Annotated in this window: 72 protein-coding genes and 1 tRNA gene (2 of these 73 running past the window's edge); 23 read left to right on the forward strand and 50 right to left on the reverse strand. The window is 59.8% G+C overall.

Annotated features, from left to right (window positions below):
• On the forward strand, positions 1–137 hold the final stretch of the coding sequence (locus PAQ31011_RS03785) for an AzlD domain-containing protein (RefSeq protein ID WP_046292276.1). It extends 187 nt beyond the left edge of the window; the window shows 137 of its 324 coding nt (coding positions 188–324); its start codon lies off the left edge, out of view; the stop codon is at positions 135–137.
• A gap of 81 nt (positions 138–218) precedes the next feature.
• On the opposite strand, the gene gshA is transcribed toward PAQ31011_RS03785, so the two are convergent.
• Positions 219–1,889, reverse strand: coding sequence for a glutamate--cysteine ligase (gene gshA, locus PAQ31011_RS03790; protein WP_281349964.1), 1,671 nt, complete (start codon positions 1,887–1,889; stop codon positions 219–221).
• Positions 1,890–2,231: 342 nt separating this feature from the next.
• Between gshA and PAQ31011_RS03795 the strand changes: the two genes are divergently transcribed.
• A complete protein-coding gene (locus PAQ31011_RS03795) occupies positions 2,232–3,005 on the forward strand; it encodes a sulfite exporter TauE/SafE family protein (protein ID WP_150574525.1) in 774 nt (257 codons plus the stop codon).
• 23 nt (positions 3,006–3,028) lie between these two features.
• On the opposite strand, the gene PAQ31011_RS03800 is transcribed toward PAQ31011_RS03795, so the two are convergent.
• On the reverse strand, positions 3,029–4,717 hold the full coding sequence (locus PAQ31011_RS03800) for an AMP-binding protein (protein WP_150574526.1): 1,689 nt from the start codon (positions 4,715–4,717) through the stop codon (positions 3,029–3,031).
• A 300-nt stretch (positions 4,718–5,017) separates the two neighbouring features.
• On the opposite strand from PAQ31011_RS03800, the gene PAQ31011_RS03805 reads away from it, so the two are divergent.
• A tRNA-Pro gene (locus tag PAQ31011_RS03805) sits at positions 5,018–5,094 on the forward strand.
• Between the two features lie 114 nt (positions 5,095–5,208).
• Here the strand turns inward: PAQ31011_RS03805 and PAQ31011_RS03810 are convergent.
• From PAQ31011_RS03810 to PAQ31011_RS03820, 3 genes are all read right to left on the reverse strand, one after another.
• Positions 5,209–5,622, reverse strand: a complete 414-nt coding sequence (locus tag PAQ31011_RS03810) for a hypothetical protein (protein WP_150574527.1) — start codon at positions 5,620–5,622, stop codon at positions 5,209–5,211.
• Between the two features lie 180 nt (positions 5,623–5,802).
• Positions 5,803–6,084, reverse strand: a complete 282-nt coding sequence (locus PAQ31011_RS03815; protein ID WP_150574528.1) for a hypothetical protein — start codon at positions 6,082–6,084, stop codon at positions 5,803–5,805.
• Between the two features lies 1 nt (position 6,085).
• The gene (locus tag PAQ31011_RS03820; protein WP_150574529.1) at positions 6,086–6,571 is read right to left on the reverse strand and encodes a hypothetical protein; all 486 of its coding nucleotides are present in this window, start codon (positions 6,569–6,571) and stop codon (positions 6,086–6,088) included.
• Between the two features lie 274 nt (positions 6,572–6,845).
• Here PAQ31011_RS03820 and PAQ31011_RS03825 point away from each other — a divergent pair, with 274 nt between their 5' ends.
• A complete protein-coding gene (locus tag PAQ31011_RS03825; RefSeq protein WP_150574530.1) occupies positions 6,846–7,070 on the forward strand; it encodes a hypothetical protein in 225 nt (74 codons plus the stop codon).
• A 14-nt stretch (positions 7,071–7,084) separates the two neighbouring features.
• Here PAQ31011_RS03825 and PAQ31011_RS03830 read toward each other — a convergent pair whose 3' ends face one another.
• From PAQ31011_RS03830 to PAQ31011_RS03955, 26 genes are all read right to left on the reverse strand, one after another.
• Positions 7,085–7,591, reverse strand: coding sequence for a DUF2514 family protein (locus PAQ31011_RS03830; protein WP_150574531.1), 507 nt, complete (start codon positions 7,589–7,591; stop codon positions 7,085–7,087).
• The gene (locus PAQ31011_RS03835) at positions 7,588–8,064 is read right to left on the reverse strand and encodes a glycoside hydrolase family 24 protein (RefSeq protein WP_150574532.1); all 477 of its coding nucleotides are present in this window, start codon (positions 8,062–8,064) and stop codon (positions 7,588–7,590) included. Before PAQ31011_RS03835 ends, PAQ31011_RS03830 begins: the two co-directional genes overlap by 4 nt.
• A complete protein-coding gene (locus tag PAQ31011_RS03840; protein ID WP_246179324.1) occupies positions 8,057–8,332 on the reverse strand; it encodes a holin in 276 nt (91 codons plus the stop codon). The genes PAQ31011_RS03835 and PAQ31011_RS03840 overlap by 8 nt, the downstream gene beginning before the upstream one ends.
• Positions 8,329–8,670 carry a holin gene (locus PAQ31011_RS03845; RefSeq protein WP_150574533.1) on the reverse strand — a complete coding sequence of 114 codons (342 nt, stop codon included), beginning with the start codon at positions 8,668–8,670 and terminating at the stop codon, positions 8,329–8,331. Before PAQ31011_RS03845 ends, PAQ31011_RS03840 begins: the two co-directional genes overlap by 4 nt.
• A gap of 68 nt (positions 8,671–8,738) precedes the next feature.
• Positions 8,739–9,482, reverse strand: coding sequence for a hypothetical protein (locus PAQ31011_RS03850; protein ID WP_150574534.1), 744 nt, complete (start codon positions 9,480–9,482; stop codon positions 8,739–8,741).
• A gap of 14 nt (positions 9,483–9,496) precedes the next feature.
• A complete protein-coding gene (locus PAQ31011_RS03855) occupies positions 9,497–9,799 on the reverse strand; it encodes a cyclin family protein (RefSeq protein WP_150574535.1) in 303 nt (100 codons plus the stop codon).
• Positions 9,799–12,960: a TipJ family phage tail tip protein gene (locus tag PAQ31011_RS03860; protein ID WP_150574536.1), complete on the reverse strand. Its 3,162-nt coding sequence runs from the start codon at positions 12,958–12,960 to the stop codon at positions 9,799–9,801. The genes PAQ31011_RS03855 and PAQ31011_RS03860 overlap by 1 nt, the downstream gene beginning before the upstream one ends.
• A 67-nt stretch (positions 12,961–13,027) precedes the next feature.
• Positions 13,028–13,627 carry a tail assembly protein gene (locus PAQ31011_RS03865; RefSeq protein WP_150574537.1) on the reverse strand — a complete coding sequence of 200 codons (600 nt, stop codon included), beginning with the start codon at positions 13,625–13,627 and terminating at the stop codon, positions 13,028–13,030.
• Positions 13,628–14,100: 473 nt separating this feature from the next.
• Positions 14,101–14,814, reverse strand: a complete 714-nt coding sequence (locus PAQ31011_RS03870; RefSeq protein ID WP_150574538.1) for a C40 family peptidase — start codon at positions 14,812–14,814, stop codon at positions 14,101–14,103.
• Entirely contained in the window at positions 14,814–15,518 is a 705-nt protein-coding gene (locus tag PAQ31011_RS03875) for a phage minor tail protein L (protein WP_150574539.1), read from the reverse strand. Before PAQ31011_RS03875 ends, PAQ31011_RS03870 begins: the two co-directional genes overlap by 1 nt.
• A gap of 190 nt (positions 15,519–15,708) precedes the next feature.
• A complete protein-coding gene (locus tag PAQ31011_RS03880; protein ID WP_150574540.1) occupies positions 15,709–16,737 on the reverse strand; it encodes a hypothetical protein in 1,029 nt (342 codons plus the stop codon).
• Positions 16,738–17,073, reverse strand: a complete 336-nt coding sequence (locus tag PAQ31011_RS03885; RefSeq protein ID WP_150574541.1) for a phage tail protein — start codon at positions 17,071–17,073, stop codon at positions 16,738–16,740.
• Positions 17,070–19,949 (reverse strand): phage tail length tape measure family protein, encoded by a 2,880-nt coding sequence (locus PAQ31011_RS03890; RefSeq protein WP_150574542.1) that lies wholly within the window; start codon positions 19,947–19,949, stop codon positions 17,070–17,072. The genes PAQ31011_RS03885 and PAQ31011_RS03890 overlap by 4 nt, the downstream gene beginning before the upstream one ends.
• Positions 19,950–19,985: 36 nt before the next feature.
• Positions 19,986–20,291: a phage tail assembly protein T gene (locus PAQ31011_RS03895; RefSeq protein WP_150574543.1), complete on the reverse strand. Its 306-nt coding sequence runs from the start codon at positions 20,289–20,291 to the stop codon at positions 19,986–19,988.
• Positions 20,288–20,686: a hypothetical protein gene (locus PAQ31011_RS03900; RefSeq protein WP_150574544.1), complete on the reverse strand. Its 399-nt coding sequence runs from the start codon at positions 20,684–20,686 to the stop codon at positions 20,288–20,290. Before PAQ31011_RS03900 ends, PAQ31011_RS03895 begins: the two co-directional genes overlap by 4 nt.
• Entirely contained in the window at positions 20,683–21,105 is a 423-nt protein-coding gene (locus tag PAQ31011_RS03905; RefSeq protein WP_150574545.1) for a phage tail tube protein, read from the reverse strand. Before PAQ31011_RS03905 ends, PAQ31011_RS03900 begins: the two co-directional genes overlap by 4 nt.
• A gap of 18 nt (positions 21,106–21,123) precedes the next feature.
• Complete coding sequence (locus tag PAQ31011_RS03910; protein WP_150574546.1) at positions 21,124–21,471, reverse strand: DUF3168 domain-containing protein; 348 nt, start codon at positions 21,469–21,471, stop codon at positions 21,124–21,126.
• Positions 21,468–21,968, reverse strand: a complete 501-nt coding sequence (locus PAQ31011_RS03915; protein WP_150574547.1) for an HK97-gp10 family putative phage morphogenesis protein — start codon at positions 21,966–21,968, stop codon at positions 21,468–21,470. The genes PAQ31011_RS03910 and PAQ31011_RS03915 overlap by 4 nt, the downstream gene beginning before the upstream one ends.
• Positions 21,958–22,317: a phage head closure protein gene (locus tag PAQ31011_RS03920; protein ID WP_150574548.1), complete on the reverse strand. Its 360-nt coding sequence runs from the start codon at positions 22,315–22,317 to the stop codon at positions 21,958–21,960. The genes PAQ31011_RS03915 and PAQ31011_RS03920 overlap by 11 nt, the downstream gene beginning before the upstream one ends.
• A complete protein-coding gene (locus tag PAQ31011_RS03925; RefSeq protein WP_150574549.1) occupies positions 22,317–22,658 on the reverse strand; it encodes a head-tail connector protein in 342 nt (113 codons plus the stop codon). Before PAQ31011_RS03925 ends, PAQ31011_RS03920 begins: the two co-directional genes overlap by 1 nt.
• A gap of 3 nt (positions 22,659–22,661) precedes the next feature.
• On the reverse strand, positions 22,662–22,919 hold the full coding sequence (locus tag PAQ31011_RS03930) for a HeH/LEM domain-containing protein (protein WP_150574550.1): 258 nt from the start codon (positions 22,917–22,919) through the stop codon (positions 22,662–22,664).
• Positions 22,920–22,985: 66 nt separating this feature from the next.
• Positions 22,986–24,263 (reverse strand): phage major capsid protein, encoded by a 1,278-nt coding sequence (locus PAQ31011_RS03935; RefSeq protein ID WP_150574551.1) that lies wholly within the window; start codon positions 24,261–24,263, stop codon positions 22,986–22,988.
• A 2-nt stretch (positions 24,264–24,265) separates the two neighbouring features.
• A complete protein-coding gene (locus PAQ31011_RS03940) occupies positions 24,266–25,105 on the reverse strand; it encodes a head maturation protease, ClpP-related (protein ID WP_150574552.1) in 840 nt (279 codons plus the stop codon).
• On the reverse strand, positions 25,083–26,393 hold the full coding sequence (locus PAQ31011_RS03945) for a phage portal protein (RefSeq protein ID WP_150574553.1): 1,311 nt from the start codon (positions 26,391–26,393) through the stop codon (positions 25,083–25,085). Before PAQ31011_RS03945 ends, PAQ31011_RS03940 begins: the two co-directional genes overlap by 23 nt.
• Positions 26,394–26,400: 7 nt before the next feature.
• A complete protein-coding gene (locus PAQ31011_RS03950) occupies positions 26,401–28,116 on the reverse strand; it encodes a terminase large subunit (RefSeq protein ID WP_150574554.1) in 1,716 nt (571 codons plus the stop codon).
• A 2-nt stretch (positions 28,117–28,118) separates the two neighbouring features.
• On the reverse strand, positions 28,119–28,631 hold the full coding sequence (locus PAQ31011_RS03955; protein ID WP_150574555.1) for a terminase small subunit: 513 nt from the start codon (positions 28,629–28,631) through the stop codon (positions 28,119–28,121).
• Between the two features lie 60 nt (positions 28,632–28,691).
• Between PAQ31011_RS03955 and PAQ31011_RS26295 the strand changes: the two genes are divergently transcribed.
• Both PAQ31011_RS26295 and PAQ31011_RS03965 read left to right on the forward strand, forming a co-directional pair.
• Positions 28,692–29,084: a hypothetical protein gene (locus PAQ31011_RS26295; protein ID WP_174989923.1), complete on the forward strand. Its 393-nt coding sequence runs from the start codon at positions 28,692–28,694 to the stop codon at positions 29,082–29,084.
• A 294-nt stretch (positions 29,085–29,378) separates the two neighbouring features.
• Positions 29,379–29,840 (forward strand): hypothetical protein, encoded by a 462-nt coding sequence (locus tag PAQ31011_RS03965; RefSeq protein WP_150574557.1) that lies wholly within the window; start codon positions 29,379–29,381, stop codon positions 29,838–29,840.
• On the opposite strand, the gene PAQ31011_RS03970 is transcribed toward PAQ31011_RS03965, so the two are convergent.
• From PAQ31011_RS03970 to PAQ31011_RS26305, 12 genes are all read right to left on the reverse strand, one after another.
• Positions 29,833–30,222, reverse strand: coding sequence for a sigma-70 family RNA polymerase sigma factor (locus tag PAQ31011_RS03970; RefSeq protein ID WP_150574558.1), 390 nt, complete (start codon positions 30,220–30,222; stop codon positions 29,833–29,835). The two genes, PAQ31011_RS03965 and PAQ31011_RS03970, sit on opposite strands and share 8 nt — an antisense overlap.
• Complete coding sequence (locus PAQ31011_RS03975; RefSeq protein WP_343031660.1) at positions 30,215–30,691, reverse strand: nuclease domain-containing protein; 477 nt, start codon at positions 30,689–30,691, stop codon at positions 30,215–30,217. The genes PAQ31011_RS03970 and PAQ31011_RS03975 overlap by 8 nt, the downstream gene beginning before the upstream one ends.
• Positions 30,648–31,016 carry a hypothetical protein gene (locus PAQ31011_RS03980; RefSeq protein WP_343031661.1) on the reverse strand — a complete coding sequence of 123 codons (369 nt, stop codon included), beginning with the start codon at positions 31,014–31,016 and terminating at the stop codon, positions 30,648–30,650. The genes PAQ31011_RS03975 and PAQ31011_RS03980 overlap by 44 nt, the downstream gene beginning before the upstream one ends.
• Positions 31,013–31,363, reverse strand: a complete 351-nt coding sequence (locus PAQ31011_RS03985) for a hypothetical protein (protein ID WP_150574560.1) — start codon at positions 31,361–31,363, stop codon at positions 31,013–31,015. Before PAQ31011_RS03985 ends, PAQ31011_RS03980 begins: the two co-directional genes overlap by 4 nt.
• A complete protein-coding gene (locus PAQ31011_RS03990; protein WP_174989925.1) occupies positions 31,360–31,842 on the reverse strand; it encodes a DUF1064 domain-containing protein in 483 nt (160 codons plus the stop codon). Before PAQ31011_RS03990 ends, PAQ31011_RS03985 begins: the two co-directional genes overlap by 4 nt.
• 10 nt (positions 31,843–31,852) lie before the next feature.
• Positions 31,853–32,353 carry a hypothetical protein gene (locus PAQ31011_RS03995; protein ID WP_150574561.1) on the reverse strand — a complete coding sequence of 167 codons (501 nt, stop codon included), beginning with the start codon at positions 32,351–32,353 and terminating at the stop codon, positions 31,853–31,855.
• Positions 32,354–32,535: 182 nt separating this feature from the next.
• Positions 32,536–33,330 carry an ATP-binding protein gene (locus tag PAQ31011_RS04005; RefSeq protein ID WP_174989927.1) on the reverse strand — a complete coding sequence of 265 codons (795 nt, stop codon included), beginning with the start codon at positions 33,328–33,330 and terminating at the stop codon, positions 32,536–32,538.
• Complete coding sequence (locus PAQ31011_RS26300; protein WP_174989811.1) at positions 33,327–34,112, reverse strand: helix-turn-helix domain-containing protein; 786 nt, start codon at positions 34,110–34,112, stop codon at positions 33,327–33,329. The genes PAQ31011_RS04005 and PAQ31011_RS26300 overlap by 4 nt, the downstream gene beginning before the upstream one ends.
• Positions 34,109–34,372 (reverse strand): FaeA/PapI family transcriptional regulator, encoded by a 264-nt coding sequence (locus PAQ31011_RS04010; RefSeq protein WP_150574564.1) that lies wholly within the window; start codon positions 34,370–34,372, stop codon positions 34,109–34,111. Before PAQ31011_RS04010 ends, PAQ31011_RS26300 begins: the two co-directional genes overlap by 4 nt.
• 10 nt (positions 34,373–34,382) lie before the next feature.
• Entirely contained in the window at positions 34,383–34,580 is a 198-nt protein-coding gene (locus PAQ31011_RS04015) for a hypothetical protein (protein WP_150574565.1), read from the reverse strand.
• Positions 34,577–35,017 carry a phage regulatory CII family protein gene (locus PAQ31011_RS04020; protein ID WP_150574566.1) on the reverse strand — a complete coding sequence of 147 codons (441 nt, stop codon included), beginning with the start codon at positions 35,015–35,017 and terminating at the stop codon, positions 34,577–34,579. The genes PAQ31011_RS04015 and PAQ31011_RS04020 overlap by 4 nt, the downstream gene beginning before the upstream one ends.
• Positions 35,018–35,345: 328 nt before the next feature.
• Positions 35,346–35,501, reverse strand: a complete 156-nt coding sequence (locus PAQ31011_RS26305; protein WP_174989929.1) for a hypothetical protein — start codon at positions 35,499–35,501, stop codon at positions 35,346–35,348.
• Positions 35,502–35,784: 283 nt separating this feature from the next.
• On the opposite strand from PAQ31011_RS26305, the gene PAQ31011_RS26870 reads away from it, so the two are divergent.
• Positions 35,785–36,171, forward strand: a complete 387-nt coding sequence (locus tag PAQ31011_RS26870; RefSeq protein ID WP_150574567.1) for a helix-turn-helix domain-containing protein — start codon at positions 35,785–35,787, stop codon at positions 36,169–36,171.
• Between the two features lie 835 nt (positions 36,172–37,006).
• Positions 37,007–37,270 (forward strand): hypothetical protein, encoded by a 264-nt coding sequence (locus PAQ31011_RS04030; protein WP_150574568.1) that lies wholly within the window; start codon positions 37,007–37,009, stop codon positions 37,268–37,270.
• A 681-nt stretch (positions 37,271–37,951) separates the two neighbouring features.
• Here PAQ31011_RS04030 and PAQ31011_RS04035 read toward each other — a convergent pair.
• A complete protein-coding gene (locus tag PAQ31011_RS04035) occupies positions 37,952–38,203 on the reverse strand; it encodes a hypothetical protein (protein ID WP_150574569.1) in 252 nt (83 codons plus the stop codon).
• A 50-nt stretch (positions 38,204–38,253) separates the two neighbouring features.
• Between PAQ31011_RS04035 and PAQ31011_RS26875 the strand changes: the two genes are divergently transcribed.
• The 6 genes from PAQ31011_RS26875 to PAQ31011_RS04055 all read left to right on the forward strand — a co-directional run bounded on the left by PAQ31011_RS26875 (position 38,254) and on the right by PAQ31011_RS04055 (position 40,829).
• A complete protein-coding gene (locus PAQ31011_RS26875; protein ID WP_281349965.1) occupies positions 38,254–38,382 on the forward strand; it encodes a hypothetical protein in 129 nt (42 codons plus the stop codon).
• A 131-nt stretch (positions 38,383–38,513) separates the two neighbouring features.
• Positions 38,514–38,762 carry a hypothetical protein gene (locus tag PAQ31011_RS04040; RefSeq protein WP_150574570.1) on the forward strand — a complete coding sequence of 83 codons (249 nt, stop codon included), beginning with the start codon at positions 38,514–38,516 and terminating at the stop codon, positions 38,760–38,762.
• A gap of 135 nt (positions 38,763–38,897) precedes the next feature.
• On the forward strand, positions 38,898–39,044 hold the full coding sequence (locus PAQ31011_RS26310) for a hypothetical protein (RefSeq protein ID WP_174989931.1): 147 nt from the start codon (positions 38,898–38,900) through the stop codon (positions 39,042–39,044).
• Positions 39,041–39,394 (forward strand): hypothetical protein, encoded by a 354-nt coding sequence (locus tag PAQ31011_RS04045; protein ID WP_150574571.1) that lies wholly within the window; start codon positions 39,041–39,043, stop codon positions 39,392–39,394. The genes PAQ31011_RS26310 and PAQ31011_RS04045 overlap by 4 nt, the downstream gene beginning before the upstream one ends.
• Complete coding sequence (locus PAQ31011_RS04050; protein ID WP_150574572.1) at positions 39,391–40,296, forward strand: ParB/RepB/Spo0J family partition protein; 906 nt, start codon at positions 39,391–39,393, stop codon at positions 40,294–40,296. The genes PAQ31011_RS04045 and PAQ31011_RS04050 overlap by 4 nt, the downstream gene beginning before the upstream one ends.
• Positions 40,297–40,298: 2 nt before the next feature.
• Complete coding sequence (locus PAQ31011_RS04055) at positions 40,299–40,829, forward strand: hypothetical protein (RefSeq protein ID WP_150574573.1); 531 nt, start codon at positions 40,299–40,301, stop codon at positions 40,827–40,829.
• On the opposite strand, the gene PAQ31011_RS04060 is transcribed toward PAQ31011_RS04055, so the two are convergent.
• The gene (locus tag PAQ31011_RS04060; protein WP_150574574.1) at positions 40,826–41,326 is read right to left on the reverse strand and encodes a hypothetical protein; all 501 of its coding nucleotides are present in this window, start codon (positions 41,324–41,326) and stop codon (positions 40,826–40,828) included. The two genes, PAQ31011_RS04055 and PAQ31011_RS04060, sit on opposite strands and share 4 nt — an antisense overlap.
• A gap of 31 nt (positions 41,327–41,357) precedes the next feature.
• On the opposite strand from PAQ31011_RS04060, the gene PAQ31011_RS04065 reads away from it, so the two are divergent.
• A complete protein-coding gene (locus PAQ31011_RS04065; protein ID WP_150574575.1) occupies positions 41,358–41,744 on the forward strand; it encodes a beta-sandwich lipoprotein in 387 nt (128 codons plus the stop codon).
• Between the two features lie 16 nt (positions 41,745–41,760).
• On the opposite strand, the gene PAQ31011_RS04070 is transcribed toward PAQ31011_RS04065, so the two are convergent.
• On the reverse strand, positions 41,761–42,462 hold the full coding sequence (locus PAQ31011_RS04070) for a hypothetical protein (protein ID WP_150574576.1): 702 nt from the start codon (positions 42,460–42,462) through the stop codon (positions 41,761–41,763).
• Between PAQ31011_RS04070 and PAQ31011_RS04075 the strand changes: the two genes are divergently transcribed.
• From PAQ31011_RS04075 to PAQ31011_RS04095, 5 genes are read left to right on the forward strand one after another with little or no spacing between them, the layout of a single operon-like run.
• Positions 42,461–42,841: a hypothetical protein gene (locus PAQ31011_RS04075; protein WP_150574577.1), complete on the forward strand. Its 381-nt coding sequence runs from the start codon at positions 42,461–42,463 to the stop codon at positions 42,839–42,841. The genes PAQ31011_RS04070 and PAQ31011_RS04075 overlap by 2 nt on opposite strands.
• Entirely contained in the window at positions 42,838–43,341 is a 504-nt protein-coding gene (locus tag PAQ31011_RS04080) for a hypothetical protein (protein ID WP_150574578.1), read from the forward strand. The genes PAQ31011_RS04075 and PAQ31011_RS04080 overlap by 4 nt, the downstream gene beginning before the upstream one ends.
• The gene (locus PAQ31011_RS04085) at positions 43,334–43,732 is read left to right on the forward strand and encodes a hypothetical protein (protein WP_150574579.1); all 399 of its coding nucleotides are present in this window, start codon (positions 43,334–43,336) and stop codon (positions 43,730–43,732) included. Before PAQ31011_RS04080 ends, PAQ31011_RS04085 begins: the two co-directional genes overlap by 8 nt.
• Before the next feature lie 28 nt (positions 43,733–43,760).
• A complete protein-coding gene (locus PAQ31011_RS04090; RefSeq protein WP_150574580.1) occupies positions 43,761–43,967 on the forward strand; it encodes a hypothetical protein in 207 nt (68 codons plus the stop codon).
• 3 nt (positions 43,968–43,970) lie between these two features.
• Positions 43,971–44,849, forward strand: coding sequence for a hypothetical protein (locus PAQ31011_RS04095; RefSeq protein WP_150574581.1), 879 nt, complete (start codon positions 43,971–43,973; stop codon positions 44,847–44,849).
• Here the strand turns inward: PAQ31011_RS04095 and PAQ31011_RS04100 are convergent.
• Positions 44,837–45,430 (reverse strand): hypothetical protein, encoded by a 594-nt coding sequence (locus PAQ31011_RS04100; protein ID WP_150574582.1) that lies wholly within the window; start codon positions 45,428–45,430, stop codon positions 44,837–44,839. The two genes, PAQ31011_RS04095 and PAQ31011_RS04100, sit on opposite strands and share 13 nt — an antisense overlap.
• A 54-nt stretch (positions 45,431–45,484) precedes the next feature.
• On the opposite strand from PAQ31011_RS04100, the gene PAQ31011_RS04105 reads away from it, so the two are divergent.
• The gene (locus PAQ31011_RS04105) at positions 45,485–47,167 is read left to right on the forward strand and encodes a DNA cytosine methyltransferase (protein WP_150574583.1); all 1,683 of its coding nucleotides are present in this window, start codon (positions 45,485–45,487) and stop codon (positions 47,165–47,167) included.
• Positions 47,168–47,198: 31 nt separating this feature from the next.
• Here the strand turns inward: PAQ31011_RS04105 and PAQ31011_RS04110 are convergent, their stop codons facing one another.
• Together PAQ31011_RS04110 and PAQ31011_RS04115 are read right to left on the reverse strand one after the other, a co-directional pair.
• Complete coding sequence (locus PAQ31011_RS04110; protein ID WP_150574584.1) at positions 47,199–47,438, reverse strand: hypothetical protein; 240 nt, start codon at positions 47,436–47,438, stop codon at positions 47,199–47,201.
• Positions 47,439–47,501: 63 nt separating this feature from the next.
• The gene (locus PAQ31011_RS04115) at positions 47,502–47,735 is read right to left on the reverse strand and encodes a hypothetical protein (RefSeq protein ID WP_150574585.1); all 234 of its coding nucleotides are present in this window, start codon (positions 47,733–47,735) and stop codon (positions 47,502–47,504) included.
• A 207-nt stretch (positions 47,736–47,942) separates the two neighbouring features.
• On the opposite strand from PAQ31011_RS04115, the gene PAQ31011_RS04120 reads away from it, so the two are divergent.
• Together PAQ31011_RS04120 and PAQ31011_RS04125 are read left to right on the forward strand one after the other, a co-directional pair.
• Entirely contained in the window at positions 47,943–48,185 is a 243-nt protein-coding gene (locus PAQ31011_RS04120) for a DUF4224 domain-containing protein (RefSeq protein WP_150574586.1), read from the forward strand.
• Positions 48,182–49,291 carry a tyrosine-type recombinase/integrase gene (locus tag PAQ31011_RS04125; protein ID WP_150574587.1) on the forward strand — a complete coding sequence of 370 codons (1,110 nt, stop codon included), beginning with the start codon at positions 48,182–48,184 and terminating at the stop codon, positions 49,289–49,291. The genes PAQ31011_RS04120 and PAQ31011_RS04125 overlap by 4 nt, the downstream gene beginning before the upstream one ends.
• Before the next feature lie 624 nt (positions 49,292–49,915).
• On the opposite strand, the gene PAQ31011_RS04130 is transcribed toward PAQ31011_RS04125, so the two are convergent.
• Positions 49,916–51,000: the 3' portion of a hypothetical protein gene (locus PAQ31011_RS04130; protein ID WP_150574588.1), read on the reverse strand. It continues 16 nt past the right edge of the window; the window shows 1,085 of its 1,101 coding nt (coding positions 17–1,101); its start codon lies off the right edge, out of view; its stop codon occupies positions 49,916–49,918.

A 51,000-nucleotide genomic window follows, 5' to 3' on the forward strand; every position in this document is an offset into this window, starting at 1 on the left:
AACTCACCTGGCGCAATCCACAACTCGTGGCGGCCCTTGTCGCCATCGCCGTCTGTGCGGCGACTCGCCATCAGTTGCTCACCATCGGCGCGGGACTGGCCGTGTTTTTCGCGTGGCAACTCGGTGTACTAGGCTAATTGGGATAGCAGGAACCCAACGAATGTCGGCATGAAAAAAAGCACCCCAAGGGGCGCTTTTTCATGAGGCAATGCGCGGCGTCAGACCGTCACGGTGCCCAGCGTGCCGGCACGATAGGCGGCGACGAAAGCATCGAAGTCGCCGACCTGCGTGCGTTCGAGTTCGGCCTGCGTGTCGAGCGATTTACGGGCCAGCGTCTCGAAGTGATCGACGACGGCCGGATCGAGCGGCATGTCGCGCAACGTCTGTGCATGACGCTTGCTCTGATCCAGCGCGAACGCCTGAAACGCGCCGCCCTTCGTACCACGCAGCGGTTCAAGCGCCGCCATCACGCGGGCGGAAGGCGTGAGCGTCACGTCCTGCACCTTCGCGCGTTGCAGCGCCATCGAGTGCGCGTAGTGCGCACCGCCGCGTTGCGCATCGAAGGCCGCGGCCGTGCGGTCGATGCGATCGAGCAGGTCTTCGGCCCAATCGAACAGGGTGATCGCTTCGCCACCGCGACGCAGGACAAGTCCGGGCTTGCGACCTTCCTTGACGACATGCGCAAAGTTATCGCGATTCTCCATGTTCTCGGCGTTCGAGCACGACGGGCTGTTCTCAAACGCGCAGAACAGCAGGAAGGCGTCGATGAACCGCGCGGTGTCGACGTCGATACCGACCGGCTGGAACGGGTCGATGTCGATACAACGCACTTCGACGTATTGCACCCCACGGCGCGCGAGCGCCTGCACCGGACGCTCGCCGCTGTACGTCACCCGCTTCGGGCGAATCGTCGCGTAGAACTCGTTTTCGATTTGCAGCAGGTTCGTCGAGAGCTGAATCCACTCGCCGTCGCGCTTCGTGCCCAGCGCCTCGTAAGCCGGGTGCGGCTGGCTGACGGCTTGCGTGAGCGCGTCGATATAGCTCGGCAGGCAGTCGTAGCACGGCGAGACTTCCGACTGCGCACTGTTCTGATAACCGAGGTCGCTCATGCGCAGGCTGGTCGCGTAGGGCAAGCCAAGCGTGCCTTCGTCGAACGAGTCGAGGCCGTGATTGCGTCCGCGCAGGAACTCGGCATGCAGCACCGGCGACGCACCGAACAGGTACATCAGCAGCCAGCTGTAGCGACGGAAATTGCGGATGAGGGCGACGTAGCGCGCCGACTGATAATCGCGTTCGCTGTCCTTCGAGCCCTCGGCTTCACGCAGCAGCGCCCACACGGGTTCGGCCAGCGAGAAGTTGTAGTGAATACCGGCGATGCATTGCATCGGCTTGCCGTAGCGCAGCGCCAGGCCGCGTCGGTAGACATGCTTGAGCATGCCGATGTGCGACGTGCCGTAGTCGGCAATCGGGATCACCTCTTCCGGCGGCAAGGCAGGCGGCATCGAATCGCTCCACAGCAATTCCGCGCCGAGCTTGCGATAAGCGAACTGATGGATTTCGTCGAGACGGGCGATGACGGCGGCAGCATCGTGCTGCGGCGGCGTGATGAATTCGAGCAGCGCTTCGGAGTAATCGGTGGTGATTTCGTCGTTGGTCAGGGCCGAGCCGAGCGCCTGCGGGTGCGGCGTCAGCGCGAGTTCGCCGTCGCCTTCGACGCGCAGGGTCTCACGTTCGATGCCCGACAAGCCCTGGCCGAGCAAGTCGCGGTTGGCGGGTTGCATTATGAGCGCCAGACGCTGGTCGAGCAGTGCGGCATCGGCGGTGTGTTCGTGTTGACGATTCTGGTTTTCCAACTTCCATCCCTCTGGGCAAGCGAACTGCTTTGGCATGGCTGTCGACGCCGAAACCCGTCATGACGAGGTGTCCTGATCGGTGTGGGGTTCGACGTCGAACGACATACGGAGGTCTACGGGGTGCCGACGGCGGCGGCACGACCGCCGGAATCTGGATTCCGGGGGACGCGCCGATGCGCGGCACGGCGCGAATTTGGCCTGAGCATAACTGAAAACGCCAAACCGCGTCGGCCGCCACTTCAGTAGGGCTATTCGGCTTCCGAGCGACCTTCGGAGAGCGCTTCGGCGGGACCGTCGGCGGCAGCCTCAGCGTGCGCCTGAGTCCGCCTGCGCGAATGCCGCATTGGCGGCCCGCCGCACCGCGCAGATACTGGCGACATGATGAATATTCAACACCTCACCGACCTCCTCCCCTTGCTGGCACTGGGCCTCGTTACCTTCCTGCTCGCGGGTTTCGTCAAAGGCGTGATCGGGCTGGGCCTGCCGACGGTGGCCATCGGCCTGCTCGGACTGGCCATGCCGACGGCCGAAGCTGCGGCGATGCTCATCGTCCCGTCACTCGTGACCAACATCTGGCAATTGCTCGCCGGGCCGCGTTTTGCCGCGCTGGCGAAACGGCTGTGGCCGATGCTGGTGGGCATCTGCCTCGGCACATGGGCGGGCAGCGGATGGCTGGCGAACGGCGGCAATCTCGCCGGGATGGCATTGGGCGTCGCGTTGCTCGCATACTCCGTGCTCGGACTGGCGGCGGTTCGTCTGCACGTGCCGAAACACTGGTCGGCCAGACGCGAAGGCGCGGTAGGCGGCGTCGTCGGCGTGGCGACGGGCCTTGTGACGGCGGCGACCGGCGTCTTCGTGATCCCCGGGGTGCCTTTCGTTCAGGCGCTGGATCTCGACAAGGACGATCTGGTGCAGGCGATGGGCCTGTCGTTCACCGTCTCGACAATTGCGCTCGCGGCCGGACTGGCGCGCGACGGCATCTTCCACGGCCCGGCCATCGGCGTGTCGCTGCTGGCGCTGGCACCGGCGCTGGGAGGCATGTTCATCGGGCAGTGGGTGCGAAGCCGCGTCAGTGCACCGGTGTTCCGCCGCTGCTTCTTCGTCGGCCTCGCCATGCTGGGTGCCGAACTGGTGATTCAGCACATGCGCTGAGCGGGGCTTGTGACGTCCACGCCTTACTTCAGATCGGCGAAATCGACGTCCCAGAACTCCATCTCCCGGCGCGCTTCCAGACTCCGCCCTTCTTCCGTGCGACGGAGTTCGACGCGCCGGATCTTGCCCGAGATCGTCTTTGGCAGATCGCAGAATTCAATGCGGCGAATGCGTTTGTATGGCGCGAGATGGTCGCGGCAGAAACGCAGGATATCGAGCGCGAGTTTGTCGTCTGCCTGAAAGCCCGAGCGCAACGTGATGAACGCCTTCGGCACCGCCAGACGCAGCGGATCGGGACTGGGCACCACACCGGCTTCCGCCACAGCGGGATGCTTGATGAGTTCGCTCTCCAGCTCGAACGGGCTGATGCGGTAGTCGGACGCTTTGAAAACGTCGTCGGCACGACCGACGTAAGTGAAATAGCCACGGTCGTCGCGCATGGCGACGTCGCCGGTGTGGTAGTAGCCGTCACGCATCGCGTAGGCGGTTTTCTCGCTGTCGTCTTCGTAACCTTGCATCAGTCCGGTGGGACGCGGCGACAGCACGAGCGCCACTTCGCCTTCGTCGGCTTCCGCCCCGTCCGGGTCGAGCAGCACGACACGGTAGCCCGGCATCGGACGCCCCATCGCCCCCGCCTTGACGGTCTGTCCCGGCGAGTTGCCGATCTGGCAGCAGGTCTCCGTCTGTCCGTAGCCGTCACGAATCGTGATATTCCAGGCCCGCTTCACCTGATCGATGACCTCGGGATTCAACGGCTCGCCCGCGCCGATCAGTTCGCGGAACTTCACGGCGTGACGCGTGAGATCTTCCTGAATCATCATGCGCCAGACGGTCGGCGGTGCGCACAGCGTCGTGACTTCGCAGCGGGCGGCCGTCTCCAGCGCGGCGCGGGCGTCGAAACGCGAGAAGTTGTAGATGAAGATCGTCGCGCCCGCATTCCACGGCGCGAAGAAGCAACTCCACGCGTGCTTCGCCCATCCCGGCGAGCTGATGTTCCAGTGCACGTCGCCCGGCTGAAGGCCGATCCAGTACATGGTGGCGAGATGACCGACGGGGTAGCTTTGATGCGTATGGAGCACGAGCTTGGGACGCGATGTCGTGCCTGAGGTGAAGTACAGCAGCAACGGATCGGTCGCGAGCGTGACACCGGCGGGCGTGAACTGTTCGGAGGCGTCGTAGGCGGGCGTAAGCGACGTCCAGCCATCGGGCGGATAATCGCCGACCGCGATGCGCCGATAGTCGCCGGGCAGGTCGTTGAATTTGACGGCATCTCGTGTGGTGGTGACAACGTGCCGCACACAGCCGCGCTCCAGCCGGTCGGCGAGATCGCCGGCGACGAGCAGCGTGGTGGCGGGAATCATGACGGCACCGAGCTTCATGCACGCGAGCATGAGGTCCCAGAGTTCGACCTGATTGGGCAGCATGAGCAGGACACGGTCACCGCGTGCCACGCCCTGCGCGCGCAGGAAGTTGGCGACGCGATTGGAGCGTGCCGACATTTCGGCGAACGACAGACGCGCTTCACGTCCGTCTTCTTCTACGACCCAAAGGGCCGGGGTGCCGTTGTCTTGTGCTTGTGGATCGAAGAAGTCCAGCGCCCAATTGAAATGGGTGAGGACAGGCCAACGGAAATCACGGTACGCCACGTCGTAATGGGCGCGCTGCGCGAGCAGCATGTCGCGCGCGTCGCCGAATCCCTGGGTGTACGGCATCGCTTGTCTCCGAGCCTCATGGGCGATGGATATAGGCAGATTTCCATTATCGTGAGGCCCTTCGAATACGACATCCGGAATAACCATCATGGAGGCAGCATGCCGTGCGCATGCTCAACGACGCGATGTGCGAGCGAGGCCGCGCGCGAAAAACAGAAGCGATTCAAGGGGTTGATGCGGTAAGCGATCGGTGGGAGCAAAAAAAGATGCGTCCGGCGCGCACGCCCTCTATCTTTCGCGCGAAAAGCTCTGCTATAATCGCGTTCTTTCGAGCGATGCTTCCTAGCGATGCATCTCTCACGGGGCGTAGCGCAGCCTGGTAGCGTACCTGCATGGGGTGCAGGTGGTCGGAGGTTCAAATCCTCTCGCCCCGACCAGAATTGAACCCGCACAGTCATTGGCTGTGCGGGTTTTTTCGTTGTAGTCAATCTGTTGATTCGTACAGCTTAATATTAGGCGATTGCCTAATATCACAAGCGCTCGTGAGCGCGTCAATATCGATACTCATTCCAGTCAGCGTAGAGTCGCCACGCGCACAGGCCGATGAGAGCGATCTCTATCGGCCATTGGACCCACCATTCTGCATACCAGGCGGGTTCGTACATTCGCGAAAAGTTGCGATATGCCCCGATCGATTGGCCCCCTTCGCTCATGCTCTTAAGCACCGGCCACCACTGCGGCCAGATGGCTGCGGCCGCGCCGGACAACATCGCAAGGTGATTGCTCCAGTTCAGCCAGAAGGCTGCAAGAAAGCACAACCCAACCACGACGACCGTCCCAAAAAGCGCGAAGAACGTGGCTTGAAAGTCCGCCCCCAAGCTCTTCGATAGTGAGAACACTCCGAACGCAATCATCCCTCCAATAAACAGAATTCCGACTGCTGCCGGATCAGAACGACCTGACATCTCGACCTCCATCTCTAGTTGGCGACACATACAATATCGACTATCAGTCGCCAAACTTTAGGAGACACCGCGCTTAAGGGGTGTCATGCGAGATGAGGTTTCAGGGGTCGCGGCGGTGCCGTGGTCGCCACTGAATAGCTGCCGATCGGGAACGCGGTAGTTCGTGCACATGGCGACAGTTTATGGCGCGCGATCTATTTCTTTGTGCGTGGCGATCCGACGCAGCGTGGCGCAGGTGCCTTCGATTTCGATGGAAATCTTATGTGACTTGTTCATCGTCACATCGATCGTGAAGAGCTTAGGGTTTCGATAACCCTTAAGCGAATGAAACCGGCGACTCGCCGGAATTGGGTCAACAAGAAGGTCACGCAACGCGTCCTTGACCTCTTTTTTCATGGCTGGAGTCAGTGCGTCGTATTCTTTTTGGAAGCGCTCTGTACGGCGCACTGACTTTATGGGCAACTTACTTCTCCAGCGCCTCAATCAGTTCTTCAGCGGTGGAGAATTCGCCTTCGAGCACCTTATCAAAATCCGCCTCGTGCTCGCCCAGCGCCCAGCAGAGATCATTCAGCGCGGTATGCGCCGATGCGATCCCATCCAGCAGTTGATCGTATGCGTCTACCACACCATCATCTTCGCAGAGTCGATGATCGCCTGCAGCAGCCTCTCGCTTGCGCTTGTGCTGTGCATAGACTTGGTGGATTGCGTCGCGAGCGGCTTCAAGGGCAGCAAGAACACTACCATCTTCGTCGATAGCGTGATCGGTGCGCTTGAGAGATTGAACGAACTCACCGGCAGCGCCAGTGAACTGCTCCATCATTCTGCGTTGTTGTTCACATGCGTAAATCGTGTCGTCAATTGCCTTAAGGAGATCGACACTACGAGCGGCTTCGAACCCAACGAATTGTCCGAAGGAACGAAGCTTTGATACTTCGTCTGAGTACAGCATTGCTTTCTCCGAGTGCGGAACGTATCTAACTTATTGTTTCTTATCACATCTATTCGGGTGTAGATGTTCGCTACAACATACAACGGAATCATAGCGTTACTAACACCAAAATCTACTTCCGAAAGTGAGTTTACTCCACATTAGTTTCGATTGCTTGCGACGCCCCATAGTTTAGAGCTATTTCCCCAAGTGCATTCGCCACTCAAAATACTGTTTTTTTGTACAGTATTTGTGCTAGTTTACCTCCCTCACCAGCACCACGAGGGAGGCCACCATGTCCGCGCGAATTACCCACCTGTATCAGTACAAGCTACCCGGCGATAAGCGCTGGAAGAAGACTCGGCACCACATGGACGAGGATTTCGCGCGCGAGTGGTTTGCCAAATTGAAGCCTGGCTTCATTTACGAGCGCATCGAAAGCACTGCCGTCGACATTGGCGAGCCAAAGCCCTTTGGTCCCATCAGTCACGGTGGCTGGCAGGACAAGCCGAAAAGATAATTAAAACGAGCTTTTCAGTATTTTTGATCGCTCTGATGACCTTTACTCGTCAGCGCGTCGTAGCTGCGCTCGCAGGCGAGCCCTGCGATGTGGGCGGCGTCAGCGTACCGCGCAAGTTCTCCCGCAGCTTGGTCAGACCTGGTGAACAACCCAGTGAGCAGATCAAGGGCGTCTGTGCCGCCGACGGTTGGCGAGCCTCCGCCGGCAGTGGCGGAATGTCGCGCGGCGGCGATGTACTGACCGAGTTGTTTGCGCAGCCCGTCAGCGACGAGATCAGAAGCACTTGCAGCAGCATTTGCCTCATCAGCAGATTTTTTCGCATCGATCGAGATCCCGGCCAGCGTTTGCGTCGTCTGGCGATAAAGGTTGTTGGCGGCGGTGAGGGCGTTGATCTGCTTCGCTTGCGCCGCGACCGTTGCCGACTGGTCGGCGTCGTGGTGCCCCTTCCAGTAGCCGCCTCCGGTGGCCAGCACTACGGCGAGCAGCAGTCCGCCCCACAGGCGAGGATCGAGCCACGTCACATTGCACCTCCGGCTTTCACGTACTGTTGCAGCAGCGGTTCCAGAGCATGCTCCACCTGACCGTAACCGGCCCCAGGAAGACTCGCCCAGATGTTGCGGCACTTCGAAATCGCCGACTCAATCCTTCCGGCCTTGATGTCGGCAAGCGCGCCGCGCTCACGAATCTGCTGGATCGCGATCTTGTCCTGGCTGACCGGCGAGAAATCCGGAAGCCCCAATTGCTGCCTGTAGACGTCAAAGTAACGCGAGAGCAGTTGGTATCGGCCTGCCGCCGTCGACCACACGTTAAAGCGCTTGATCCATACCGATTTCCTCGGATGATCCGCGTAGTTGGTGAACATCCCGCCCCCGACGATCACGTTATAGCCGTCGTCCGAACCCGCGATGCGCGAGGTGAATTCGGACCACGCAAGCATGTCGAGAAACGCGCATACGTTCTGACCACCAGCCGTGGCCATGTCAATTCTAGCCATGCCCCCTCCCCTTACTCATCCAGTACACCTTCCGCGCCATCAGCCAAATCGAGACGATCGCAAGCCCGACAAGCATCAGGACTTCCGGACCATCGATTGCATGGCGCATCCAAAAGGGTTTGAAGAGATTTCCGACAGATGCTAGGCCGATAGCGGAAAAGCCCGTCGTTCCCCAGAAACCCGTTTTGATTGCGTCGCTCAGTGCCAACCAGATGCATCCGGCCAGCACGATGACGTTCGCGATGAAAAACACCGACACCCAGATCATTTTTCGAGCCCTCCGAAGAGTCGCCGCTTGAGAGCCCCGATCAGGTCGGCATCGTTGATTTCCTTGAAGACTTCCTTCGCAAGCGCAAGGCCAAACAGCCCCATCAAGAAGCCAAACGCCTGCTGCGCGCCGGCGTCCGTGATCGCGAAATACATCACGAGCAACGGACTGAGGTAGTAGGACATCGCCGCGCCGGCCGCGAACGACACCGCTTTTTGCTTTTTCGTCAGCCCTTCACCGATGAATCGGAGCGCAATCAGCGATCCGACAGCCCCCGGAAGCACCTTCACCACCACGGCCACTGCAGCCGCCACGGCACCCGATGTTGGTTCTGCCATTGGATTGTTCCTTTGAGCGCCCCCGCGCCCTGCTCTGGAAATGAAAAGCCGCCCGAAGGCGGCCAAGATCAAAGGTTGCTCACGTCGATCAGAATGCCCCCGTAGTCGAGGGCCGATTGATAGTCATATTGGAAGTTAGGCGGATTCGGCGAGCTCGGCCCGAAGCGCCAGTTGAATGTTGAGAACGTGGCCGTGCCGCTTCCGGTCATCCAGCCGCCAAATCCAATGTTGCCGCGCCACGCACCAGACAGAAGGCTTCCGTTGAACTGTGTCGACGGCGTGCGGATCGCGCCGACGCCGATTCGGCCACCTCCTGGCGCGAACGTCGCAGAGAAGCTCGTCGCGGCGGCGTAGTTGTACTGGCCATAGTCGGGACCGGCTCCGACCACATTTCCCGAGACCACCTGCCTGATCAGTGGGTACTTCATATTCGAACTTGCTACAGGTCGGCCAGCGCCGTCATAGACGATAAGTCCATAACCGGCACCGGCCACAACAACGTTTGACGAGAAGACGAAGTACCCGACGCTCACTGGCGCCAAGGCCATCAAGCGCGTTTGCCACATGTTCGTGCCGACGTTTGCCGTCGAGATCACAACGACCGGAGTGCCATTGGCGTTTTCCAACACAAACAACGGATCAGGGGCGGTGTACGAAACATCCGCGATATAGCAAGTTCCGTACACATCACCTGCCCCCGAGGCGCCCAGATACATCGACTGTTCCGTGAGCGTAACCGTGCCCTTGGCGGTCAGCGAGTAGTTCGTGTACGCACCATCGATCTGCACAATCCCCGAGTCGTTCACAGCCACAAAACCATATGCCACTAGCGAACCCCATAGGTGATGTAACCGGCCATCGTGACCTGATTCCCTTGTGGCTCCGGGTAATACCAGGACAGCGTATTGCCAGATATCGTGATTCTCGGGAAGCGACGAAACGATCTGACGTCGTAGAAGAGCTGCTGAAGGTGAAACGATGCGAAGGCTTCACCAGTTGCAAGCGCATCGTGCTGAAGGCTTCCGGATGTCCCGTTGATGTACACGGAACCGAGCACTCTTCCAACACGAGATCCAAGGCCGAGCGTCAATTCACCGGCAGGCCCGTAAATTTCCAGTCCTGCAAGCATCAGAGTTTCCCCAGCTTCACGCGAAGCACATTGTTCTCGTCATACACGTATAGGCCATTCGGCGAGAGCACTACACGCCCGCCGCCGTTCACGCCGTTCATATACAGGCTGCCAGCCTTATCAAGTCGCCACCCGGCCACCCCTTCCACGTAGTTGTTCGACTGGATGTAATCCCCGATCATTGCGTTCGTGATCCATCCACTGCCGATGAAAGCTTGGCTAATGAATGTCTGACCGCCTTGAATTACGAATGGAGACGTAACCTGTCCGTTGGCCTGATTGAGAAAGGCGAACCTGTCTGCGGTGAACAGGATCTGCGACTGGACGGGCCCCGTTTCGTTGCTGACACCTACCCCAATGCCAGCGCCGTAGTATTTACCGTCAGCAGTGACTCCAACCTTGATCTGATAGGACGCAGATACCTTGCCGTCGAGCGACGCCATCGCCTGAGCTGTCGTCTGCACCAGCGCTGTGTTTTCCCCGACTGTCGCCTGCAACGTCGTTACCTGTTGCGCTACCGCACGATCTCCATCTTGTAGCAGCGACTGAACTGACACGATCCCGGCGTAGATATTGACCGAGCCCGCGTAGTCCTCTTCGCTTCCGGCAAAGGGCGGCTGAATTGTCGCGATCGCGGAAAGTAGATCCTGCGATAACTGTGTCTCTCCGATCTTCCCGTTCAGATAGTCGAGGATCTCGGACGCGTCTGCGCTCGCTTGGCCCAGCACGCCGTTGTCTGTCGGGTACCACGGCCCAATGTTCTTCGACTTGTCGACGAGACGAACCCAGAAGAAGAACGTCGTGCCGGCCGCGAGGCCCATCATCGTGTGCGTGTTCTGCGGAAACGCGAAGTCCGCAAGCTTGATAGCCGTGGCTCGATCGTTTTGTTGGCTGTACCAAACCTCAGTCCTCTCTACATCGAGCGGACCAGTGGGGAATCCCCAGTCGAGGCGGATACCGAACACGATGCCTGTAGCAACGAAACTCGTTACCGTTGGCGGCGGGGAGGTTTTGCCCGACAGAATCGTTTCGGTCGAGTAGGCAGGAATCGACGGAACGTCGAGGGCATTGACCGCCGTTACGCGGGCAACATAGGTGCCCGCGTAAAGGTTCTGCACCTCAAGGCTCAGGGAACCGGTACGGCCAGCTTTCACCCATTCGCCATTGTCACGCCGCCACTCCACTTCGTAGGCCACCGCTCGATCCGCCGCCGTCCACTTCATGACGCCAGTAGTCGACGCGATCCCTTGCGAAATAACGGAGAAGGAGTCCCAGGCTACGTCCTTCGCCGGCGGCTGAACCGACGGCGGGATCACGCTGATCGGGCGCTGCTGGAGCCGCGTGCCGCTGTCGATGGCGCCGTACTTGTCTGGGTTATGCTGAATCGCCGAGAGGTCCCAGGTCAGGCCATCGCCCTGCGACACGCTGAGGATCCGGAATAACTGTGTCTTGAGCTGCGCGCTTTCGACAATCCATGTCGCCTGCGGCTGCACGCCTTCCGTCCAATTCGCCGTGACGGTGACCGCGTTCCCGGAAATCGATTTGACCGTACGCGTTTGCGGAACACCGGACGGCAAAGTCACCGTCAGCGCATCGCCAGGCGCGATTTGATCGACCTTGTCGAGCGTTACCGTGGCACCGACGGCAGAGCTTACGCGCCCGCCGATCCGCCGACCTGCGCGCGACGCATCGGCTACGCTCACAACGCCACCGGGAGACACCAGCGCCTCATCGAGGCCGGTCGAAAAAGAAACCGATTCAGTTTCGAGGCGGCTCGTAAGGAGCGTCCAATGCCCTACCCGTTGGGCCTGACCTTGGCTGGTGCAGCCGAAGGCTGTGGTCTCAGTCTGCTGGACACCATATCGTGCAATACCGTCCTGATCCTCGACGTACTCGACCTTTGCCTTATAGAAGTCGCTCGGGTCGTTCCAGGTGACGAGCGCAACCGTCTTGCGAGCCTTCCAACTCGAACCCGCGTACTTGAATTTCCCGTCGATGACATTGGCGTTTGTAAAGCTGTACACGGGATCTCCGGGCATGTCGGCCACGGCGACCACATTGCCGTTCGCCCAATACGCCATACCGCGAAAGATCGTCGCGAGGTCTTGCAGAACCTTGTACGCATCAGCGCGCGACTGCAAATAGCAGTTGCATGTGAAGCGCGGCTCTCGCCCGCCATTCCCATCGTCAACGAGCTCGTCGCAATATTGACCGATCTGATACAGCGACCACTTGTCGACCTGTGCAGCATTTACGCGATGGCCCAAGCCGTACCGTTGGTGCAACACGAGGTCGTAGAAAACCCACGCCGGGTTGTCCGACCATGCTGACTTGAACGTCCCATCCCAAGTCCCGACATATACCCGCGTCGCCGGGTCGTAGTTCGACGGTACTCGAATGATGCGACCGCGCATCCGATATGAACGCGTCGGTACGCTTTTGAACTGGCGAGCATCGACCTGAATGCCAATGACCGCTGTGTTCGGGTAACGCAGCTTCGCGTCGATGATCTCCGTGAAGCTCTCGATATTCGTCGTATCGGCGATGGTCGTGCTGTTGGCGTTGGCCGTAATCCGGCGCACGCGCACCGACCATCCGTTCGTTGCCTGCGGAAGCTCAATACGGTGACTACGCTCATACGGTGACGTGGTCTTCCCGTCAAAAGCTGAAGCCAAGACTTGCTGGAAGGCCGCGCCGTCTGTCGCCAGATCAATCGCATACTCGATTCGGTAACCCGTGATGTCACCGTTGCTCGTGTTCGCCTGCGACAGGGCTGGCAATGCGAACGTAATGCGAACCGCTGAAAGCTGTGTATTCGTCACGGCCCGCACCCACGGCGCCGCCGAGGTCAACGCGACGCCGACGGCCGCCTCGCTTTCGACCGACGGGAAGCCGGGGATGTATGACTGGTCCTGCGTTCCAGTACGTACGTCGACGCTGACGTTCTGGAAATTCGCGGTACCGTCGGCATTGACGATCGGCGTGCCGTCGAGAAACACGCTCTGGAGACCGTTTTTCAGCCCGACCACTTCGCCCTCAGATACCGCGTCCAGCACCTTTGCATAAGCGATGGAATGAAGGCTATCCGGGCTCTCGACGGGCGTTCGGCTGTCGCCGCCGCCCTTACCTCCCCCGCCGTAGCCGACGATCATCTTGCTCATTCAGTTGTTTCCGGGCAATAAAAAAGCCCCGCATCGCGGGGCTGTGAATTGGATTTATGAGAATTTGTCAGGCTTGGTCTTCGGCGTAGATACCTGCGGAAATTACTGCGCTACCGACGGTCATTTCGCCGTACAGCACGCCGACGGGATTGCCTTGCGCCTGCGTGTTGACGGGGCCGTTGAAGTTATAGCTGGCCCCATTGTCGGGACTGTCTTTCACGGAAAGACCGGATTGTTGGGGCGAAAGCAGTTGCACGACACCACCAAGCGCCAACGATGCCCCCATAAGTCCAATGGACCCAGCGCTGAATACCCCGGACGCTGCGAGAAACGCCGGATTCCACACTGAAAGTGCGATCAGCGCCGCCCCAAGAATGGTCTGAAACAGACCGCCGCGCTTCGAGCCTGCGACCATTGGCGCAATTCGTATGTCGTCTTGTCCTGGCGGAAGCCCAAAATCTTCGGCGCGGATATTCCGTTTTCCTACGAAAGTTGCATATGCCAGACCACGTCGGACGCTTTCGGCCAGTTCTTTTTTGAATCCAGGAAGCACGATACACAATGCCCGTACCGCCTCGGCGGGGCTCGAAACTGCCAGAGAGTGGACTCGCCCAAACTTGGCACCAAGCCCACCGTAAAGTCGAATTGTTCGAAGCCTTTCACTCATTTTTCACACCCCAAAAAAAACCTGCCAAAGGCAGGTTCATTTGTTATGCAGTCGACTCGCTATGTCCTGACGCAAGCCTTGATCGTCGAATCAAGCTTTTCGGCGGGCATGTGCGGGAACCATATACCCGCACTACGCACGGTTGCAGCAGTTCCAGGGCCATCCTTCTTCAGAGTGATGAGATAGGCGTAACCGAACTCACCTAGTGCGGACGTGCGGCCAATCGCAATTTCGGCAAGCCCCCCATCGGGATACGTTGTGACATTGGCCTCACTGCCAAGTCGCCCTCTCAAACATGCGAGCGACTCATTCACGGACGCCGACCCCGAATACTTTTGCGCGGACTGTTCCCGTATTTCTTGCCCACTCATTCCAGTTACACAGCCGGAAAGCAAAGACACGGCTGAGCAAATAAGAATCGCACCGCAAATAGCTCGCATTGGATGATCCCCAAACAAATTGACCACGCAATACTAACCGATCAGTTCCTTATGCCTCAAAACACACCGGGTGATCTCACGCCAATACCCGCCATACACTTCGCGCGTCGACAGACGCCCGTGCATGTGGTGCAACATCAGGCCGTTGCCGATGTACACGCCCGCATGATTCGGAACTTCCGCGCGCCGCTGCATCAGCATCACATCACCGACCTTTTCAGGCGCATCTTGGTTGACGACCACGAAACCAGCTTTCGGGTAGCCTTCCATGTAGAGGTTCTCGCCGTGCGCCCACCAATCGTCGCGGCGTTCGAAATCCGGCAACTCGATCCCGAGCTCGCGCGCGTAGAAGTCGCGCACCAACGACCAGCAGTCGAGGACGCCGTGCGCAAACGTTCTGCCGACCAACGGTGCTTTGTACCCCGTCGGCTCGATCGAGCGCACGTCATTGTCAGGCCATGACAGGATGTGCCACGGCAACCCCGTAGCCTCACAGCTCACCATATCAGCTTCACTGGGCGCGGCAGTAGCATCCGGGTGCGAATGGACCACGGCGACGACGTCACCGAATTCTTCGGCGGCCGCATAGTCTTCCGGAGACATAACGAAGTGCTCAGTGCCTTGGGCGAGGTTGCGGCAGCGCACGTACCGCTCACGCCCCCTCTTGACCACGATGAGCCCACAGCACTCGCGCGGATATTCTTCCTTGGCGTGCTCTCGGATTGCACCCAGCGTCTTTTCGTTCATCAGACCGTTCGCACCAGATCCGCAGCGGGGAACCCCCCGTACGGCAGTTCGTTGTTCTGACCAAAGCGGCATTTGCACGACGACAGCCGGCCGCCGCACTTGTCGAGTGATGGATCAGCCACAGGATTGTCGTCCTTGTCGAAGTAGGCCACCCCCGTATATCCGCAATATGGCCCCCGGTAGCCGCCAATGGTCAGCCAGGTGCAGACGTTCGCAATGATCTGTCGCCGGGGCAACTGCTCGCCATTGAAGTCGAGCGCGCTCGCCAGCTCGAACGTGACCGACACATTCGTCTCTTCCGTTTTCTGATTAATGAACCAGAGTTCGGGCGGAAGCTGCTCTTCCGGATCTGCGGTCGGATTCCCCTCCGGAAAGTTTGCGGCGTCAAGGTACTGTCCGAGAGTTCGCATCCGCGTCAGCTTCGCCCCGACCATGTCGTCGAGATAGAGGCACAGCGCAGTAATCGAGCCATCGATGTTTCCTACAGACAAAGTGGGCGTTGGCTGCTGACTGTCGCCGCTGCGGGCGAACCCCTCGACCTCGATAGGCCACGGAGAGTATTCATGTCCTTGCCACCAAATCGGCCCTACTTGCGTGTGACCGTGAAAGCGCAAAAGGTCACCGTGCTGCTCAGTCGCATCCAGTTCAAATAGTTCGATCAATGCCCCGGGTTCGAGACGCTGAATGTCGGCCGTAATTCCCATCAGACGAACTCCGGCTCATCTGGTTGTGTTTGGGGCGCAACAAACTCTCCATCTACGAACGTGTATCCGACCCCGACTGAAACAACGTCTGGCACACGAACGGCGCCGAGAAGTTCATCGCAGACAGCGGCACCGTCCCAAATGACCACGTTTGTAACTACGCCAGATTCCACAGTTGCGTAACGAGACTTCATTCGAACTCCATGACCAAGATCAATCCGTCGCCGCCCTTTCCACCGGCCTGAGCCGCTGACGGCGAACTCGAACTGCCTGCAGCCACCCCGCCGCCCCCACCGCCGTTTGCACCCGCCGACGCAGAGATACCACCGCTTCCCAACGGGGTGCTGCCACCAGGTCCCAGCGAATACCCGCTGCCAAGAATCAACCATGCGCTTGAACTCGGCTCGCCGTTACGATTGAGAACGTTTGCGCCAGACGCCGTGCCACCCTGCGCGGCAGCCGCGAAGACTTGTGCGCCTGGCGCTGAGACGCGACCGCCCTTTCCGCCAGTTACGGTAATGCCTGCGAAGGACGAATTTCCACCATCGGGGCCATTGCCACCCACCACTCCGGCGGGACCGGCACCAACAACATAGGCAACACCGTCGAATCCCGACGTCATGAGATGTTCGCTGTATCCACCGGAGCCTCCGGACGATCCAATCGACCCCTCTCCTACACCAAGGCCTGCCGTTCCGCCACCAGCCCCCCCGGCCGCCTGGAGGCGGACGAGCACCATCTTCGTGCCGGGCGTCGATGTGAACGTTCCGCTGGACGTAAGGACGCGAACGCGCTTCAGTCGACCTGTTGCGTTTCCGATTTGTTGCGCGAGGGGATCAATGATGTTCTCGCCGTCAGAAATCAATTCGGACGTGGATCCCTGCTGCACGACGACACCGCCGCCTGACGAAGTGCTGAAAGTCAATACAAATGCGCCCGTCGTTCGGTTTCTTACCGTGTACCCCTGAGCGGGGGCTGCCGGCACCGTAACTATTCTGTTGCCCGTCAGTGCTCCGAATAGATCGATGAATCCGTTAAGTGCTTCTGCGGCGCTCAGCGCCATCGTGCCCGCAGCGCCACTGACGTCCTTGGCAAGCTTCCCTTGCGCGCGAGCATAGATCTCATCGAAATTCGAATTGACCTTCGTGAACCCAGAACGCGCGGTGTCGCCGTCTTTGCCGGCCGGCGCCGTTCCTAGATTGATGGTTTGCTTCGTCATTTATGGCGTGAACGTTTGGTCGAATGTGGCCGCAATCGTGAAGGCATCTCCGTCTTTCACCGGCTCCGAATACTTCTCACAGACGAAGAGAGCCCGCGACCGGAGGGACGGCGTCCAGTAGAACGACTTTGAACCAGCGTGAGCATCAAGGAAGGCCAGGATGGCGGTGATCTTCACCGCATCGCCGACAAACGTCAGTTGATAGCTGGATCGCCGGTTGTTCAGGCCATCAGCGGCACGCTGCTCGTACCCATCGCCGAACTTGGCCTTGCGGACGGTGAAGGTCGTATCGCCACTGGCAGTCGTACGCGGGGACCAGTTGAAGGTGTCGGTCATCCGATCTGCCCATATTTCATTTGGTAGCCGTAGCCACCCTGGCCTCGCATCTTCTTGTCCATGCGGTCATCAACCCAGGACTGAACCGCTCGCTTGAGATCCTTGGCGTCTGTCGCGTCAAATCCGCCTTCAGCGCTACCGACTTGTACTGATATCCCCACGGTCGTGTTGTTCTCGATGCGCGTGCCAGAGCCGACATCAATGGACGCTTTTACGCCAAGCGAGCCGTCAGGCGCACGCTTCAAGGGCATAATCGCTTCCTCGCCAGCCTCGCCGAAAAGCGCCATAGGCGCTATGGTCGGCTGGCCGACAACCTGATTCGTAAATGCCCCGCCCTTGGCGAAAGCCTGAACCGCTGCACCGCTCGCGAAAACATTGCCCTTCGCACTCGGCATCGTGAACATGCCGGTTCCCCCGCTCAGACCGCTGGCGAACGAGCCGCTATAGGAACCTGCCAAACCGGAGTTAACCGTGCTCGATGAGTATCCGCTGGCGAACATGCTGCCTAGAAATCCGGTTACAGCACCGAAGATCGGCGAGGCAGCGGCCCGAATCGACATCTTGATCAGCTCTTGCGCGAACGCTGCACCGATTTCGCCGATGCTCATCTTCGTACCGGTCGCCCACTTTGCTGCGGCGTCAGTCAAGCCCTCATATACGTTCGAGAAGCTCGTGCTAACCTGATCCGCGACGTTCAACGCCTTGTCGTTGAAGTTCTCCCATGCGCGCTGAGCACCATTGAGCCAGCTCCCTTGCGCTGCCCGAATACGAGCAGTCGCGTCATACTCCATCGCGACACGCTTATCGTAAAAGTCCTGCAAAGCGCGAAGCTCAGACTCATATTGCGTCTGGTCGACGCGGTTCTCGATACGCGAACGGGTGAGATCGGATAGCTTTTGGTCATACTCTTTCGCAGCAGCCGTCAGGCGCGAGAATTGATCCCGCGCACTATCCCCCATCCCGATTGAGTCAACGCTCTGTGAGATCGCATCGCGACGGGTCTGCAAAGACTTGTCTAGCGACACCACATACGCCTGAAGGTCGCGCGCTTGCTTCTGCTGGAGAGCTGCGGAGTCGTCGGCGAACTTGCGATCGTTCTCGGCGAGCTTCTGACGGATCTGAGCTTCTTCCCCTGCGTACTTTTGATACGCGGCGAGTTGCTTCTTCCCCTTTGCCAGTTCTTCCTGTTGCTGAACGATGCCGAGTTGCTTGTTCAGCGACTGTTGCCGAGCGTCATGCTCCTGTTGCAGTTGATCTTGCAGCGACATCAGCCCCTGCTCTCGAAGGCTCTTGATGTGCGCCAAACTCGACTTCAGCGCATCCTCTTCGCCTTTGTACTGCTGCTGCAACGTTTCGAGACGTGCATTCAGCGCGTTCTGCGCGTCCGACTCGGCCTTCTTGTCCGTGTACTGCTCGATGATCCCCTTCCGGGTCGCAGCAAGCGCTTTAGGGTCAAGTTCTGGGCTGTTCGGATTCGCCGTCCGAAGGTCCGAAATATGACGGTCAAACTGGTCGAGAGCGTGCTGGCGCGCGTAGCTCTTGTCGTATTGCAGTCGCTGCTTGTGCAGGGCGTCGGTCGCGGCAATGCCTGCCTGTGCCTCGCGCGCACGGCGTGCATTGCCTTCGGCAAGGCGCTGCTCTTCGATGTTGAGCGATTGGAGCGAAGCGATTTGCTTGTCGATGCTGGCGATGCGCTCTCGCGCCATATCGCCACCGCCGCCCGTACGCTTTGCCATCGCCTCAAGATCGCGCCGCTCGTTGAGAAGCGTATCGATCTTGTCGGTGTTTGTGGGGCCAGTGCTGAAACCTTGTTTCAACTGCGCCCAGGTCTTCGAAATCTCGAGACGGAAGTCCCGCCACGCTTTTGCTGCGGTGCCGAGCTTGTCGGCGGCATCCGTCACGAGTTGCCGATGGAGCGCCTCGGAGACGACGCGAACCGCCTCGGACACCTTCCCGGCCTCTTCAAGGGATCGGACGTACTCATACGTCGCCGTATCCATGAAGTGCATACTGCGATTGTGCTCGGAAGCCCACTTCGCAACACCATCGGGCATCTTGGCGTAATCGGCGACGATGTCCTCCAGCTTCGCGCCGGTCAGGTCGGACAACTTGACGACGTCCTCCCCCAGTGTCTGCAAGCTCTGTCCGGTGAACTTGCCGGTGTAGATCAACTCTTGAAGAGCATCATGCGCCGCGCCGATCCCGGACTTGGTGCCCTGCGCGATACCCAGCGCCATCGCGTTGAAGGCATCGCGAGTGACGCCAGCAGCGTTTCCAGTCAGTTGCAGCGACTTTGCGAACGCCTCCGCCTCGCTCTTTCCCTGGTATGCCGCAAGCGCAAACGCCCCGATGAATGCACCGACCAACCCGACCGTCACACCGGTGGCGGACATGATGGCCCCCAACGCGTCGGTGCGCTCGCCGAGGACGAGCAACGAACCGCCGAAGTTCTTCCAGGCGCCGGTCGACGCCTCGTGCGCCAGCACCATCATTTCTTTACGCGCGGCGGCCGACGCGAAATTCATCTCATGCGCGCCGTTCTCAGCCTTCTTCATGGCCGCGATCATCGGAGCAGCCGAATCCGCGACGCCGAGTTGAGCCGCGCGCAGCTCCATCCATGCCGCTTTGCCTTGCGAGACGGTCACGGACTGGCGCTCCAGCGACGCCATGAAGCTGCGAATCGACGACTCGCTTGCCCTTGCCCCCGAGGTTGCTGCGTCCGACATCCCCTTGAATGCCGCGCTCGTCTTCGCACCAGAGGCTGTGGCCGTGGCTTCAAGCTGCTTCACGGACTGAGCGCCTTCGGCCATGCCAGCCTTCAGGCCCGTGGTATTCGCCTCGACGGCGATTACGGCCTTTCCGATCAGGTCACTCATTGCGAAGTCGTAAAAAAGGCCCGCGCGCTGCGGGCGTTAATGGGATTTGGGCGAGATACCGAAAATCGCGGCGCGGATGAGGTCCGATTGGGCTTTGGGATCGGCAAGCTGAACCGGCTCGTCTGGTGACGCGTCCGGTGACTCAGTCCACGGCAAGAAGTCGAGCAGGCCGTAAGGCTCGGGACGCTGCTTCCGATCCCGGTTGATGTTCGCAAGCATCGAAACGACAGCACCGGTCCGCAGATCCTCAACAGGGCTGCCGAAATTTTCGATGTTGGCGTACGCCAGCCACTCGGCAAACTCAGCGGAATCGATCTCCCGCTGAGCCTGCCGAACACTCATCCCGAGGTGGAGGGCGAGGCGGAACCAGAATCGCCGCTCGGGGCGGCTCCGGAGTTTTTTTCCGCGCTCTCCTGAGCTGCTCGACCGATGCCGTTCAACAGCGCGGCCTCGTTGGCAAGCATGTCAAGAACGTCTTTGTTTTTGTCGCGCAGTGCTTCGACGTCTTCCACGGTGAAAACCAGCTTGCCGTCGAGACCAACGATCGTCGCCGCGAGAAGGTTCGCCTCGAACTCCCCGAGACTGCCCGTGCCGCGCTCACGCGAAGCGTGAAACGCGTCACGCTCAGCGCCAGACATAACCGCAAGTCGAACGGCACCGCCCCACTGGGGCACCGGAATGTCGATGGTCTTCCGGTCGTTGGCCGTGAGAATTTGTTCTTTCGAAAGTACGTTCACGGACCCTCCGTCCAAGTCACGTCACCGCTGATACGCGTATTCACGGTGCCAGTCAGCACGGCATCGACGCCACCTTGAAGCGGCGTGCTCTTCACCAGACCGTTCCACGTCGCGACGTGGCCGTCGGGCAGCGTGAGCTTGAACAGGTGCATGGCACTGCTCGCTCGCGCAGCTTCGAGCGCAATTTGGCCCGGATCCGTGCGATTGACGTTCAGGTCGAAGTTGAAGTTGCCGTTGTCGCGCAGGCCGAGCAAGTACTCCTTCGATGTGCTGTCCAGATCGGTCGTGTCGATTTCCGACGACTGGCCGTCAAAGCCGGTGAACGACTTGAAGCCTTTGATGCGCGTGTACGTCGGCGTGGCACCCAGAGGCGCGATTTCGAGCTTGCTGCCCTGAGCCGAGATTGCCGGGGATGGCATAGCTGTTCTCCTGATGTATCAAGGGGTGAACCAAAAAGAAATATCGAGGCGCTCGCCGTACCAGTTGGTATCCGGCTCATGGAGCCCCACGGGTGCGCCAATGGGAACCCCTTTTAATTCGTCGCCGCACAGGCTCACAATCACCTGTCGCATGACAGTCGCGGCTTCCTTGGCGGTGTTCGCCCACACGACGAACTGCACGCGTGCGTTCATGCGCTCGGCCAGACCGTCGAGCGAGCTGGCGTCCTGGCCGCCGACCTTCTGAAAAATCGCATACGGCCGTTGCGCGTTCGCCGGTGCCGTAGCGTTGAAAATGCGCCCTGACGCAATTTCAGCCAACGCGCCTGTGATCAGCGGTTCGATCATTTGCCGCGCGCCTCGTGAATCTCCATCAACTTCTCCTTGAGACGATTGCGCATGGCGTCGATGGCATCAGTCTTGCGCGCATCCCACGCGGGCCGCAGAAACGGACTTGCCGCCACCCAGTGCTTACCGATGGAACTGACGCGGTGAGACTTCCAACGGACGCCTTTCGGCTTCGGCGGCACATACCAGTGCCCGAACTCGACCATCAGTCCGTAAAACGCAACGTCGTTTCGACCATCGCCCTTCTTCCCGCGCCGGATGCTGACGTAGTACATCTTGCTCGTCTCTGTGGAGCGTTCTTCGATGAACTTCAGGTAAAGCGCTCGCGCGAGGTTTCCGGTTTCGCCCTGCGGGGCTCGCATGGCGGCTTCGTCACGCAAAATCGTCCCGCCAGCGACAGCGGCAGACCGTAGCGCGGATTCGGCCAGATCGTCGGCGAGCTTCAAGAGCGCTGCGGCAGACTCGCCGAAGCCGCTCGTCTTCCAATCAACCGCCATCGCCTTGACCAGAGACGCAAACGAGGTCCGTGTACTCCCGACCGGCGTAGTCGGGCAACGGCTTCTCGATGTTGAAAATCTCGTCGTCCACCGGCTGACCGGCGACGTACTTAATCAGGACCGCACGCATTCCGTTGTCGATATCGGTGCGGTAGCGCACGCGAATGCTCACGGCCGCCACACCGACCGGCATATCGGATTTGATGGCTTCTGAGCCAGACGACACACGGACGTTGCACCAAAGCACCGGCCCGATCGGCACCCAGCCGTCGGACGGTTGGCCGAAATCATCCTTTCCACTGCCGCGCCGATCAATTCGCACTTGGCGATTCATAGATCCGGAGCGCATCAGACGCCTGGCACGACTCGGTGAGGCCGCAACAGCGACTTCGCGTTGAACGGCAGTTCTGCGACGGTTCCGATGCTCGAATCCTCACGGTTCATGTACAACTCAGCGGTCGTCTTCAGGATGGCCGCCTTAATCGCAGCGTTCACCACCATCGGGTTCTCACCGGCCGTACCGGCCGTAACAGCGGCCTGCAACGCGGCGGAGGTCTCGAAGACTTGACGATTCAGATAGTCGATAGCGGATTGCGTAGCGCCGTCGAGTGCCATTTGCACGACATCGTCATCAGCACCGAGGTCCTGTTTGACGAACTTCGTCGCAAGTTCGATAGAAACCAACGGCACGTCTTACTCTCCGGCCCCGTTCAGCAATTCGAGCAATTCCGCCTTGCTTGCGCTTGCCTTGTACTCGACACCCTTGGCATCCAGCGCTGCCTTGATTTGTGCGGCAGTCATTTCCTCGGGCGCCAGCGATTCGTCGCCGAGCGCTCCAAGCGCCCGCGCGCCAGCCTCCAGTTCCGGCGGGCATTCGTCGCCAGATTCGTATTGCTTCGGGTAGATCTCACCGTCCGGAACACCCAGAAAGGCCTTGATGAGCTGTGCCATGTCGTTCTCACAGAATGAAGAAAGGGCTCCCGAAGGAGCCCCGAATCGATCGCCTATCGCCGTCGTTTATGCCGAAGCGGCGATCTTCATTGCCCGCATCGGCTGCGGGTTGACCAGCCCACCGCCGACACGTTTCGTCGTGTAGAACGAGACATACGGCTTGTTGGTGTACGGGTCGCGAAGGACGCGGACACCCGTGCGGTCGATGATGAGGTAACTCTGTGCGAAATCTCCGAACAGGATCGGCGTGGCGTTCGCTGCGATGTCGGGCATGTCGGGGACCTCGACCACCGCGAACCCGGCCAGAGTGGACGGCTGACCTGCCACATACGACGGCTGCCACAGATAGTTGCCTTGCCCGTCTTTGAGCTTACGGATCTTCCCCATCGACTTTCGATTCATCGTGAACCGCGCGTTGCCCGTGAAAGCCCCCGGCAGGTCGTAGACCAGGTCGATGATGCCGTCGGAAGTAATCTCGGCGGCAGCGCCGCTGTTCACGGTGGAGATGGCCCCGAACGGGTGCTTTGCTGCGTTGGCCCCGCCTGCGACATACGTCAGGATGCCGAACGGCTTGTTACCCCCGTTCCCTGCGACGAACGCGGCACCTTCCTGCTTCGCGAACTCCGTCTTCACCTCCTCGGCCAGCCACGTCTCCAAATCGACTTCCGAGTCGTCCAGCATCTGCTGAGTCGCGGCCGGATTGGCGTAAATCTCGCCGGGTGCGAACGTCAGCGGCGCAAACTGCGCGGTCCCCGTATTGGGACGCGCGTCGGCCTCACCGACCCAGCCGCTGGCGGTGCCGCCGAGATTAAACAGCTTCGTGAAGCCGGCCGTCGAGATAGTCTGCACGGCGCAGAGCGCACGCATGGGCGACACCAGTACAAGCTTATCGGTGATCGAGCGATCCCACTCGACCGGCGCGAGATAGCCGCCCTCCGCGTCGGCCCCCTTGTTCAGGGACGCCTGCGTGTCGCCTCGCTTGAAGTGCGCCGCGAAGGCCTCCGAATACTCGGGGTCGCGGAGCTTCTTGCCGTCGACTCCCATCTGGCCGGCGGCGAGCTTGATATTCATCTCGTCGATGGCGGCCTGGAGGTTTTCGAGATCGGCCGAAACGCGGTCGACCTTCGCCAGCGTGTCGGACGTCGCATGCCCCTTTTTCAGCTCTGCGATTTCCTTGTCGTTCGACGCTTTGAACTCGGCAAACGCCTTGCCCAGGTTCTCGATGAGCGCCTTCACTTCGGGCATGTTGGCGTCGGCGCGGACCGAAATGATTCCGCGCGGCGCGAAGCCGGCGTTGGGCGCGAGCGTTGCCGTCAGAGCGGCAATGAGAAGTTTCATGTTCATGTTCAACCCTTGATAGTTTTCAGGAGAGTCTGGAGAGATGCAGCAACGTCTTCGCCAGCGCCCGGCATGGCGTTATTGGCGGCAGCGCTCGGCGTGCCGTCGAATAGGGCTTTGAGAGCATCACGGCGGGCTCCACGCGAGTACCCAGCACGCGCCATAGACGCCTCGATCAACGCAAGCGCCTTGCGGCCACCGGAGGTTGTGTCCTTCGCGACCTGTGCGCTGTCGAGCAGGCCGGTGGCAAAGCCATCCGCGACCGCCTGTTCGGCACCGATCCACGTTTCCTTGTCCATGAGCGCGGCCGCCGCTTCCTGCGTGATGCCGGCGCGCTGCGAATAGACCTTTGCCATGGCAGCATCGAACGGGGCGAGTACTTCGGCTGCTTGAGCGATGTCATGACGATTGCCGATGGCGACCGTCCACGCGTTGTGGATCATCAGAAAGGCACCATCGCCCATGAGAATCTCGTCGCCCGCCATCGCAATGACGGAAGCCGCCGAAGCCGCGATTCCCATGACGTTGACCGTCACTTTCGCCTTGTGCTCGCGCAGAAGGTTGTAGATCGCAACGCCCTCGAAGAAGTCACCACCGGGCGAATTCACATTGACCGTAAGGTCACGCGCGCCGATGTTTCGCAGCGCCGCACTGATACGCTTCGCAGTGACGCCGGTACCCTCCCAGTTGTCCCCTATCGAGTCATAGATCGAGATCGACGCGGCGTCGTCACCAGCGGCAGCGTGCACCCCCGGCTCCCACTTCTCGAGAGCGTCGGGGCGGACCTCATATTGCGCGGTGTTGAGCCGGTGATCGGCCCGGATTTCAGGCAGTTTGAGGAGGCTCATTGCCGCGTCCTTTCGGTTGCTGTGTCATTGGGTTGCGCAACTGGTCGGCCACTGGGTCATCGACTCGCGGCAAATCCACCGTCTCACGCACTTCGTTCTGCTTCATCCACGGCGAATGCCCACCAGCACCCAGCGCCTTAGCAAAGAAATTTGCCTGGTCGTTGAGGGTGCCGCGCATAAGCGCCGCCTCGTTGAACTTGAATACCTGCTTGCCCAGCATTTTTTCCGGCAGGAACAGGCGCTCCGCCGCTTGCTCCCACGACACGAACCAGGGAGACAAGCCGTATTGAATGAAGAAGATGGCAAGCTGCTCGATGCCGCTGCCCCAACTCGTGTCATCCATCATCAGAAGGGGGCGCGGCACGCCATACATCCGCGCCACCTCTTCAATCTGATGATTTCGATTCTCGATTTGTTGTGCCGACACCGCCGTCGCGGTGAACTGCTTCGCCTTTCCGCCCTCTTCGAGCAGCATCCAGCTACCGGCTTTGTCAGATCCCGAGTGGTTCTCTGCGATCGACTCTTTCAGGCGCTTGTACGCACCGTCCGAAAGTTCTTTCTCGTATTCGATAGCGCCGCCCGCCATTACCCCAGTGCGAAACGTGCGGGACGCAGCACGCTCAGCCTGCTCTGCAAGTTCGAGCGCCTCCCTCGCCAACCGTGGCCGGGAAAGCCCGTTTACGCCATCCAGTGACAAGTCTCGGAGATGAAAAACTTCCCGCGCGGGCAGCGTGATCAGATCTCCCGCAGGCGTCGTGTAGTCGTAGACCATTTGCCACGTCTCCGTCAGACGCGGTTTCGTAGAACCGCGATCCATCGGGATCAAGCGGATGGGACGACTTCCGGACCAGATCACACGGGCATAGGACTGGCCGTCAAGCAACGCGCGCAACTGCAAAAGGCTCTTGAACTCGATCGGCGTTTGCCAATCGTTCGGTCGATACTTCAGCAGGCGGTGAGCCGGGTTGTCCGTCTGCGTCCGCTTCGTGTCATCGTTCGCGATCAAATTGAGCGGCAGCATGCCAATCGACTGCGAGATCAACGTCACGCATCGAAGCACCGCCATGTTTCGCAGCGCCTTTGCCTCACGCCCCGCGACTCCACCGTTCAACTCGCCATTACGGATGTATTCGAGAAGGTTCGGATCGTCGAGGCCGTCGAAGACCTGCCCAGGCGGGGACTCCGCTCTCGGTGCTACCGACGACGACGGACGTTCAAGCGTCGGTTCCGCGAGGCGAGCGGGGGCCTCCGGAGGCTTCTCACCCCGGACGAAATCAAACCAACCCATTCACACCTCAGAGGAATCGGATGCCGCGCGACTCGTACACCGACGGCCCTTGAGCCGGCGGGTTGAGCGCCATCAGCGATACCGCATCGAAAATTGCCATCAGCGGGTCAATCTTTCCCGTCCCGCTGGCTTGTTTGGTGATATTCACTGCGTTGCCGACGGGTACGATGCGGGCGTTGCCAACAGCCCACGCCATCAAACGCTGACCGCCGTGCATCAACGTGCCATCTACACGTATGCCGTTTTCATCGACCTTTCGCCCGCCCGCAGCCGCTAGTCGCCGTTCAGTGGTCTTGATCGCACCCGATAGCTTCCAGCCCTGCGAAATGCCGATGACTTTGTCCTCGGGCACCTTGGCTTCTGCCAAGGCGTCGAGCACGCCGCCGATGCCGGCCGGATCCGCGCCCACCTTGTCGAGCAGACCTGCCCGTTCAATCTCTGCGACGATGTTCGCGACATCGGCAACGTCGTCTCCGATTTGCTCGACGACGGTAAGATCGCCTTCCTTCTCGAAGTCGCGCAAGGCAGGTGCAATCTCCTGCCGTCGCTCGAACACTGACGGATGCGCCCACGCATGCGTCCAGACGATCCAATTCCGAGAACCTTTCTGCCGACCTAGCACGGCGAGGCCCAACAGATCGTCTAAGCCGCCGCCATCAATGCCGACGTCGACGACCTCACACATCTCAAGCAAATCCTGCAACGTCAGCCCCGGCACAAGCGCCGATGCTTCCCAGAAGTCCACTCCCGCCCATCGATCGGTGCGCAAATTCATACCGATCTCGACGTTCAAGTGCTTCGCGATGAACACATTGAACGACCCATCGGTCAGCCTGCGATTCTTGACGAGCTGGTCGCTCAGCCACTCGGCGCTCACCGACCGCCCAAGGTTCGGATTGGCGATGTAGTAGTTGGCCGGATCGAGATAGGCTTTCGACTTCACCATTGCCGGAGGGAACTCGTACAAGACGCCCAACGACTTCGGGTCGACGATCACGCCGTCCCTAACATCTCGGAAGTAGCGCAGCTTCTCAAGAAACACGCCAGCCGGCGGCTCATCGCTTTGCGTAGTCAGGTAGATAACCCACCCTTCGTCTCGCGAAATCTGTCCGCCTGTCGCTTCCATGAACATCGCTTCCGCGTCCTTCCGCGAGCCGAACAGCCAATGTTCATCGATCAGGATCCGGCCTGACTTCTTGCCGGACACCGTATCGGTGTCAGCTGCCACGACTTTCAGCGACGCCCGACTCACGCGATGCGTGATAGTCCGAATGTGGTCCTGAATGTGGAAAAGCGCTGCAAGCTCTTCGTCCGCGCGGATCATGCCGGCTGCTGGTTTGAAACTGTTGTCGGCGACTTCCTTTGTCGGGGCAAGGATCAGATGCTCCTCTTCCTCACGCCAGCAAAGAATGACGGCGGTGAGCATGATCCCCGCCGCAATAGTCGACTTCGTATTCTTCTTGCTGATAAGGAGATAGAACTCCCGAATCAGTTGCTTCCCGCTCTCTTCGTCATACGCACCGAAGATCGCTGCGACAAAGTCAAAGACCCACTGTTCGCTGCATTCGCCGAACGTCGGCTTACCAGGCAGGTCGGTGACGCGTAGCTCTTTGAAAATCGCCAAGGCCTGTTCGGCCTGATCGGGGAAGATCGGCGGGGGAATGATCGAATCGCCACGCACCAAACGATCGCCCCAATCGGGGCACGCGGTCGTCCACGCCATCGTCAAACCTTCTTACCGCCGGATGCGGCGAGGCGCGGAGGCGCAGCCCGACCGAATCGGCCAGCGACGTTCTTCGCGGCCTCTTCGCGCTGTTCTTTCTTGCCGCCCTCGCCCCGCTTCTGATGTGTGAACGGCATCAACGCCTTCGCTGCATCGATCTGAAGCTTGCGCTCCGTAAGCGGATCGTTCATTGCGGCCAGCAGAAAGTCTTTCGGGTCCGAGTACATGACCACCTTGGCGAGGTCGAATCCAGCGGCGACCGCCGCGCGCTTGACGGCTTCCGCGTCAGGCGGCACCACTTCGTTCGCTTGCGGCTTCGCTGCCGCTCGCTTCTTCGACACACCTTTTTTCTGGTGTTGGGCTAGGTAGGCGGCGACATCCTTGTCTTTAACAAGTCGCGACCCCGCCGCCGACGCGGTGGCCGGACTGTACCCAGCCGCGATTGCCGCGTCTTTATTGGACTTTCCGGCCAAAACAGCATCGGCAAACAGCCGCTTTTTGCTGTTAAAGGCCATTAACAAAAACTCCAAAAGGGGAAATTTTCTGCGCGTGCGGGAACGTGCGGTCTAGGGGATTTGCTCGATCAGACTTTTGACCGCCCCTCCCTATCGCTGACGTTCGGTGCGCTGCTTCTCGCTATCGTGATGCGGCTTGCAGAGCGTCTGCACGTTCGCGGGATCGAGCCGCAATCGATCATCCCCGCGATGGGCAATGATGTGATCGCCGATCGTCCCAAGCGGCTCAGCTATCCCGCGCTCTGCGCATGCGATGACAACTTCGGCCGGCGACAAGCCGGACATGCCAAGATCGCGCAAGCAGAACACGCAATGTGGGTGCTCGGCGAGGTGCTGCGCGCGTATCCGCTGCCAGTCAGCACCGTAGCCGCGCGCCGCGCTAGCTTGCTTTCCGGTTCGCCAAGACGGGGACTCAACGACCTGAGTGCGCGCTTTCAGTGGCGCAAGTCGTGATCGGAGTGTAGTCAGTCTAGGCATGAGAGAAAGCGCCCGCGACCGCCGAAGCGGTGCGGGCTAACGCCGTATGGCGAGGAGGAGACACGCACGAGAAATGGAAAAGCCCGCGAGGTTTTCACCGTCGCGGGCTCTGGAGGCAATGATTCAGCCTTTCCGAAATGATACGATTTCGTCCGGTTTTGTGCAGAACTATTATGTGCAGATTTTCTTGCACAGCGCAGCGCAGAAAGATCGAAAACTAAACGCGATTACGCGCGCGCAACTCACGCCTCATCACAATACGGGGATTTCATGTTTCCTAGAATCTTTGCCCTTTTCAATCGCGACTCAAGGCTCTTCAGAATCATCGTAAATCTACTGTTCTGGGGTGCCTTTGGAGCCGTAGCGATCGCCTATTACACCTACGATACGCCCAGTGCCTGGAACAAGCCGGTTCCGGCAAAGGTAATGGGCGGCTACGTAGATCTGAAGCTGATTACGTTTCAGGTATTCGGCGGCCTCCTGCTTCTCGCCTTTCTCGCGCTTCTCATTGTGAAAACCAGAGGCACGACGGAAGTATCTCGGGCGATTCACTTGACCCGTCGAATCGCTGACGAAGTCGCATCGGTTATCGTCAACCTAGCCTCGTTGTGCCTCGTTACTGGATGGATCGTCGGGGACGCCAGCAACATGCTCGCTTCGGTACCGCTCTATCTTGTCGGTGCGTGGTTAATGGACCACCCCCACCACGCCAAGCCCGCTCCCATTACGTAATGGACATCGTAGGGCCGGAATGCGCCCGCTCAATCACCAAGGCCAGCCTTAGCGCCTTGCGCGAGAACCTTTGGACACGATCATAAAACGTCCGCGTGCTGACACCCATTGCTGCGGCCAGTACTTTCACAGGCCGGAACCCGTGCACGTGGTAGAGCGTGAAGCAGATGCCGCATTCGGGCAACTCGTCGGAGAGCGCATGCACAGCCATATTGAAGTACGCCATCTCAGCGCTCATCGGCGCGTCAGGAATCTCCGACGCAAACTTTCGTGGTTGCAGACGAGCCAAGATTCCAACCGGCACGGGAGGCGCAAGCAGCCTGCGAGTCCTGCACCAGACTCCGTACTCCAGGCAAAAGCTCGACAAATCTTGATCAGTCATTCCCTTCAGTCTCCCATCCAAGCAGTCGGGCGCGGTATGGTGCCCATCGATCATATGCAGCATTGAAGAGTCCTCGCTTCTCGTCTCGTGTCAATTTGTTGCCCTGGTCGTACTCGGCGTGGCACGTGAAGCATGCCGGCACCGTCAATCTGTCTGGGGTCTTCAGCCCCATTCCCTTACCTTCGTTGCGATGTGCAGGCACAGTCGTCTGCCAATCACCGCAGCACACACCATCGATACGCAGGTAGCACGGCTGGCCCGCGCATGCCGAGAGTGACGTCTTGCAGTGCCCTGCTCGCTTCTTCCGGGCCTTTCGTTTGAACGTCGTTCCTTTGAGCACGGCGGTACCGCTAAACGGGTTGAGCGTTGACGACGCCTTGCGTTTGAAGCCTGAGCGTTTCATCGGCGTCTTGCGCTGCATGGCCTCACACCGCCTCTCGCGCCTTCGCTTCGCCCTTGAGGGCCGCATAGGCGATGCAGTCCTCAGCGCTGTCGGCGTGATATCCCGGACGCTGAAACAGGCGAACGTCCTTGAGCACCTGCAAGAGCAACCAACCCTCCGGCTCGGTCAGGTTGCGGCCTGTGATCGCATTGAATGCCTCGACGGCTTTGCGCATGCTGCGCTCACCTTCCGGCTTGTCGTACTGGGCCGCGCGGGCTTCCATGTGGGACTTCGCCGCAATCAGTAAGCCCGGTGCACTTACAGTCGGTTTCGCCACATTGGCAAGCGGGACAACGCCTTGCCAGCATTCGGCGCACATGGTGAACTCATCGCAACCGCATGCTTTGCTCATCGCAGTTCCTCGCAAAGTCGTTGGTGCGAAAGCGCATACGAGTCATACGCCCTGAGGCGCTTCCATTTCGGTCTGTAGGCGGCCCCGGCGATCGAGAGCCTCGGCGCCTGGGAGACGAATTGCGGAGCCTCGACAGTCGAGACGGCACCGATCAATGTCTTCGGGCTGGTGAGCGCAAGGCTGAACTCATCTGCGCGAAGGCCGCTTCGCTTGACCAGCAGACCTTCGGCCACAAGCTCATCGATCAACCTCATCACCAAACGCTTCGAGCCGTCGCTCAGATCGACAATAGCGGGCCGCGTGTACCACTCGCCCTTGTCCATACAATCCAGAATCACGTTCTTCATTTGATCTCCGTAATCGTCAGCCCCTGCAACGCCATCAGGTGCCGCTTCAGTCGATACATCTGGGTCAGAAATCCCTTCACGTCCTCGATGACGGTCACTCCGTCACGCTGGTACACGAAGTCCGCTACGTAGTGGCGCGCAGGGCGCTTGCGGCCATCAATCACCACTGAGGCAGCGATCTCAAAGCTCACCTGTCGAAGCAGCCCAGAAATCAGGCCCGCATTCTCTTCCGCCGTGAGCACCAGCCAGCGATGCATTTCCTTCTCGCTGTCGAATTTCTCGCCGCCCAGCTCGCACGGCTTGTTACCGTACTTCGATCGCTTCGCTGCAACCATGCCGAGAATCGGCTGCGTCAGCGGTGCGGGCGCAGGCGACGCCAACTCGACGACCGTGGAGCCGATCTGTTCGCGAATTCGCGCTGTACCGACACGCCCATTGCTAATTGCGCTTTCCGGAAACGCGAGCCCCTTGCGCGCCATATCGCTCTCTTCAGGCCGCGTCAGCCAGCAGCTTCTGCAACTGCTTGAACTTCGCCGCCTCGCCCGCCGTCTTCTCGATGCCCTCTTCAATTGACAGCGCCGCCGTTTCAATTTCCGATGCGATGGCCTTGGTCTCGGCCTCGACGTGCTTGTGCAGCGCCGCCAGGCGCTTCGTGATGGCCGACAGAAGATCGATCGGCGATTTCGGTTCGTTCGTCACCACTACTTTCTCCTTCGTTTGAATAGCAACCGTCTTGTCTGCGGTGGCGGTCGGCTTAACCTGCACGCGGCGGTAGTGCCCCGTCTTCACCTCCTGCACCAGACCGACATCGCGCAGCGCCGCCAAGCAGCCCTGCAAGATGCGCATATCGATGCTCGCGCGCGTCGTGCGGATCAGCGCCGAGCCGATCTGCCCCAACGTCCAGCATTCCTGAATCGGCACGGCCTCGAACACCTTCTGTGCAATAGCTGACTGGCCGCGCAACTTACTTTCAAATCGACTCGGGGTCATTCGTCATTTCCCTTTGCTATGCAGGTAGGCGATGTACGCCCTCAGTTCTTTCTCTTGCCTCTCTGCGACGTCGTCACCAAAGACTTTTCGCACCCTAGCGATGAAGACCCGTGCCAGATCGCCATTTCCGACCTTCGCAGCGCTCGCCGCTGCTTCGAAGCGCCGCCAGCACTCGGTCGAAGTCACGCTGCGACCTTGCCTCGATGACTTTCCCAATCGAACACGACGGCCTCACCGCCGTCCTCCCGAAGCCGGTCAAACACGCGCTCACCCAGAAACGAACGAATCCCCGGCACGCGACGCCCGTCGACCACCTCGTCATCAACCGTGAGATTCGAGAGAAGGATGGTCTGACGGCGCTTCTCATATCGCTCGTTCAGCACGTCGAACAGGATCAGCTTTTCGGTTTCAGACCCGAACTGAACGCCGATCTCGTCGAGAATGAGCAGGTCCGGGAACGACAGCGCAGCAACGGCGGCAGACTCCGACTCCGTGCTGCCACGCGTCCACGTGTCTTTCACCCGCCGTACAGCGCGCATGACCGTCGTGAACAGAACCGTGCGCGGCGCGGACTCCATGATTGCGTGACCGATTGCGACGGCAAGGTGCGTCTTCCCCGTTCCAGGCAAGCCGAGAAAGATGGCGCATTGCCCACGGCGATCTGGCTCGCCGAAGTGCGCGGCAAAGTCGCGTGCAAATTCGAGCGCGCGGATCTGCCCCGGCGTCGTGGCGACGTAGTTTTCTAGTCGGCGGTCCTTGAAACGATCGGGGATGCCGGTATCGCCCAAGCGGCGCTGCCAAGCTTCGCGTTCGCCCGTGCGAATGATCGTCTCGCGCTCAAGCTCAATGCGTGCGGCATCCTCATCGGCGCACTTCGGGCAGCCCGTCCACGAGTCCCCAAAGTAGCAAAGGCGTTCGAAGTCGCCGTGCTTCGGGCAATTTGCGGAAGAGCGGAGAGGTTGTGCGTGGAAGTTCACAGCTTGCCTCCCGTTCCGTAACTGCGCTTTCCAAAGCCCTCGCCGGAAGCGCCCTTCGCCGCGCCGGTCGTGAGAGCGCTCTCGTTGCGGACCCAGTTGCGCCAAGTGGCATCCCAGTCCGTCTTACGCCCCTTCTCGCCCGCCTTGGCACCCCAGTAGTCCTTGAACTTCTCGGCAACGCGGCGAACATGGTCGGCATTCCACGTCGGTTGCTCCTTCAAAGCCCAGTCACCAAGTGCCTTGGTCAGAACCCAGTCGTCGGGTAAGCGCGTGCCGCGCGCACCACTGACGGTTCCCTTACGGTTAACTGATGGTTCTACTGATGGTTCGGGTGCAAAAGCTTTGCACCCTTTTCTGTCGTCGTTTGCACCCTTTCCGTCTCCAGTTGCACCCTTTTCCGCTTCGGATTGCACCCTTTCTGCAGACATATTCGGTGCAGAATCTGCGCCCTTTCCGTCGTCTTCCGCGTCATCGGAAATGGGTGCAAGTTCTGCACCGTTTAACCACGAGGGATTGATACGGTACTCGGCGGGCATTCCGGACTGGCCGCGACCACCAGAAGCAGGACGAACGAGGACTAGCCAGCCGGACTTCTGCATGCGCCGAAGTTGGTACTGGACAGCTCGTTCGGATTGGCGAGTACGCGCGGCCATGGTGGCCACGCTCGGGAAGATACGGGTGCCGTCGTCGTGAGCGTTATCGGCAAGCTTGAGCGCGAGGAGCATTTCGCCACCGCCGGTCGGGTAGCGCTCGAATACCATGCCCATCACCTTGGCGCTCACGGGCGAGCCCCCACCTTGACGACATATCGCGTAACGCCGCGACGAATCGCCGTCGACTCGACGTGCCCCGCCGCCTCCAGCGCCTTGATGGACTCGCGAACGGACGAATCGGACATGCCGCAGGCGTCCGCGATATCCCGCACGCTGGCGACGCTTTCACCGGTCGACAGGACGGCGCGATGGCACAAATTCTGGTGGACGATCTTTTGCAGCGCAGGCAGGCGTACTGCCCAACCCTGATTCTGGAGATGTGAACTCATCGCAGGCTCCTCAGTGGTCGCACGGCATTTCACCGTTGGGCAGCCGCACGGCACCGCAGCCGATGCAAAGCGCCGGCTTCTCGGCCGCGACAGTCACAGTCACAGCCCGCGATGCGCCTTGCACAAACGCTTCCTTGGCCGCTTCGACTGCCGCCTCAAGCGCGACTTGATCGACGGACGCGCGCAACATCATCTTGAATTCACTCATTCAGCCATGCCCTCCAAGCGCGCCGCGATGTTGAAAAGCACCTGTGCGTGCGCGAAGATTCTCCCCTTCACCCGATTGACTTCCTGGAACTCGACGCGGCCGTCTTCGAGCGTCTTCACGATCTCCTTGCCAACCTCGCCGTGCGTTTCCCACGCACGAGCCATCATCTCGACGATGGCTGAGTCGCAGCATTCCGACAGGTGAGGAATCTTCACGATTGCCGAACCGCGCTCGGCTGCCCACGCCTCCAGCACGCGCTCGTCGTTCGCAACGTTCGTCGCCTTCACGGCTTCGTTCAGGCTCAGGTGATGCGTCTGATTGTTCGGATTGACCTTGTTGCGCAAGACCGCCGCCGACATCCCCAGACGCGGAGCAAGTGATTCGCTGCCGCCCGGATAGTCGTGAACCAGTGCGTGTGCCGCGTCAGTAATGTTCATTTGCGTGTTCCTCGAACGTTTTTATTTGCTTCTCAGGCCGCTACGATGGCCTCATGAAAACTGCTAAATCTGGCGAGTCCCCCGACGGTGCTAAGCTGTGCGCTCTTCACTTCGTACAACTCAACATCCATCGGGGGTCTCATGGACAGGATTTCGGAACTCGAACTTCAGGTGATTGCGCTCGGATCGATTGTTCAATTGCTTCTGGGCACTCATCCAGACAAACAGAGAATTACGGACGTAATCGAAAGCGTCCGGGACAACACGAAAGCCAAGTTCGATGCACAGGAAGAAAAGGCCGCCATCGAAGCGGTTTTCGAACCATTCGTCACTGCCGGGCGCGGACCGCGGACTCCACCTGCTGCTTGAGCGTCGGCAAAATATTCGTCAAGTTCGCTTGGATCCGCGCCGACTCAATCGCGTCGGCACGATCCAATGCGGGCCGAATCACCCACAGCACGAATCGCGCGTACAGTCGCTTCATTCGCTCTCTCCAGTGGCGCCGCCGGATCTTGTCCCGACCGTTGCGGCGTGTAACTGCTCAATCCGCTTTGCGATTCCGTAGGACGTTCGGACGCCTCGCTTCCCGGAAAACAGCGCCGAGATGAGCGATTGGGAGCAATCGGCTGCCAACGCGAGTTGTGACTGCGTGAGGCCGGTTTCCAGGAGGTCGGAGACTGCTTGTCGGATGTCCATGCGCCGAGTATCACATTTGTGTTTATTCAAGTCAACACAAATGAAATGGCGCACTCCATTACGATTGTGATATGTACACCCTAGCCGAACGCCTCCGATGGGCACGAACGAAAGCTGGCCTCTCCCAAGAACAACTCGGGACAAAGGCTGGCGTCACTCAATCGACAATCGGGAATCTCGAATCGGGGACGCGGAGCACCGCCAGGCGCTTGCCGCAGATTGCGGAAGTCCTTGGGGTGAATGCACTGTGGCTTGCTGAAGGCAAGGGACCGCAGACATCGAGCGGGAAAAGCTCTGGCAATCTAGACGCCGCTTTAAGTGGCGCGAGCGACGCCGCGCGCGAACTTGTCGAAGCGATTCTTCGCGCCGACCAGGCCGGCGAACCCGCACACACTTTCAATCTGATGCTTCGGATGCTCCCCGGGGACGATGAGCCGGTTGGTCGTCTGAACCCGTAACGTCGTCCGACGCCGCATTACGAGCACCGCCGATGGGATCCAGCGCCCAGTCGTCGGCGATCATTGCCCGAGCTACCACCATGTGGCATCGGTCCTCGCTCATAGAGAACGCTGGCCCGTCCAACAGGTACACGAGCCATTCCGTCGACGAGTGGGCGCGGCGGATAAACACCAGCCTCCCCTCCAACAGCTCGTTCCATGCCTTATTAATCCGCGCCAAGTCCCCTGGCTTGCAGCGCAGTTGGGACGACCCACTATCCGTCACAGCTAGGCCCTCTTAGAGTTTTTGTTAAGACTACTGTATATTTGAACAGTAGTTTAGCCTCGTCCACGCAAAAATTTCAACCTAATTTCTCCATCACTCGTCATAAGCCGTCGATCGTCTAGCAGCCGGTCATCGAGGCTCAATGACTCCCGCCTTTCCGAAGCCGAGGCGAAGTAGATGCGGTTTGACACAATCACAAAATCACAAATGTGTTGACACCGACAAATCACATATGTGATTATCAACTCCAACGCAGCACACATCGCTGCCCGCCCGCAGGTTGGGGCGCTCCTTAAAAACTCAGTTACCGATAGAACACGCCGATGGCGTTCGCAGATTGCGGGCGCGGCTAGGCGCAGGGCGGAACCCTCTACCCCTGAGACAAAGACCGGAGGCTATCCAAGAGACGCCTGGCTGCTCACGTGGCTATAGAACGTCGATTGGATTGAAGAGATGCAGCGCCGCCGGGAGCCGACTCAGTCGGGTGTAGTCCGGGACGCTGCGTCCAAATGCTGTATCTGAGGCGGCTTTCTTCCGAGAGCCGCGCCATATACACGAGGAGGTTTGAAGATGCGAATCAACGTCTACAGCCAAGAACTGACCGACGAGGTTGTTTTGGTGGAGAAGCCGAGCAATACCGGCATCACGTACAGCGCGGTGCAGTTCATCCTGCATTCGAGCGAAAAGCTGCACCATCCGCCCTTCGATGACGACCGTAGTGCGGTCACGTTCTGGTTGCCCAAATCGCTTAAGCGCCGCGAGCGGCTTGCGCAGGTATTCGAGCGCATGGCCGACATGGTGCGAAAGGCGCCGCGTGAAACCGGCCTCGACTGACACCTCCCTGGCGAGGGAGCGCCCACAATGACGCAGGCGTGACGGCCGCCAGAGTGCGGCACCTAACGTGTTGCGAAGAAACTCCCGACCGTCGCCAGTACGTAGATAGCAATGAAAATTGCGAATCGAGTGTCCCGACGCCGGCGCTCTTTCTCGGGAACGACTGGGTCGTAATGATTGTAGCCTCGCCTGTACTGGCGTCTCAGCACATAGAGCCCCAGCACGGATAGTACTACCCAGACTAATGGTTCGTATTTGTTCACACGCCCTCCCCGGTTATCTCAGCGAACGTGCGCTCCAAACAGAATGAGGATCGCCAGGACCGAGACAGACGCCGCCCCGGCGATGAGCGTTGTCCGCGCGTGGTGATCTTCGTCGTCGTGCGTACCGTTGGAGGGCATGAAGTAGCCAGCCGCGCCGACTACAACACCGATTGGGACTAGAGCGCCCACTATCGTTCTGATCGTCACCATCATGATCATTCCCCCGTCGTTATGTCTCTGATTCTCGTCCCTACATCGGGACTGCGGCGGGAAAATTTTCGAGTTTGGATTTCAAGCAGTCGCTTTAACGAACGAAGCCTTCAAGTGAGCAGATCCGACGGCGGCGCGGCGTCGTCATAAAGCCCGTATCTCACTTCCCCCCGATCTGATCAGGATCTCGGGTCTGCTCTCTTGAGGGTCAACCGCTTCCGTCTTCTCGTGCTGCTGCGTTCCTTGCGATAGCGAGCAGTCCCTGGGCTAGAACGACGTTCGCGTTGTGTTTGACGTCTGACGCCCCGTTTTTCATGAGCATCAACGGGAATTGACTCGCGACGCTCTCCCACTTCGCGAGCAGCGCGGCCGGGTCGGGGTGCGTGGCAAACAGCACGCTTAGCGCGGCGGAGAACACAGCCGACATATCCGCATCATCGGCTTGAGGCAGGTCAGGCATGTCCATAAGTCCCCCGCGAGTCGCGATAGAAGTACCTACCAGAATACTCCATGCCAATTCTCCTGATTCTGCTGCCGCTCCTCTGGGCGCGAGCGGCGGCTTACCCGCGTCTGTGGCGTGCGCCGCCCCAACGCTTTCGACGGACACGAAACACGGCCGTGCCGATGGATTACGGCTAGGTGCACCTCTCTCGCGCCCGCTTAACGCATCAGAGCGAGCCTGAACGCTCACAGGCCCATGACGGACATGGTTAAAGCCGTAGCCCCGGTGTTCTGCCGGGGCTTTCCCTCTTTCCCTATCGAGGTTCCCCATGAGACTCGTCGCGCTCGCGGCCCTGCTCGCCCTTCTCTCTGCCTGCACCGATCCCGATACCGCGCGCCGAGCCCTTGAGGGGGCCGGATACACCAACGTGCAGATCGGCGGCTATAGCTACTTCGGCTGCAGCGAGAAGGACACCTACTCGACGTCGTTCACCGCCAAGGGACCAACCGGCGTGTCGGTATCCGGGGCGGTCTGCTCGAACGTGATCTTCAAGAACGCAACCATTCGACTCGACTGAGGAGAGCAACATGCACGCAGCAGAGATTCGCCGGTATCACGCCGGATGGCATGACGCCGTCCACGGCACGCCCTGCCAATCCGATGACCTCGCGTACCGACTCGGGTATCGCGACGCTACCCACTGAGGCGCGGCATGTTTCAGCGCCTCATCGTCGATCCCGTGAACACCGTCTTCCTCCGCTACAACCAGTGGACGATCGACCATAAGCGGGCGGCTTGGGCATGCCATCTGTCCGCCCTCGTCGGTGCGATCGTCGCAAAACTCGCTTTCAACGTATGAGCAGTACCCCGAACAGGGCGGCAGCAAAACGGGCTTGGGAAGCGCTGCGACCGCTTGTGAACAAGCGGCGTGCCCGATCCGTGCGGACTGCCCTTCCCGGCTCATCTCGGCATCACGAGGAAATCGAAGCGCGACAGCAGTTACTCGACGCGCTCGCGACGCACTCAACCGTCATGCTCGCCGCACTCGCCTTTTACATCAAGACCGACGCCCAACGCCGCGACGACGTCGAAGAGAACGCCGCGCGCTGGGAACACATCGAATCCCACTACCCATACGGCGGACACCCTTCTAAGGGATTCCGAGAACACATACGCACCGCCGTCGACCGCGAACGAGGAAAGAAATGACCGCTGCGCCGTCCTTCAAACAGAAGATCCTTGCTGGCGAGATCAAGCGTGCCGACGCAATGAAGATCAAGTACGAGGATCTCCACATCCGCCCCGGGTTTAACCTCCGCGTTTCGCTGGACCTTCTCGGCGAAGAGGCCCGTAAAGAAGCTGAGGAAGACGACGAGGGGCTCTATCAGCACATCTCATCTGGCGGCCAGATTCCCGCTCTCGAAGTCGTCCCGCGCGGGGACGGTGGCGTCTGGATCGTCGAAGGTCATCGACGCCATGAGCAGCTCGGTCGAGCCGACAAAAATGGCGTACCTCTTCGAGACGCTAAGGGCGACCTGTGGATCTCTATCGTGCCGTTCATCGGCAATGACGCCGAGCAGACGGCGCGCGTCATGTCGAGCAACAAACGCAGGCAGTTGCATCCGCTTGAAAAGGCGTTTGGATACCTGCGTCTGCACAAATTCGGGTGGGATAACGGCCGAATCGCGGCGAACGACGGCGTGTCGCCCCAGTGGGTCGGAAAGATGCTGATCCTCGCGGGCGGCAACACCGACGTTCATCGCCTGGTGTTCGGCGGGAAGGCTTCCGTATCGGTCGCGGCAGACGCCGTCAGGCAGCACGGCGAGCAGGCTGGCGCGTTTCTCTCCGGTGAATTGGAAAAGGCGTCGGCTGGAGGCAAGAAGAAAGTCACAGCCGGGTCGATCAGAGGGAAGTCCTACCCTCGCAAGGCGGTCAGCGCGTACGTCGAGCGAGTCGGCGCATTCGTTTCGGCCTTCCCCGAAGCCCAGCTCACCGCAATCGCTAAGACCGAAACTGACTTTCAGGTGACGGTCAGCGCAATGGCGCTGCGCGAGTTGCTCGCCGCACACATCGACATCAGCACCACGGGCACGAAGCCTAGGGAGGCATGACCATGCGAATCTGGATGCCTAGGCTGGTGGCCTACACAATCATCGGGTACGCCCAGCTCAAGCCCTATTTCGACCTTCACGGCTATATGCGCCGCTGGTGGTTCCGCAAGCCGAAGGGACACGACGAGAGCGCCGCCGCCGACGGCCGTCGCGATACCTCGTGGGGTGCGCGCGTGCACAACACGCTCCGCAGCGACGAAGGTCGCGATCTGCACGACCACCCGTGGTGGAGCATCTCTATCGTGCTGCTGGGCGGTTACTGGGAAATCATGCCAACCGAGCAGGAGCAGCCCGCGCGGCTGGATAGCCAGCCGGAAACGTCACTGCTGCGCGGTTATCGACGTGTGTGGCGCGGTCCCGGCTCTATCGTGTTCCGTAAGGCAACGGACCGACACCGGCTCGAAATCCCCGAAGGCAAAGACTCATGGTCCCTGTTCATCATGGGGCCGTGGCAGCGCAACTGGGGGTTTCACACGCCGCGAGGATGGGTGAATTGGCGCGAGTATTCCGATTTACCAAGCGCCAGCGGTTAAGCCTGATAGTCGAACTTCTCTGCCGCCTCTTTGATAGCTCGAATCATATGACGGCGGATATAAACGCGGCGACTGCCGAAGTGCACACCGATATCGTCGTCATAGTCACAGCCTACAGAGACCCCGTCCACCTCCATTGCCTGAGGGTAGCGGCCGACGACTACGCAAAAACTGAAGGTCACCGGCCCGAAGGATTTCTCCTTACTGCGAATGTGGCACGCAGCGTTGCGGCATTTGTTGATAAGCGTCGTAACGTCATCTGCCGCGTCCGTCGGCTTGATGTCATCCGTGAACGACACACGCATCCCAGCATCGTCAGCAGCCTGAAGTATGTCGTTTAGAAGAATCAGCACATACGTGACTGCTGGGCGGAATAGCGGAGTGCCGACGTTCTCCGGATTCAACGCCTTACTAGATATCAGCTCTGCGCATTCTCGAATGCTGTCATGAATTTGCCGGACATCAGGTGCTTGGTACTTCTGTGCCGCTTCCTTCATCACTCGTCTCCATATTTTTCCGGATCCTAGCATGACCAAACTTCTCGCCGCTCTCGGCGCAGTTGTGATCGCGCTCGTCCTTTCCGCGTGCTCCGACGACGCACGCGTTGCTTCCCAAAACCTTTCAAAGGCCGCAGACAACTTCGAAATCAACCGCCGCATCGTCTTCTACAACGGCATCACCGGCGAATACATGCTGACCATCGAAGGGCTTTGCTCGCGCGACAACGGCAGCACGTCGACGAAGCTGGCTATCGTCTGCAAGGTCGGCCCGAACGAGTACAAAAAGCACTTCCTCGGTTTGTCCGATAACGTCACCTATTTCATCGAGCAGCTCGAACCGGCGAAGGCGAACGTCTACCACTACGCAGTCACCTTCAAGCCGTCGGTGATAGTTCCCGACATCACGGTCAGGTGAGTTGAGTTACGACCAGTCAACGTGCCCCATCAAAAAGGCGGTCCGTTGGAAGTTGGCTGGTCATTGGCGCAATTGCATGCTCGAACGCAACCAACGCCTCTCGAATGAATATTCCGGCGTGATTGATTCTCGCTTCCGTCCGACTCAAAAGATCCACCTGGTTCTGATTTTTGACGTCAATCCAGGCGTCGCCCCCCGTCGTCGCGAGAAAGTCCCCTTGAATCATGTCGATGATGGAAAGGGCTTGAGCGTACTTATATGCGGCGACTGGTTCCAACACAGCCATCCGCTCCAGATCAGAGCGATCTACGGAAGTCGTGACACTCTCAAGATGCCGATAGAAATGTACGACGTTCCACAAATTGTCGGCACTCGGCATTTGTGTTCCTGTACCAACTTCGACCAGCCCCACGGCTTTCGAAATTGCTTCGAAGGCCTGCTTCATTTGCGGAACGACGCGCATCCCAACCACGGCCGCCCCTAACCTGTCCGCCGCCGCCTTATCTCTCTTTTGCACAAAGTACAGACCTACGGCCACAAGCACTGCGCCGACGGTTCCGATTGCCGTAGCAACATCCCAGAACGATTTGGATCCCCAGCTCATGAAGGATCCGGCAGTCAGCACCCCCGCAGCGAAGATCAGCACCCAACCGACGCATTCAGAATATTCGTCCCGCCACCTCATCTCGCCTCCCCGAATTTTCAGGAATCCTAGCATGAGCCCCTACGAACCCCGCCCCGAAGGGCTGAATACCCAGCCAGCGCCGCCGTCTGTGGTGGCGACGCTGGCACGGCACAGCGAGGCTGAATACCTCACGCATGACCTCTTCATGGGCGAGGACGCCGATATCAAGTGCCGGACCGTGAAGCTGGTCACGGCTCGCAAAACTCATCCGTGCTGGCTCGGTCTGGCACACGGCGCGAAACCGCACGAGATCGCTGTAGGCGAACTGCACCGGTATGAAAAAGCGCTCGTGGATGGCGACTACTGGGGCAGCTATCGTTGCTGCCTTCAGTGCATGGACCACGAAATTGCCGATGACTGGCCTGAGAACGCACGCGTGCCGCGCGTCAATCCGAATGAGGTGGAAGCATGAGCAGAAGCGGATACATCGACGACTGCGAGAACCCTGGCCTTTGGCGCGGCTGCGTCGAGCGCGCAATTCGGGGCAAGCGTGGTCAGCAAGCCCTTCGCGAGCTGGCCGACGCCATGGATGCCATGCCCGAGAAGGTTCTGGCCGCTGACTCACTCGTAAATGCAGATGGCGAGTTCTGCACGCTCGGAGTGCTGGGTCAGGCTCGCGGCTTGAACATGGCCCCGCTGGATCCGGAAGATCCGGACGCCGTAGCGGCGGCATTCAACATCGCGCCGGCACTGGCCCGCGAGATCGTCTACGAGAACGACGAGGCGCTCTACCCGTGGAATTGGGTCGAGGTTGAGGTATGCGGCCCGCTGCGCCGCTATGACCGCCGAACGATCACCGTGCGCGTGGATATCGACTACGAACTGATGGCGCGAGCGCGCTGGCAGCACATGCGCAAGTGGGTGGCCGACAACCTGCGGGGCGACGCTAAACAGGAGAACCAGAATGCATGACCTCAAGACCGTGACGTTTGATGCGAGCCAGTGGCAACTGGTGCCGAAGGAGCTGAATGGTGCGATTGCTGAGGCACTGGAAAATGCGCGATACGAATGCACCGAAAATCAAGATTTGTGGGATGTGACGCTCGCCGCCGCCCCCACGCCAGCCGCACAGAGTGCAGGGCAAGAGGCGGTAGCGTTCATGCAAGGGCTTGAAGCCGCCGCAAAGTGGCTGGAGAAGCGCGCCGCAGACTATGCCGACGAGTTTGGCGGCGTCGATCCCGACACCGGCACATTGGAATTCGGCAGCGGCCCGCACGCAGACATTAAGCACGAAACGCATTATGAATGGATCGAGTGCGCCGAGAACATCCGAAATATCGCCGCGCCCGTGAATGGCGCCTGACATCCATACACGATAAAAGGAGATCGAAATGGCAACGTGGAACGTACTTGTAGACCGACACCCGACATCGATTTATCTCGGACAGGTGAATGAAGACACCGAAGAACTTGCGCGGTGCGCGGCGCTGCACAAATTCGGGATGAGCGAAGACGAATATTTTGATGCGCTCAATCATGGCGAGGAATTCCCGTGTGGCATCAGCCCAGGTGATGACTTCAGCGTTTCGAGGGCTTAGGCAATGAAAAAGATCACATCTCAGAATGGCAGCGAAGCCAAGGCAGAAGCAGCCGCGCCCGTGAATGGCGGCGAGTTCCGTAAGCGGGTGTGCGCCGCCCTCATGATTCCTGAATCGTTGGATGACGAAGCCGTCATAACGACCGTCGAGTTGACGGATTACGAGTTTCGTCGCCTGTTTGCCGAAAGCGTGAATGGCGGCGAGCGCGATCTAGCGCAAGTGATCGACGAGCGCGACCGTACAGAAGCCATGGCCGACAAGCTGGCCATCGCCATCGGCGAATACTTTGGCATTGAAATCGGTGAGCACAGCAGCATCAACAGCCCATGGCAATGCGCGCTTGATTTCATCACGACGGCCGAACGCGCCGCAGATGCGCCGCAGGTGGCCGGCGCACTCTGCGCCAAGTGCGACGGAATCGGCTGGAGCAAGGGCGGGAAGTGCCAGGCGGACAAATTCGCATGTGTCGCATGCGGCGGTTCAGGTCGCGCCGCCCTTGCTTCACATGCTCACGTCGGCAGCGACCTCGTCTGGGCAATCCTGACCGAAGTGCGCGAAGCTCTCCGCGTTCCTCTCGATACGCCAGCAAGCGACGTCCATACACGCACGCTCGAAGCGGTTCGCGCCCTCACGTCTCCCGCGAAGGTGGGCGGGGATGAACTGAGACTACCTGATGCAATGCCCGCCGCCTACCTATCGACCGAACCGAACAAGTGGGATCGATGCACCATCAGAAAGAAAGGCACCTTCACGGTTCCGGTGTACACGGCACAACAAGTGCAAGACGCGTTTGACGTTGGCCGCCGCGCCACGCTGTCGGCGGATGGCGGGGATCGCAAGGATGCGGAGCATGGCAGCGGGCGAGCGAATCAGCGTTGCTGAGAACTAAGGAGTTCAATCTGCTCCAAGCTTCGCAAGACATCAGCTCTAAGTGCGATGAGCTCTTGCATACAATCGTTGATGGCATATCGAATCATTGACTTGTTGCCCGAGTGGATTCGCATTTTCTTGTACGCCTCGATAGCAGACAACAGCCGTGTTGCAACGTCTCGAATTCCGCCGGGAACGCCTACTGTTTCATCGCTATCGTCATCACCTTCAATGCCGTTCGCAATTTCGACGAATTCGCGGATCTGATTGCTCTCGAAGTCAAACGACTGCGGCACATTGTAGAGTTCAGGCGTGAAACCTGATTTCTCCATTAGATTTTCACAGAATCGCACAAACCCATCGATTGTTCGAAGCGAACGGTTCAAAAGCCCAATCCGGTTTCTCTGCTCTTTGGCTCGCTGTTCACGTGCAGCATGCTCTCTCTGAGACCAAGGCAAATACAACGCCAACGCAATACCAGCGATTGCTCCCACTGCTTGCATCCAACTGGCCCACTCACCACTGTTGGTCGGCGGGAACTTCCAGATGGCCGCAGCAAAAACTCCCAACGCCACACTTGCCGCAAAGCTCACGGCATATCCCCGAGTTCTCATCTTTTCAACCTCATTATTTGCTCGGACTCTAACATGATTCGCGATCAGTTCCTTCTCGACATTTCCGACGAGTTGATCATCGACAACTTCGCGGGCGGCGGCGGTGCAAGCTGCGGCATCGAGCTTGCACTCGGGCGCCACGTCGACCACGCAATCAACCATGATCCCGAGGCCGTCGCGATGCACGCGATGAACCACCCGCAGACTGAGCATCACTGCGAATCGGTGTGGGACGTCGACCCGCTCGCGCTGACCCAGGGTCGACCGGTGGGCCTCGCGTGGTTCTCGCCCGACTGCAAGCATTTCAGTAAGGCCAAAGGTGGCAAGCCCCGCGACAAGAAGATCCGAGGCTTGGCATGGGTTGCGATGCGCTGGGCGGCTCTCGTGCGCCCGCGCGTCATCATGCTGGAGAACGTCGAAGAATTCCGCACGTGGGGACCGGTGCTTGCCGATGGATCACCGTGCCCGCGCCGCAAGGGCGACACCTTCCGCTCATTCGTGCGCCAGCTCGAAGCCATGGGCTACCGCGTCGAACATCGCGAGCTGCGCGCGTGCGACTATGGCGCGCCCACGATCCGCAAACGCCTGTTCCTAATCGCCCGCTGCGACGGCAAGCCTGTCGTGTGGCCCGAGCCTACCCATGGCGCTCCGGATAGCGCGGCGGTGCTCAACAGTCTGCGCAAACCGTGGCGCACGGCGGCCGAGTGCATCGACTGGTCAATCCCCTGCCCGTCCATCTTTGAGCGCACCAAGCCGCTCGCGGACGCCACGCAGCGACGCATTGCGCGCGGCATCCGCCGCTATGTCATCGACGCAGCCGATCCGTTCATCGTGAAGGTGAATCACGGAGACGACTACTTCCGTGGGCAGCCGCTAGGCGAGCCACTTCAGACCATCACGGCAAAGCATGGGTATGGAATCGTCGCGCCGGTGCTCACCGAGTGCGCCAACGCGTCGACGCAACGCTCGTGGCCGGCAAATGAGCCGCTGCGTACCCAGTGCGCCGAGGTGAAGGGAGGACACTTCGCCCTTGCGTCGGCCACGCTCGTGCAGACGGGCTACGGCGAACGCCCCGGCCAAGCGCCGCGCGCACCGGGCCTAGATAAGCCGCTCGGTACCGTAGTCGCCGGCGGCGCGAAGCACGCGCTCGTATCGGCGTTCCTCGCCAAGCATTACGGCGGTAACTACGACGGCCCCGGCGTGGCCCTGGCCGATCCTGCCAGCACGATCACAACCACCGATCATCACGCGCTCGTGTCATCGCACCTGGTCAAGTTGCGCAACAACCAGTTCGGCCAGGACGCGCGCGATCCAATGCCGACACTCACAGCCGGTGGCGGCCATGTGGGCGCGGTGCGCGCGTTCCTCGTGAAGTACTACAGCAAAGGCGGCCAAGATCAAAGCTGTCGCGATCCGATGCACACCATCCCGACCAAGGACCGTCTGGGCCTTGTGACGGTGGCCGGCGAGCGGTATCAAATCGCCGACATCGGCATGCGCATGCTCGAACCGCACGAGTTGTACGCGGCGCAGGGTTTCCCGGCCACCTACGTCATTGCGCCGGTGTTCAACGGTAAGCGACTGGCGAAGCATGCACAGGTGCGGATGTGCGGAAACAGCGTCAGCCCGCCGATGGCGGCAACGCTGGTGCGCGCGAACGTCCCGGAGCTGGCCGTCTGGACGACGAAAGAGCGACGTGCCGGGATTGCCGCATGACCACCCACCCGGCCACGGCCGAACTGTCCGCTCATCGGATTTCGCGAAAGACGGTCTGGATTTCTGGTCGAAAGGCCTGCGCGGGCGGGCAAAGCTCGTTCTCGATGAAACGACGGCCATCTGCCGTCGCTTCTTCCTTTGTGAAGAACGCGCGCCCCTCAACCTCCGGGCCGAACCCACGAAGCATGCCGTCCAAAGCACGCACTGACCAGATGAAGTATCCCGCAGCAATGTTCGCGGAGATCGTAAGAACGTATGTCGATGGAATCATCAGTATGCGCCCTCAGAGGGAAATATTGCTTTCTAGGTATTACCCGAATTCGCTTCGAATATATCAGCAACCGACCAGCCGATGATCGATCGCCAACTGAACCTCCTCGATCAGCGCCGCCTGGATGACATCCAGTTCCTCGACCTTCGCCAGCTTGAGCTTTCTGGCGCCAAAAGGCTCGATAAGCTCGACGCCGTCAAAGGGTGTCACCTCGATGGTGACGTCCCACAGGGTTGCGCGCTCGCCGATCTGAATGTCGACGGTGCATCCGCGATACACGAAGTTGAGGGAGGGCATGGTGTGGGCGGCTTCCAAGAGTGGCCGAGCAACCATGATAGTACGAACGAAATTCTGCGGGTCACCGCGAGAGATTGGGGAATCTAGGAATAGCGCCGCCGACGACGCACGACCTAGCGAAGACTGGATAGCGGGGACGCCCTTGTTCGCGCGTCCCCGTTTGCATTTTGAAGCGCGGGTGACCGCGATCGATGATGGAGTTAAGACATGGCAGCCGTACTGGAACAGCCATTGGAACTGACTGGCGAAGAAATCGCGCGAATCACCGGCTACCGCCGCGCGGCAAAGCAGATCGACGTTCTGGCGTCACTCGGCATCCCGGCACGCCGCCGCCCCGATAATTCAGTGCTGGTGCTTCGCATGCACTGCCTCTACCCGATGGGCGCTCCCCTGACGCCTACCCCCCCGGCAAACGAGCCTCAACTGCAACCGATAAGGCGCGCAAAATGAACCGTCGTAGGAAGACTTCGCGCGGACTGCCCCGCCGCGTGCTGCTTAATCACGGTGCTTACTATTTTTTCGCGCCTCAACCGACGCGCAACCCGTGGACCGGCAAGGTGCAGCGATGGATAAGGCTTTGCGCAGAGTCCGACGGCGAGTCGGTAATGCTCACGAAGCTAGGCGAGCTGCTGGGCGAGCAGAAGTTGATCACGGGCACGATGCCTTACCTGTGTGCCGAGTGGAAGGCGAACAAGCTGGGTAGATACTCTGCCGAGGTGCAGAAGGACTATGGTCGCATGGCCGACACAGTCAGTGCCGCCTTCTCCGCGTTCACCGTCGCGCAGGTGAAGACCAAGACCTGCGCTGACTTTCTTCGGGCGAACTTCGCCGACAAACCCAACACCGCCCAGAAGTACGCCAACGTACTTCGCAAGATGTTCCGCTATGCGATCAGCGAGATGGGGCTTCGAGATGACAATCCGTGCGATCAGTTGGACCTATCCGACTACGAGACCAAACGGCGCGAGAAGCTGCCAACGCACGAGCAGTTTGGCGCCATCCGTACTGCTGCCCTCATGGGTGACGACGGACTACCAACTGAGTCAGGCCCGACGTTTCAATGCATCATGGACATGGCCTACCTGTGCTGGCAGCGCGGCGTCGACATTAGAACGCTCAAGGAAAGCCAGATCGACGACACCGCTGGGGTGATTCGCTTCAAGCCGTCAAAAACGGCGAAAACGAGTGGCAAGGTGCTTGACATCGCGATGACTCCCGCGATTCAGCGCGTCATTGACCGTGCGAGGGCCATCAAGCGGACAAGGAAGATGATCAGCCCATACCTTTTTCCAACGCGCGACAAGACGCCTTACACGAAATCGGGCCTGAACTCGGCATGGGTTCGCGCTCGCACACGCGCGAAGATCGTTGATGACATCCTATTCCGGGACCTTCGAGCCTTGGGGGCGACCGACGCGGCGAAGGCCGGGAGCCAGCGGACAGAGATTCAACGCCGTCTCGCCCACACCAGCGGGAAGACAAGTGAAATTTACATCAAAGAGGCGATACCGGAGACATCCCGAATGGACGTCAAATTGCCCTGGGAATCCGCCTAATACATGTCTGGAAGGCTATACGACACGGGCCTTTTCGGCGCGCAAAAACTGAGCAAGTTTTAGGCGGTTCTCACGCAAACCCAAGGGACATGGGGTTTTCCGGCGAGTGCGGCCCCGCATGGGGTGCAGGTGGTCGGAGGTTCAAATCCTCTCGCCCCGACCAGAATTGAAAAACCCGCACAGTCTTTGGCTGTGCGGGTTTTTTCGTTTGGGTTAGCTCGTTGATTCGTACAGCTCAATACTAGACGATTGCCAAACAAGCGCGACTATCGCCGTGTCTGAAAGATGGGCCGCCGCCGAATCGCCTTGGCGTCAAAGCACTGGTCTTCGACGTTTATGGCACATGCACCGACTATTGGTCGACGATTCTGGACAACGGCAAGACATTCAATCGCGTGAACGGTGTGGATGTCGACTGGGCGTCAGTCGCCAAGGCGTGGTACGGCCTGTACCCCGACACGTTCCGCGAGGTCGTTTCCGGGGCACATCCGTGGCAAAGTCCGTCGCTGCTGCGAGAAGAGGCGCTTGCGCGCGTGTTGCAGCGTCAGGGCTATTCGCTCGAACCGCGTCAGACCGCCCCCTGCCCCCTTCGCCGTACGAAAGCGAGGGGGCAAGCACAACGCTTTAGACCGTGTAGTCCTGCACGTAGACTGTGAACGTCGGCGTACCGACGAAGCTACGGCTGGCAAAGTAGAGCGTCTGCGGCGTCACGAAGGGCAGTTCGTCATACACCACATGTCCGAATCCCGGCGTCACACAGGTGTTCGAACTCTGTGCCACGCCGAGCTGCGACGCCGCCGACGCCACGAACAAAGACATGTTCGCGTTAGCCACCGTATTGACGATACCGAGACCCAGCGTCGACTTCTTCGCATTGCGAGGCACGGCCGACGCCACGCTGAACGCGGCGAAGGTCTCGCTGACGGTGGACGTGTTGAAGATAGCCCCCGGGACCACCGTCACGCGCCGGTCGACCAATTGGCAAACCGCGAACTTTGACGAGGCGACCGGCAACACGCCAACGAGCGCCGATGCGGTGTAGCCCTGTGGCATGTTCGAGCCACCGTACACCTCAGGCACAGTCGCCGACGTCGCATCAACGCCGAGCAGCGCCACGTTCTTCGTGGTCGGGTTGAAGATGGCATATACGCCAACGAAGCCCGTCACCGGCGGGCTGCCCGCATCCATGCCACCGGCGCCAGTCGACGTCAGATTGATAGCTGCACTGACGTTCGCCAAGGCATATCGTGCCGAGCTACCGAGCGCGGCTTCCACGATCAGTTCCGTCGCAGTGAAAGTCGCCGTTGCCGAAGCGGTGGTAACCGACAAGCTCGCATTGCGAGACTGGCCGACAACGCCCACCGAATTGCTCAGCGGCGCGAACATTGCGTTTGCCTGGCCGAGTTGGATCGCGTGCTGGCTCTGCGTGGCCTGCGCGACCTGCTGCGCGCCCCCCGTGCAATCGAGCAGAACCCAACACAGGTTCCCCGAGTTCAGCAGCGCTCCAATATAGGACACGAGCGTCACGTTGCCGCCAGCGATGATTTCGTTGCCCTGAAGCGGCTGACCGCCCAGGCCATAAATTGGCGATACCTCGAGGCCATCCGGCGAATAAGTGGCGTCGCCAGTATTGGTGGCAGTTGCCGGGAAACGCTGGAAGATGCCGCTGAGCGTCGGGAGCGCTGCCATCGGCAGTTGATTGGAAGCTA

Source organism: Pandoraea aquatica (assembly GCF_902459565.1).
In the GTDB taxonomy this organism is placed as follows: domain Bacteria; phylum Pseudomonadota; class Gammaproteobacteria; order Burkholderiales; family Burkholderiaceae; genus Pandoraea; species Pandoraea aquatica.

Bases quoted from the DNA above. Each gene is read 5' to 3' on its own strand.
- gshA (WP_281349964.1), bottom strand. From the start codon at position 1,889: ATGCCAAAGCAGTTCGCTTGCCCAGAGGGATGGAAGTTGGAAAACCAG.
- PAQ31011_RS03795 (WP_150574525.1), top strand. From the start codon at position 2,232: ATGATGAATATTCAACACCTCACCGACCTCCTCCCCTTGCTGGCACTG.
- PAQ31011_RS03800 (WP_150574526.1), bottom strand. From the start codon at position 4,717: ATGCCGTACACCCAGGGATTCGGCGACGCGCGCGACATGCTGCTCGCG.
- PAQ31011_RS03810 (WP_150574527.1), bottom strand. From the start codon at position 5,622: ATGTCAGGTCGTTCTGATCCGGCAGCAGTCGGAATTCTGTTTATTGGA.
- PAQ31011_RS03820 (WP_150574529.1), bottom strand. From the start codon at position 6,571: ATGCTGTACTCAGACGAAGTATCAAAGCTTCGTTCCTTCGGACAATTC.
- PAQ31011_RS03825 (WP_150574530.1), top strand. From the start codon at position 6,846: ATGTCCGCGCGAATTACCCACCTGTATCAGTACAAGCTACCCGGCGAT.
- PAQ31011_RS03835 (WP_150574532.1), bottom strand. From the start codon at position 8,064: ATGGCTAGAATTGACATGGCCACGGCTGGTGGTCAGAACGTATGCGCG.
- PAQ31011_RS03840 (WP_246179324.1), bottom strand. From the start codon at position 8,332: ATGATCTGGGTGTCGGTGTTTTTCATCGCGAACGTCATCGTGCTGGCC.
- PAQ31011_RS03845 (WP_150574533.1), bottom strand. From the start codon at position 8,670: ATGGCAGAACCAACATCGGGTGCCGTGGCGGCTGCAGTGGCCGTGGTG.
- PAQ31011_RS03855 (WP_150574535.1), bottom strand. From the start codon at position 9,799: ATGCTTGCAGGACTGGAAATTTACGGGCCTGCCGGTGAATTGACGCTC.
- PAQ31011_RS03860 (WP_150574536.1), bottom strand. From the start codon at position 12,960: ATGAGCAAGATGATCGTCGGCTACGGCGGGGGAGGTAAGGGCGGCGGC.
- PAQ31011_RS03865 (WP_150574537.1), bottom strand. From the start codon at position 13,627: ATGAGTGAAAGGCTTCGAACAATTCGACTTTACGGTGGGCTTGGTGCC.
- PAQ31011_RS03870 (WP_150574538.1), bottom strand. From the start codon at position 14,814: ATGAACGAAAAGACGCTGGGTGCAATCCGAGAGCACGCCAAGGAAGAA.
- PAQ31011_RS03875 (WP_150574539.1), bottom strand. From the start codon at position 15,518: ATGGGAATTACGGCCGACATTCAGCGTCTCGAACCCGGGGCATTGATC.
- PAQ31011_RS03880 (WP_150574540.1), bottom strand. From the start codon at position 16,737: ATGACGAAGCAAACCATCAATCTAGGAACGGCGCCGGCCGGCAAAGAC.
- PAQ31011_RS03885 (WP_150574541.1), bottom strand. From the start codon at position 17,073: ATGACCGACACCTTCAACTGGTCCCCGCGTACGACTGCCAGTGGCGAT.
- PAQ31011_RS03890 (WP_150574542.1), bottom strand. From the start codon at position 19,949: ATGAGTGACCTGATCGGAAAGGCCGTAATCGCCGTCGAGGCGAATACC.
- PAQ31011_RS03895 (WP_150574543.1), bottom strand. From the start codon at position 20,291: ATGAGTGTTCGGCAGGCTCAGCGGGAGATCGATTCCGCTGAGTTTGCC.
- PAQ31011_RS03905 (WP_150574545.1), bottom strand. From the start codon at position 21,105: ATGCCATCCCCGGCAATCTCGGCTCAGGGCAGCAAGCTCGAAATCGCG.
- PAQ31011_RS03910 (WP_150574546.1), bottom strand. From the start codon at position 21,471: ATGATCGAACCGCTGATCACAGGCGCGTTGGCTGAAATTGCGTCAGGG.
- PAQ31011_RS03915 (WP_150574547.1), bottom strand. From the start codon at position 21,968: ATGGCGGTTGATTGGAAGACGAGCGGCTTCGGCGAGTCTGCCGCAGCG.
- PAQ31011_RS03920 (WP_150574548.1), bottom strand. From the start codon at position 22,317: ATGCGCTCCGGATCTATGAATCGCCAAGTGCGAATTGATCGGCGCGGC.
- PAQ31011_RS03930 (WP_150574550.1), bottom strand. From the start codon at position 22,919: ATGGCACAGCTCATCAAGGCCTTTCTGGGTGTTCCGGACGGTGAGATC.
- PAQ31011_RS03935 (WP_150574551.1), bottom strand. From the start codon at position 24,263: ATGAACATGAAACTTCTCATTGCCGCTCTGACGGCAACGCTCGCGCCC.
- PAQ31011_RS03940 (WP_150574552.1), bottom strand. From the start codon at position 25,105: ATGAGCCTCCTCAAACTGCCTGAAATCCGGGCCGATCACCGGCTCAAC.
- PAQ31011_RS03945 (WP_150574553.1), bottom strand. From the start codon at position 26,393: ATGGGTTGGTTTGATTTCGTCCGGGGTGAGAAGCCTCCGGAGGCCCCC.
- PAQ31011_RS03950 (WP_150574554.1), bottom strand. From the start codon at position 28,116: ATGGCGTGGACGACCGCGTGCCCCGATTGGGGCGATCGTTTGGTGCGT.
- PAQ31011_RS03955 (WP_150574555.1), bottom strand. From the start codon at position 28,631: ATGGCCTTTAACAGCAAAAAGCGGCTGTTTGCCGATGCTGTTTTGGCC.
- PAQ31011_RS03965 (WP_150574557.1), top strand. From the start codon at position 29,379: ATGTTTCCTAGAATCTTTGCCCTTTTCAATCGCGACTCAAGGCTCTTC.
- PAQ31011_RS03970 (WP_150574558.1), bottom strand. From the start codon at position 30,222: ATGACTGATCAAGATTTGTCGAGCTTTTGCCTGGAGTACGGAGTCTGG.
- PAQ31011_RS03975 (WP_343031660.1), bottom strand. From the start codon at position 30,691: ATGCGGCCCTCAAGGGCGAAGCGAAGGCGCGAGAGGCGGTGTGAGGCC.
- PAQ31011_RS03980 (WP_343031661.1), bottom strand. From the start codon at position 31,016: ATGAGCAAAGCATGCGGTTGCGATGAGTTCACCATGTGCGCCGAATGC.
- PAQ31011_RS03985 (WP_150574560.1), bottom strand. From the start codon at position 31,363: ATGAAGAACGTGATTCTGGATTGTATGGACAAGGGCGAGTGGTACACG.
- PAQ31011_RS03990 (WP_174989925.1), bottom strand. From the start codon at position 31,842: ATGGCGCGCAAGGGGCTCGCGTTTCCGGAAAGCGCAATTAGCAATGGG.
- PAQ31011_RS03995 (WP_150574561.1), bottom strand. From the start codon at position 32,353: ATGACCCCGAGTCGATTTGAAAGTAAGTTGCGCGGCCAGTCAGCTATT.
- PAQ31011_RS04010 (WP_150574564.1), bottom strand. From the start codon at position 34,372: ATGAGTTCACATCTCCAGAATCAGGGTTGGGCAGTACGCCTGCCTGCG.
- PAQ31011_RS04015 (WP_150574565.1), bottom strand. From the start codon at position 34,580: ATGAGTGAATTCAAGATGATGTTGCGCGCGTCCGTCGATCAAGTCGCG.
- PAQ31011_RS04020 (WP_150574566.1), bottom strand. From the start codon at position 35,017: ATGAACATTACTGACGCGGCACACGCACTGGTTCACGACTATCCGGGC.
- PAQ31011_RS26305 (WP_174989929.1), bottom strand. From the start codon at position 35,501: ATGAAGCGACTGTACGCGCGATTCGTGCTGTGGGTGATTCGGCCCGCA.
- PAQ31011_RS26870 (WP_150574567.1), top strand. From the start codon at position 35,785: ATGTACACCCTAGCCGAACGCCTCCGATGGGCACGAACGAAAGCTGGC.
- PAQ31011_RS04030 (WP_150574568.1), top strand. From the start codon at position 37,007: ATGCGAATCAACGTCTACAGCCAAGAACTGACCGACGAGGTTGTTTTG.
- PAQ31011_RS04035 (WP_150574569.1), bottom strand. From the start codon at position 38,203: ATGCCTGACCTGCCTCAAGCCGATGATGCGGATATGTCGGCTGTGTTC.
- PAQ31011_RS26875 (WP_281349965.1), top strand. From the start codon at position 38,254: ATGCCAATTCTCCTGATTCTGCTGCCGCTCCTCTGGGCGCGAGCGGCG.
- PAQ31011_RS04040 (WP_150574570.1), top strand. From the start codon at position 38,514: ATGAGACTCGTCGCGCTCGCGGCCCTGCTCGCCCTTCTCTCTGCCTGC.
- PAQ31011_RS26310 (WP_174989931.1), top strand. From the start codon at position 38,898: ATGTTTCAGCGCCTCATCGTCGATCCCGTGAACACCGTCTTCCTCCGC.
- PAQ31011_RS04045 (WP_150574571.1), top strand. From the start codon at position 39,041: ATGAGCAGTACCCCGAACAGGGCGGCAGCAAAACGGGCTTGGGAAGCG.
- PAQ31011_RS04050 (WP_150574572.1), top strand. From the start codon at position 39,391: ATGACCGCTGCGCCGTCCTTCAAACAGAAGATCCTTGCTGGCGAGATC.
- PAQ31011_RS04055 (WP_150574573.1), top strand. From the start codon at position 40,299: ATGCGAATCTGGATGCCTAGGCTGGTGGCCTACACAATCATCGGGTAC.
- PAQ31011_RS04060 (WP_150574574.1), bottom strand. From the start codon at position 41,326: ATGAAGGAAGCGGCACAGAAGTACCAAGCACCTGATGTCCGGCAAATT.
- PAQ31011_RS04065 (WP_150574575.1), top strand. From the start codon at position 41,358: ATGACCAAACTTCTCGCCGCTCTCGGCGCAGTTGTGATCGCGCTCGTC.
- PAQ31011_RS04075 (WP_150574577.1), top strand. From the start codon at position 42,461: ATGAGCCCCTACGAACCCCGCCCCGAAGGGCTGAATACCCAGCCAGCG.
- PAQ31011_RS04070 (WP_150574576.1), bottom strand. From the start codon at position 42,462: ATGCTAGGATTCCTGAAAATTCGGGGAGGCGAGATGAGGTGGCGGGAC.
- PAQ31011_RS04080 (WP_150574578.1), top strand. From the start codon at position 42,838: ATGAGCAGAAGCGGATACATCGACGACTGCGAGAACCCTGGCCTTTGG.
- PAQ31011_RS04085 (WP_150574579.1), top strand. From the start codon at position 43,334: ATGCATGACCTCAAGACCGTGACGTTTGATGCGAGCCAGTGGCAACTG.
- PAQ31011_RS04090 (WP_150574580.1), top strand. From the start codon at position 43,761: ATGGCAACGTGGAACGTACTTGTAGACCGACACCCGACATCGATTTAT.
- PAQ31011_RS04095 (WP_150574581.1), top strand. From the start codon at position 43,971: ATGAAAAAGATCACATCTCAGAATGGCAGCGAAGCCAAGGCAGAAGCA.
- PAQ31011_RS04105 (WP_150574583.1), top strand. From the start codon at position 45,485: ATGATTCGCGATCAGTTCCTTCTCGACATTTCCGACGAGTTGATCATC.
- PAQ31011_RS04110 (WP_150574584.1), bottom strand. From the start codon at position 47,438: ATGATTCCATCGACATACGTTCTTACGATCTCCGCGAACATTGCTGCG.
- PAQ31011_RS04115 (WP_150574585.1), bottom strand. From the start codon at position 47,735: ATGCCCTCCCTCAACTTCGTGTATCGCGGATGCACCGTCGACATTCAG.
- PAQ31011_RS04120 (WP_150574586.1), top strand. From the start codon at position 47,943: ATGGCAGCCGTACTGGAACAGCCATTGGAACTGACTGGCGAAGAAATC.
- PAQ31011_RS04125 (WP_150574587.1), top strand. From the start codon at position 48,182: ATGAACCGTCGTAGGAAGACTTCGCGCGGACTGCCCCGCCGCGTGCTG.